The following is a 57671-nucleotide window of genomic DNA, read 5'->3' on the forward strand; positions in this document are numbered from 1 at the left end:
GAAGGTCGGTGCCTTGAACGCGGTGCCGTAGCTGGCGGTCAGGCGCAGATGCTCGGCAACATCCCAGCCCCACAGCAGGCTGCCAGTGGTCTTGCCGCCGAACTGGCTGTTGTCGTTGCGACGCAGGCTGGCCTGCAAGGACTGCGCACCGAAGCTCTGTTGCCACTGCGCGAATGCGGCGCGGTCGATGCGGCTGTCGGCATCGTAATTGTCGCTGCTGGCGATGGCGTCACGCTGCCAGTCGAAGCCGACCGTGAACAGGCCCGCGCCGGCAGCGATATCGGCCTGCAACGTGCCCTGCTTGCGGCGGGTGTCATAGGTGGACAGATACGCACCATCGTAATACGCATCGCTGAAGTCGGAACTGCTGCCGACGCTGGCAGTGAGCTTGACCGCATCGGTGGGCGCGTAACGCACACGGCCACCGACCGCCTGCTGCACGCCCTTGGACAGGTTGCCGCCGAAGGCCGAGCCGTCGTATTCGTTGCGGCTTTGCGCGCGCAAGGCATGCACGTCGGCGTCCCACTGGCGATTGAAGCGCCAGCCACCCTGCATGCTCAGCGAATCGTTGCGGTAGCCATCGCGATCCGGGTCGTAGTCGCTGGAGCTGGTGTCCAGATACGCGTTGATGCCGTCGGTTTCGTCATGCACCGCGTTGGCCGAATACCAGCCACCGCTTTCGCTCAGATCGCCTTCACTGCGCCCGGCCAGGCCCGCGCTATAGCGGCGCGCGTTGTCGCTGCCGGCCGCCGCGCTGAAGGTGGGTACGAAGCGGCCTTGCGGGCGCCGGGTAAAGATCTGGATCACCCCGCCCAGCGCCTCGGAACCGTACAGGCTGGAGAACGGACCACGCACGATCTCGATGCGCTCGATCTGCTCGATCGGCAGATCCTGCAACGCCGCTCCGCCCGAGGTGGCCGAGCCGATGCGCACGCCATCGATCAGCACCACCACCTGATCGGACTCGGTGCCACGCAGGAACAGCGAGGTCGGCTTGCCCGGGCCGCCGTTGTTGGCCAGCGACACCCCGGCTTCGCCACGCAGCAGGTCCTGCAGCGAATTCACCTGGCGACGCTCGATCTGCGCGCGGTCGATCACGGTGACCGGCGCCAGCGTCTGGTCCTGGGTCTGCGCAGTACGCGAGGCGGTGACCACGACCTGGTCGAGATCGAGGGCCGCCTCGGCATGGGCCAGGGTGGCCACGCACAGCGACAGCCCCGCGGCCAGCACCGCACGACGCGGCAAAACGGAAGAAACGGACATCGATTGCTGCTCCTGGAACCGCGCCTACCCGCGCGGGGGCAATGGGGACGGCAGGCAGCAACGGGCCAGCCGTCCAACGCGGCAGCGCCAGACGATCAAGGCCACGCCCACCGCGTGCCGGTTCAATCCCTCAGGCCGGTCTCCGGGCTCGCGAGTGGAAGCCTACGCCTCCGATGCCGCGCCTTCCCATGCGACTGCACAGTGGCGTGTTGCGGCATCTGACCTCGCCCACCGTTGCGGGGGCAGCTCCGGCATTGCAGTTCGCCAAGGCGATCCGCGCACCAGATTCCCGTTTAAACCACCGGCAAACCGGCAGTCACCTCAGGGGCGCGCATGGTAGCAGGATTGGCCAGAGGCGCTTCCGAGGTCTGCGGCAGGCGGCCAGGCGCAACGCGTCTCCACGCACCGGGGGGACCAATCCCTTCTCCCACCGGGAGAAGGTGCCCCGAAGGGGCGGACGAGGGTACGGAGCGAAGCCTCATGCCATGGCTGAAAGCAGCATGCCGGGGCTGCCGGCATGACCGCATGTCTGCCACCGAGTTTCACCTCGCACATGCGAGTGGGCTTCGCTCCCGTACCCTCACCCCAATCCCAGCTCCACGCCCCGGCCCGCGCTTGCGGCGCGGGCGCTCCCTGGCACGCGCGCCCATGGCGCGCCAGCTTTGCCTCCTCTCCCCGACGGGAGAGAGGCTTCGGGTAACTTCGTCATGACCGCGTTCAGCACTTTTCGAAGTCGCGGCAACTCGAAGTCGCGGCAACAACGTGCCGAGGCGGCAGCGTGGCCGGGGATTGGCGGAGAGCGACACAGGGATGTGCCGCGACGGCGAGTCAGACAGGATGTCTGCCGAGCCGAAGAGCCGATCCCCGGCCGCGCTGACGCCCTGACCGAAGCTAGTACCGACAGGCAGTGTGCTTCGCCGTACCCTTACACCTCACCCCTCACCCCTCACCGCTCACCCCAAGCCCCACTCCGCGCCACGGCCCGCCCTGCCAGCGCGGGGGGCACCAAGTCACGCGCCGGTGGCACGCAAGCTGCGCCTTGGCGCCACGTTGGAGGGAGGCCAGCTCGCTCTTCGCCTATTCCAACCCAGAAAGGGGCTCTAAAACTTCACGCCCCCTGCAGCGCCTGCTCCAGATCCGCCAGCAGATCGTCGATGTGCTCGATGCCGACCGACAGCCGCACCGTGTCTTCGCTGACCCCGGCATGTTCCAGTTCGGCCGGGCCCAGCTGACGGTGCGTGGTCGATGCCGGATGCGTTGCCAGCGACTTCGCATCGCCGATGTTCACCAACCGCGTGAACAACTGCAGCGCATCCAGAAAACGCGCGCCGGCCGCGCGCCCGCCGGGCAGGCCGAAGGTCAGCACGCCCGAGCCATGCCCGCCCAGATACTTCTGCGCCAACGCATGCTCCGGATGATCCGGCAACGCGGCGTAATTGACCCAGGCAACCCGCGGGTGCTGCTGCAGATACGTCGCAATCGCCAGCGTGTTGGCATTGATGCGCTCCATCCGCAACGGCAGCGTTTCGATGCCTTGCAGGATCAGGAATGCGTTGAACGGCGACAGCGCCGCGCCGGTATTGCGCAGCGGCACCACGCGCGCACGGCCGATGTATGCCGCCTCGCCCAGCGCTTCGGTATAGACCACGCCGTGATAGCTCACGTCCGGCTCGTTGAGGCGTGGAAACCGCTGCTTGTGCGCCGCCCACGGAAAGCGCCCGCTGTCCACGATCGCCCCGCCGATGCTGTTGCCATGGCCGCCCAGATACTTGGTCAGCGAGTGCACCACGATGTCGGCGCCGAAGTCGATCGGCCGCAGCAGCGACGGCGTGGCCACGGTGTTGTCCACGATCAGCGGCACGCCATGCGCATGCGCCACCGCGGCCACGGCCTCGATATCGGTGATGTTGCCGCGCGGATTGCCGATCGACTCGACGAATACCGCCTTGGTACGTTCATCGATCAAGCCGGCAAACGCCTGCGGATCGCGATAATCGGCAAAGCGCGTGCCGATGCCGAACTGCGGCAAGGTATGCGCGAACAGATTGTAGGTGCCGCCATACAACGCACTGGAGGAGACGATGTTGTCGCCGGCCTCGGCGATGGTCTGGATCGCATAGGTCACCGCGGCCTGCCCGGAGGCAAGTGCCAGCGCACCGATGCCACCTTCCAGCGCAGCCACGCGCTGCTCCAGCACGGCGTTGGTCGGGTTCATGATGCGGCTGTAGATATTGCCCTGCACCTTGAGGTCGAACAGGTCCGCGCCATGCTGGGTATCGTCGAAGGCGTAGGCGACGGTCTGGTAGATCGGCACCGCCACCGCCCGCGTGGTGGGATCGGGCTGATAGCCGCCGTGCACGGCGATGGTTTCGGGCTTCCACTGCGGATCGGTCATGGCGCGGCTCGCTCGGACAGGACATTCGACAATACCCGGCTACCGGCCCGCACCTCATGCCAGCACGCCATGACGACATCGCCAGCGGTTAGTTCCCTTGACGCCCGGATTGACTACGCGATTGCGTACCCAGTGCGCGACGATCAACGCACTGGCGTGTGATACGTCTCTTGCAGCATCCGCTTGTAATCGACAATGGACGGCAACCCCACTGCGCGCCGCCGCGCATCGAGTCCCGCTTCGTCCTCGGTAGGTTGCAGCGACATGTGCCCGTCTGCTTCGGTCTCAAACTGCGTTCCGTAACGCTGCGGTTTGCCTTGTGCACGCAACACGCGATCAGTCAGCAACGCAACATGGTCTGCCGCTACATCTCTGCGGGAAAGCGCCGCTTCCAGCAATGGCAACATCTGCGCCTGAAACGTCGGATCTGCATCGGCATGCTGTATCAGTATCCACGCGGCCTCTGCGCCGTCCTCTCCAACCAGTGCATTGCCTGGCCAGCCTTGGCGTGCGACGACTTGCTTCAACCATGCGGTGTTATCGCGATCGACCGGTGCGATGGGTGCCCAATCTTCCGGCTTTCCGCCGGCAGCAATCGCGGCGCGACGGACCTGCTGGTCCTTTTCAACACGCGCCAGCAGTTCCTGTCGCAGCGCTTGATCCAAAAAAGCATTTTGCTGCGCACCAAGACGCTCTGCCTTCGCCAACAACGCCGGCCACGCCTCGGTCTTGCGTAGTCGATTGAGTCCGGGACGATCTTTACCACGCAGGTCTTCGGCAGCGATACGACCGTGCGGAATCTCCGAATCGAGATAACGCAACGCTTCATCGGTGCGGCCAGCTGCCGCAAGACATTCCACCTGCAGCAGCTGCGCATTTTGTGGAAACGGGATGGAAGCGCGTTGCAGCGAGCCTAAAATTTCCGCGCAGCGCGAATAGTCCTTTGCTTCATAAGCATCGACGGCAGCCACGAAATCCGGTGGTTGGGCGGCGTGGCCTGCAACTGCCGAGCCTGTCCACATGACGATACCGATGATCAGATCAGCCATGCGCATCTGTGTTTCTTCCTTGGGTCTCTGGCCCGATAGTACCGGGAGACTGCTTGCCCCGGAACACCATCCGAACACGTTGCCCGACGTCAGCGGATCGTCCCGCATTCTGCGGGACGATCCTTACTCACTCAGGTCTTGCCAAACACCAGCCGCCCACCCTCGGCACGCACGCGCACGGTGTCGCCGCCGAGGTACTGACCAGACAGGATCTGCTGGGCCAGCGGGTTTTCCACCTGCGACTGGATCGCACGCTTGAGCGGGCGCGCGCCATACACCGGATCAAAACCGACATTGCCGAGCAATTCCAGCGCGGCATCGTCCAGGTCCAGCTTGAGGCCGCGCTCGGACAGGCGTTTTTCCAGCCCATGCAACTGGATGCGCGCGATCGACTTGATCTGCGCCTTGTCCAGCGGGTGGAACACCACGATGTCGTCGAGCCGGTTGATGAACTCCGGGCGGAAATGCGCCTGCACCACGCCCATCACCGCCGCCTTCATCTGCGTATAGGCCTCGGCGCTGCCGTCGCCGGACAGCTCCTGGATCTGGTGCGAGCCCAGGTTGGAGGTCATCACGATGACAGTGTTGCGGAAGTCCACCGTGCGGCCCTGGCCATCGGTCAGGCGGCCGTCGTCGAGCACCTGCAGCAGGATGTTGAAGACATCGGCATGCGCCTTTTCCACCTCGTCCAGCAGGATCAGCGAATACGGGCGCCGCCGCACCGCCTCGGTCAGATAGCCGCCTTCCTCATAGCCCACATAGCCCGGAGGCGCGCCGATCAACCGCGAGACCGAATGCTTCTCCATGAACTCGCTCATGTCGATGCGGATCATCGCCTCGGTGCTGTCGAACAGGAAATCCGCCAGCGCCTTGCACAACTCGGTCTTGCCCACGCCGGTCGGGCCCAGGAACAGGAACGAGCCGCTCGGGCGATTGGGATCGGACAGGCCGGCGCGCGAACGCCGCACCGCGTCGGAGACGACCTTGATCGCCTCGTTCTGGCCGACCACGCGCTGATGCAGCTCGTCTTCCATGCGCAGCAGCTTGTCGCGTTCGCCCTCGAGCATCTTGTTGACCGGGATACCGGTCCAGCGCGACACCACCTCGGCAATTTCCTCGGCGGTCACCCGGTCCTGCACCAGCTTGAAGTCGTGATGTTCGACCTCGTTGGCCAGCGCCATCTGCTTTTCCAGCTGCGGCAGCACGCCGTACTGGATCTCGCTCATCTTGGCGTAGTCCTGGCGCCGTTGCGCGGCTTCCAGCTCCAGCTTGGCGTGCTCGATCTGCTCCTTGACCTTGGTGGTGCCCTGCAGCGCGGCCTTTTCCGATTTCCACAACTCGTTGAGGTCGTAGAACTCGCGCTCGAGCTTGTCGATGTCGGTTTCCAGATCGGCCAGGCGCTGACGCGAGGCGTCGTCCTTTTCCTTCTTCAGCATCTCGCGCTGGATCTTGAGCTGGATCAGGCGGCGCTCCAGGCGATCAAGTTCCTCCGGCTTGGAGTCGATCTCCATGCGGATGCGCGATGCCGCCTCGTCCATCAGATCGATCGCCTTGTCCGGCAGCTGGCGGTCGGTGATGTAGCGGTTGGACAAGGTGGCGGCGGCAACGATCGCCGGGTCGGTGATTTCCACGCCGTGATGCACCGCGTAGCGCTCCTTCAGCCCACGCAGGATCGCGATGGTGTCTTCCACCGTCGGTTCGCCCACGAACACCTTCTGGAAGCGCCGCTCCAGCGCCGCGTCCTTTTCGATGTACTTGCGGTATTCGTCCAGCGTGGTGGCGCCGATGCAATGCAGCTCGCCGCGCGCCAGCGCCGGCTTGAGCATGTTGCCGGCATCCATCGCGCCATCGGCCTTGCCGGCGCCGACCATGGTGTGCAGCTCGTCGATGAACAGGATGATCTGGCCTTCGTTCTTGGACAGGTCGCTGAGCACCGCCTTCAGCCGCTCTTCGAACTCGCCGCGGAACTTGGCGCCAGCGATCAGCGCGCCCATGTCCAGCGACAGCACGCGCTTGCCGCGCAGGCCTTCGGGCACTTCGCCGTTGATGATGCGTTGCGCCAGGCCTTCGACAATGGCGGTCTTGCCCACGCCGGGTTCGCCGATCAGCACCGGGTTGTTCTTGGTGCGCCGCTGCAACACCTGAATGGTGCGCCGGATTTCTTCGTCGCGGCCGATCACCGGATCGAGCTTGCCGCTCTCCGCACGTGCGGTCAGGTCGATGGTGTATTTTTCCAGCGCCTGGCGTTGTTCCTCGGCGTTTTCCGATTGCACGGTCTCGCCGCCGCGCAACTTGTCGATGGCGGCTTCGATCTTCTTCTTGTCGCCGCCGGCCGCGCGCAGGGCCACGCCCAGCGGGCTGGCATCGTCGGCGGCGGCCAGCACGAACCACTCGCTGGCGATGAAGGCGTCGCCATGTTGCTGGGCCAGCTTGTCGGTCTGGTTGAGCAGGCGGTTGAGATCGTTGCCGATCGACAGGTTGCCTTCCTGCCCGGAGACCTTGGGCAGCGTGTCCAGCGCCTCGCCCAGCCGCTCGCGCAGCAGCGGCACGTTGACGCCGGCCTGCGACAGCAGCGGGCGTGTGCTGCCGCCACTCTGGTCGAGCAATGCGGCGAGCACGTGCACCGGCTCGATGATGTTGTGGTCGCGGCCCACGGCCAGCGACTGCGCGTCGGCCAGCGCCTGCTGGAACCGCGAGGTGAGCTTGTCCATCCGCATGGGGATAATCCTCTGAACTGGTGGCCGGCGACGCCGACGATACCGTGCAGATGCGGCTGCCGTGCGGGGTTTCAAGGTTTGGCGGCTGCGCAGGTGCCGATGCGGGGCAGCAGGACCGGCTCACACACGGTGGCGCCTGGGCTGGGCGGTGTTGGTTCGCCCACTGACCTGGATTACCCCAGGCCGACGGACACGTCGTTACACGATCCGCCGCAGCGGCAGCGACGCAGGCGCCACGGCAGGATTCTCCGCAGCCGCTGGCGCCGGAAGGTGCGATGCCCCCAGCAGACGCGACAGCACCTGCGCCTGGATTGCCGCCAGGGCCGGCGCGCCGGGGGCACGCGGATGCGGCACCGGCACCGGCAGGTCCAGGCCGACCTGGCCATGCTCGATCAGCACGATGCGATCGGCCAGCGCACTCGCCTCGGCCACATCGTGGGTGACCAGCACCAGGGTGAAGCCGTACTGCCGCCACAACTGCACGATCAGCTGCTGCATCTCGATGCGCGTCAACGCATCCAGTGCGCCCAGCGGTTCGTCCAGCAACAGCAGCCGCGGCCGGTGTACCAGTGCGCGCGCCAGGGCCACGCGCTGGCGTTGACCGCCGGACAGCGCCGCCGGCCACTCGCCACCGCGTGCACCCAGCCCCACCGCATCCAGCGCCGCCTGTGCCTGCGCACGCCCGGCACGCCCCAGGCCCAGCGCCACGTTGTCGATCACGCGCTTCCACGGCAGCAGCCGCGCGTCCTGGAACATCAGCCGCACCGCATCGCGCTGCGCAGCCAGCGCTGCATGACCGCTGTCGACGGTGCCGGTATCGGCCGCTTCCAGCCCGGCGATCACGCGCAGCAAGGTGCTCTTGCCGCAGCCGCTGCGCCCGACCACCGCCACGCAGGCGCCAGGCGCGATCTCAAGGTCGACGCCACGCAAGACCTCGCTGTCGCCGTAGCGCTTACCGATGCCGCGCAGGCTCAGCGGCAGGCCGGTGTCGGCCGCGCTCACCGGCGCAGCTCCGCACGCTGTTGCTGCGCCGGATGCCAGCCCAGCCACCAGGCTTCCAGCCCGCGTGCGGCCAGATCGGCCAGCTTGCCGAGCAGCGCGTACAGCACGATGGCCACCAACACGATGTCGGTCTGCAGAAACTCGCGTGCGTTGGTGGCCAGATAGCCGATGCCGGAACTGGCGGAAATGGTTTCGGCCACGATCAGGGTCAGCCACATCAGGCCCAACGCAAAGCGCAAGCCGACCAGAATCGACGGCAATGCGCCGGGCAACAACACATCGACAAACAGCTGCGGGCCGCGCAAGCCGTAATTGCGCGCCATCTCGATCAAGGCCGGGTCCACGCTGCGGATACCGTGATAGGTATTGAGATAGATCGGGAAGAATGTGCCCAGCGCCACCAGGAACAGCTTGGCGCCCTCGTCGATCCCGAACCACAGGATCACCAGCGGAATCAGCGCCAGATGCGGCACGTTGCGCAGCATCTGCAAGGTGCTGTCGAGCAGGCGTTCGGCCACACGCGACACGCCGGTGAGCAGGCCCAGCGCAAACCCGATGCTGCCGCCGATGGCCAGGCCCACCGCCGCACGCCAGCTGCTGATGGCCAGGTGTTGCCACAACTCGCCGGTTTGTACCAACGTCACTGCGGCACGCAATACCGCATCCGGTGCGGGCAGGATGCGCTGCGGCAACCAGCCGCCGGAGGCCGCGACCTGCCAGGCCACCAGCAAGGCCAGCGGCACTAGCCAGGGCACCAGCACGTTGCCTAAACGCTGCGAGCGACGACTCATCGCACGGCCTTGTTGGTTGGGCGATGCAGCGAAACAACGGCGTGCGTCTGCCCGCTCACGGGTGCTGAGCATGCGTTCTGGCCTGCGCATGCGCTCCTGCGTGCGGGTGTAGTACTGCTGGCGTGCATCACTTGCCCGCCGCCTGCTTGCCTGCCGCTTGCACCGCAGCAACTGCGGGCGCCCGCCATACCGCCGGCGCCACCAGCACGCGCTTGGGCAGCAGGCGCTGCGCGTAGAACAGATCGGCGGTGGCCTGCTGCGCCTTGATGACCTCGGCGCTGAGCGGTTGCACGCTGGCCGGCGGGCGATGCGTCAGCGTGCGCTCGACCACCGCAGGCGACAGCCCGCTGACCTGCGCCAGCACCTTGATGCTGCCGGCGCGGTCGCGCTCCAGCAAGCCATCGGCCTGGTTGAGCTGCAGCATCACCTGCTGCACAAACGGGCCCCACGCGGTGGCGTAACGCCGCGAGGACAGAAAGAACCCGCCGGTCAATCCCAACCCTTCGCCATTGGCGAGCAGGCGTGCGCTGCCATCCAGCGTCAATGCCGAATACCACGGGTCCCAGATCGCCCAGGCATCCACCTGCCCGGCCGCGAATGCCGCACGTGCGTTGGCCGGCGACAGATACAACGGCGTGATGTCGCGCATGCTCAGGCCGGACTTGGCCAACAACCGCAGCAGCAGGTTGTGCGCGCTGGAACCCTTCTGGAAGGCCACCCGCTTGCCCTTGAGGTCGGCCACGCGCCGCAGCGTGCTCTTGGCCGGCACCAGAATGGTCTCAGCCTTGGGCGTGGGCGGCACCCAGCCCACGTACAGCAGATCGGCACCGGCGGCCTGCGCAAACAGCGGCGGAATATCACCCGCACCGCCCAGGTCGATGCTGCCCACGTTCAAGGCTTCCAGCAGCTGCGGGCCGGCCGGAAACTCGACCCAGCTGATTCTGGTGCGCGGGAAGCGCTGCTCCAGCAACCGATGCTGCTTGGCCAGCACCAGGCTGGACACCGCTTTCTGATAGCCGATACGCAACTGCGCCGGCTCGGCCGCCGCTGCGGGTTGCAGCCACGCGATGCCGGACAACAGCAACGCAGCAATCAAAAAGCGGTAGCGCATCGGAGCGTTCCTCATTGCCAACCGGTGGACGGTTTTTCCCAGAGGTTGACGCCACCCTCGACCGCAAAGCGGTCGATCTCGGCCAACTCGTCCGCACTGAACCCGGGCGTCTGCAAGGCCGCGACGTTTTCGATCAACTGCTCCGGGCGGCTGGCGCCCAGCAATGCCGAGCTCACCCGCGGGTCGCGCAGCACCCAGGCCAGGGCCAGCTGCGCCAGGCTCTGCCCACGCCGCTGCGCGATCGCATCCAGCCCACGTGCGCGCTGCAGGTTGGCCTCGGACAGATGTTCCGGCCGCAGCGAGTCACCACCGGGACGATTCACGCGCGCATCGCCGGGGACGCCATTGAGGTACTTGCCGGTCAACAGGCCCTGCGCCAGTGGCGTGAATGCAATCACCCCGGCACCGACCTCGTCGGTCGCATCGAACAGCTCGTGCTCGGCCCAGCGATTGAACAGGTTGTAGGCCGGCTGGTGGATCAGCAGCGGCACCTTCCACTCGCGCAGCAACGCGGCGATCTCGCGCGTGCGCGCCGCCGAATACGACGACACGCCCACATACAGCGCCTTGCCCTGCTGCACTGCGCTGGCTAATGCGCCGGCGGTCTCTTCCAGCGGCGTGTCCGCATCGAAGCGGTGCGAGTAGAAGATGTCCACGTAGTCCACGCCCAGCCGCTGCAGGCTCTGATCCAGGCTGGACAGCAGGTATTTGCGCGAACTGCCGCCCTGCCCGTACGGACCCGGCCACATGTCCCAGCCGGCCTTGGTGGAGAGGATCAATTCATCGCGATACGGCTTGAAGTCTTCACGCAGCAGGCGGCCGAAGTTGATTTCCGCGCTGCCATACGGCGGGCCGTAGTTGTTGGCCAGATCGAAATGGGTGATGCCCAGATCGAAGGCGGTCCGCAGCAATGCGCGCTGCGTGTCGATCGGTGTGCTGTCGCCGAAGTTGTGCCACAGGCCCAGCGACAGCGCAGGCAGGACAAGGCCGCTGCGGCCGACACGGCGGTAGGCGATACGGTCGTAACGATCGGGATGTGCGAGATAGGTCATCAGGGTATCCGGTGAGTCAGCGTGCGCTGAAGCGATTGACGGGGCGTGCCAGCCCCAGATGATCGCGCAGGGTGCGCCCTGCATATTCACGCCGGAACAGTCCACGCCGCTGCAGCTCGGGCACCACGTGCGTGGCCACATCGGCCAGGCCGCCGGGCAGATGCGGCACCAGCACGTTGAAACCGTCCGCGGCCCCGCCTTCGAACCAGGCCTGCAGCTCGTCGGCAATCTGTGTCGGCGTGCCGATCAGGCTGTAGTGCCCGCGTCCGCCTGCGATGCGCCGACCGAGCTGGGCAATGCTCAGCTGCTCCTGTCCGGCCAGCTCGGTGAACAACTGCTGGCGGCTGCGCTGGCCGGTTTCGGTGAGCGGCAATTCCGGCAACGGGCCATCGGGCGGATAGCCGGACAGGTCGAAGTTGCCCAGCATGCGCGACAGCAGCGCGATGCCGACCTCCGGCTCCACCAACTCCTGGAACTGCGCAAACTTGTCCTGCGCCTCGGCCTGGCTCTGCCCGACCACGATGAACACACCCGGCATCACTTTCAACGCATCGCGCGCGCGCCCGAACTGTTCCAGCCGCCCCTTGATGTCGGCATAGAACGCCTGCGCCTTGGCCAGCGACGATTGCGCGGTGAACACCACCTCGGCGGTTTCCGCAGCCAGCGCGCGCCCGGGCTCGGACGAGCCGGCCTGCACCAGCACCGGATGCCCCTGCGGCGCACGCGCGATGTTGAGCGGGCCGCGGACCTGGAAGTGCGCGCCGCGATGATCCAGCACATGCAGCCGCGCCGGATCGTAGTGCACGCCTGCAGCGGTGTCGGCGATGAAGGCATCGTCGTCCCAGCTGTCCCACAGCCCCGCGACCACCTGCTGGAATTCGCGCGCCCGCGCATAGCGCTCCGCATGCACGTAATGCGCGTCGCGGTTGAAGTTCAATGCTTCGTCGGCGGCATCGGAGGTGACCAGATTCCAGCCGGCACGCCCACCGGACAGATGATCCAGCGAGGCGAACTTGCGCGCCACGTGATACGGCTCGTTGTAGCTGGTGGTCATGGTGGCGATCAGGCCGATGCGCTCGCTCACCACCGCCAACGCACTCAGCAGCGTGAGCGGTTCGAACAGGCTGGAACGCGCCATCCGCGACGCCACCGGCCCACCAGCTGCAGCCAGGCTGTCGGCGACAAACACCGCATCGAACTTGGCGGCTTCGGCGATGCGCACCATCTCGCGATAATGGTCGAACACCAGCGGGTCGGCACTGGCCTGCGGGTGCCGCCATGCGGCCACGTGATGGCCGGTGGCCATCAGGAACGCACCGAGCGAGAGCTGTCGTGCAGCGCTCATGGCAGCCCACCGTGCGGTGCGCCTGCATTGCTCGAATCAGCATCGAAGAACATCACGGACATCGTCAAAAATCCTTGTGCAGTTGCAGCCCGACATAGCGCTGGTCGTCGCGCGGCACCAGCCGGAACACGTTGCCGGTGGCATTGGCCAGCAGCGGGGCGTATGAGCGGTCGCCGAGATTGCGGCCGAGCACCGCCACCCGCCAGCCATGCACATCGTCGGCCAGTGCGATGCTGGCATTCCAGATCGCGTACGGGCCCTGGATGGTCTGCGGGGTCTGGCTGAGGTCGTACTGCACGCTGTCCTGCCAGCTCACGTCGCCATTGAATTCCAGCGCCAGGCTGCCGCGCAACGGCACCCGGTAACCGGCGCGCAGATTGCCCTTCCAGTCCGGCGAAAACGGCAACGGCCGGCCGTCGACATTGCAGTTGGCCGCCGCTGCGGTGGGGCAGGCAAACCGTTGGATGCGCGCCTGCGTGTAGGCCAGCGAGGCGGCCAGGCTGAGCCGCTCGGTGGGCCGGTAGTCCAGATCCAGTTCCAGGCCCTGCGTGCGCACCTGCCCGGCGTTGATCAGGCGCGTCACCACCTGCCCGGCCACGGTGTCGAAGAAGTTAGCCTGATAGTTGGCGTAGTCGGTATGGAACAGCGCCACGTTCGCACTGAGGCGATCGTCCAGGGCGCGCGCCTTCAGGCCCAGCTCCCAGGCATTGGAGGTCTCCGGTTTCAGCGCCGGCGTATCGCGCGGCTGCATGTTGAAGAACACGTTGTAGGCGGGGCCCTTGTAGCCGCGCGAATAGGTCAGGTAACCGGTGGTCCGCGCGTCGAAATCGTATTGCAGGCCGGTGCGGCCGGACACGCCGTTTTCTGCGGTGCTGCCGCTGCTTGCGGTGGACGGCTGGATGCCGGTGACTGCGGTTGCCGAGCTGGACAGGCGCTGATGCTGGTAGTCGAGCGTGTCGCGGGTGAAGCGCGCGCCCAGCAGCGCGCGCAGATCCGGGCGCCAATGCCAGGTGGCCTCGCCGAAGGCGGCATAGGTTTTCGCGCGGGTGGCGTAATCGGCCACGCCCACGTTGCTGGCGGTGGGCGTCGTCACCGTGCGGCGGTAGGTTTCGTCATTGCGCGCATGCAGGTAATACAGCCCGGCGACCGCCTCCACCGCACGATCGCGCGGGGTCTGGATGCGCAACTCCTGCGAATACTGCGTGTAGCCCAGGTCGCCACGGTCGTGCGAGGACGGAAACGCCGCGCTGCGTTGCGCGGTGCGATCGCCATCCTGAAACTGGGTGTTGTCCCATTGCCGCCACGCGCTGATCGAGGTCAGCAGCGCATCGCCGAGCTGCTGGTCCAGCTGCAGCGAGGCGCCCTTGTTGATGTCGTCCAGATACGTGCGGTAATCGCTGTTGATCTGGCGGTTGTCGTCCCTGGCGACGACCGGTGCCAGCGCCGCGGCGAAGTCGGCGCGCGTGCTGTCCACCACCACACCGCTGGGCGCGTCGCTGTGCGATTGCAGGTAGTCGGCCAGCAGCGTCGCGTTCAAGCCAGGGTTCGGGCTCAGGTCCAGCCGCAAGCGCGCGCCGGCGCGCCGGTAGCCGTTGACGGTCTGGCCGTCGGCCACGTTGCGCACGTTGCCGCCGTACTCGGCCCACAATGCCGACACGCTGGCCTTGAGCAGCTCCGGCACCAGCGTGCCGCCGACACTGGCACGCACGCGGTCTTCGTCGCCGCCACCGAAGTGCGAGTAATCCACATAGCCGCCGAACAGCTCCGGCGCCGGCCTGCTGACGATATTGAGCACGCCGGCGGAGGCGTTCTTGCCGAACAAGGTGCCCTGTGGCCCGCGCAGGACCTCGATGCGCTCGACATCGAGCAGGTCCAGCGTGGCCTGGCCCGGACGCCCCAGCACCACGCCGTCGATCACCGTCGCCACGCTGGGCTCGACCCCTGGCGAGGTGGAGATGGTGCCCACGCCACGCAGGAACAACGAGGTGTCCTTGTTGGAGGCACCGTTGCGAAAGCTCAGGCTGGGCACCAGCGCCGGCAGGTCGGCCACGCTGTTGCGGTTTTCGCGCTCCAGCGTCTCGCCCTGCACCACCGACACCGCCACCGGCACCTGCTGCAAGGTGGTTTCGCGACGCGTGGCGGTCACGGTGACCGCGCCCAGGGTCTGCGCGGCGTGCTCCGGCGTCGCAGCAGCCTCGCTCACTTCATCGGCCAGCACCGGCGCACATGCCCACACCAGACTCCACGCCAGCACCTGCGGCCTGGCCAACCATCTCGAAGCAGCGAGGATCCTTGCAGGGGTCCGGTGTCGCGCAGGCATGTACGTCCTTTCGTGGCGTCGGCTGTCGTGCAGCAGCGTGGGGAGATTTCTTGCGAATTGGCCAGCGCCATGCATGCACGGCGACCCGGCCGCAGTGCAGACCGACACGGCGCTGCAACGCAGTAGCGCATGCTGTTTGCAGCGGCCGCGAGCGTCAAATAACCAATGTTTAGGTGGTTATTCACTCACGCGCCGCCGCGTGTCGACCGTCCGTGCCCAGCGCTCGCCAAGACCATCGCTGCACGACACCAGGCCAATGGCGATAATGGGCCCATGGATGCACCCAAGCCCTGGCACCTCTATCTGCTGCTGTGTCGCAACGGCAGCTATTACGCCGGCATCACCAACGATCTGGAGCGGCGCTTCCAGGCGCATCAGCGCGGCACCGGCGCGCGCTATACCCGTGCAAACCCGCCGCTGGAGCTGCTTGCCAGCCATCCGTATGCGGACCGCGCCGCCGCCTCGCGCGCAGAGTGGCAGCTCAAGCAGCAACCGCGGGCGCGCAAGCTGGCCTGGTTGCTGGCGCAACCGCACGACGATATCGGGTCACAGCCCGCTGACGCTTCGCTCACGCCCGCCTAGCCGCGCGGTTTCTACGCTGTAGCGCCATCGATCGCGGAGCAGCGCATGCACTATCAGCTCTATTACTGGACCGGCCTGCAGGGCCGTGGCGAATTCGTCCGGCTCGCACTGGAAGACGCCGGCGCCGACTACACCGATGTGGCGCGCGTCGAAGGCGATGAGGTGATGAATGCCTTTCTGGAAGGCCACCAGGCCGGCGCGCAGCCATTCGCACCACCCTTCCTCAAGGCCGGCGACACGGTGGTTGCGCAGGTGGCGGCCATCCTGCATGTCATCGGACCGCAACTGCAGCTGGTGCCGGACTCGGACGCACAGCGCATCCAGGCATTGCAGTTGCAGCTGACCATCGCCGACCTGGTGGCCGAGGTGCACGACAGCCATCATCCGATCGCCACCGGCCTGTATTACGAAGACCAGAAAGCCGAGGCAGCCAAGCGCGCCAAGGATCTGCGCGACAACCGCCTGCCCAAGTTCCTGGGCCACTTCGAGCAGGTGCTGCAACAGGCCGGCGGCACGCATGTGCTTGGCACGCATTCCTATGTGGATCTGTCGTTGTTCCAGCTGATCAGCGGGCTGGAATACATGTTCCCCAAGCGCATGAAGACACTGTCAGCCGATCTTCCCGGCCTGAAGGCCTTGCAGGAGCGCGTGGCCGCCCGCCCGCGCATCGCGGCCTATCTCGCCTCCGAACGACGCGTGGCGTTCAATACCAGCGGCATCTTCCGCCACTATCCGGAGCTGGATGCGGCGTAAGCGATGGCGGCGCGTGATGCACCGCGTGCCGCCGAAGTTGCGTTGTTTCCCTGCTGGGCTGGCGCACGACGCTGCATCCATGCATGCAAGGCCGCATTCGGGCGGCCTTCTCCTCACGTCATCACACGCTGCGTCAACGTCCCTGCAGCAACGCCGCCCGGATCCGCTGCAACTGCGCCTTCACTGCAGCCGCTTGCGCAGGCCCCAACCGCAGCAGCGCCTTTTGACCGACCGACAGCGACTCCAACGCGGGATCGACAAAACGATAACGGCCACGCTCGTCGCGCTGCACCTTGATCGGCTGTACCGGATCGGGCGTGCGCAGCAGATGATCGATCACGTCGATCACGCGGTCGTTGAAGTAGCGGTCTGGCGCGCCAAGATCGGCATAAGCCTGCTGGAACAGCGGATAGAAACGCACATAACTGCGCACCAGCGCCTGCGCATCCACCTGGGTGAACGCCGCCACATAAGGCGCATACCGGGCCGCATTGGCCTGATCGATCACCACACTGCCGCTGGCATCGGACACTGCCAACTCGCCCGCCACCGGCTGCAGCACCGAGGCGCGACGGCTGATGCTGGGCTGGGTGAGATTGTCGATCATCACCACCACGCGTTCGATCAGGTGCTTGCGCAGCACGATCGACAAGGCGCCATCGTCCTGCACCAACTCCACCAAGGCCTGCCACGCAGCGGCATCGCTCTGTGCCAGCGCAGGAATCGCGGCGTCGGCGGCATCGGCCGAGGGCTGCTGCACCGGATGGCGCGGCCCGGCCGGTGCCGGCGGCGCGGGGGTCACCGCCGCTGCCACGGCGCTGGCGGTCTGGCTGATCGGCGCAGGCAACGTGCCCGGCGCCGTGGGTGACCCGCTGAATAGCCACCAGGCGGCGCCAGCCACCACCGGCACCGCCAGCAGCCACGGCCAACGCGAAGACTTGGATTGCATCGTGAAACTCCTTACATCGACGACATCCATGGTGTGACAACCAGATATCGCGGTGGTTCCATCGATGTGCGGCGATGACGCGATCAAGCAGACCATGTGCATCGCACAAGGGCGATTGGCACGCGAGGATGCCTGTCTCTGGCAGGAAACGCTGGCTGCAGCGCTAGAACTGGCAACGACATACCTGTGACCACCCTTCTCATTGCGAACCGATCACGCGCTTAGCGAAGTCCGATGCAGTCACAACTCAGTGATCAAGGGGCGCGATGCCCTCACCGCTTGCGGGACACGCCGTGAATCCGTCCGTGGAGGCTCCTTGGCGGCATCCATGCCGCCAAGAGTCCCGCAACCGGCAAGGACACCGCGCCAGGAGGTTGGTTGGTGGTCGAATGAAAAGCTGCCTGTTGCGATTGCAAGTCTTGCGTCGGGATGCTGAAAAGTTTGCAGGTTGCTTTGTTGAGCCGCTGCCGTTACTCGGTCTGCGCTGGAAAGCTGATCGAACGCACGGTGATCCGAACAACGCACACCATGCTTTGCTTGCAACCAAACCACCGACCATCTCGACTGGTCCTTGCCGGCCCACCGTCGCGGGACCTTACGCGGCATGGATGCCGCGTAAGAGCCTACATGGACGTACTTGCGGCGTGTCCTGCGATGGTGGGCGGGCAAGGGCCCTGCAGCCACCCGGCAGATCAGCCGCTCTGCAGCTGATACATCGGCGTCGTCCAGTCCTTTGGAGCACAACACCAAAAGCAATCTCGTGAAAAGCCGCTTGTCGCGCGTGTGTCGGACGTCGAGTATCGAACAACGCGCATCACGCACTGCTCTCACCGTGCACACCGACCATCTCCACTGGTCCTTGCCCGCTCACCGTCGCGGGACCTTACGCGGCATGGATGCCGCGTAAGAGCCTACAGGGACGTACTTGCGGCGTGTCCTGCGAGGGTGGGCGGGCAAGGGCCCTGCAGCCAGGCCACAGATCGCATGCTCCAGCTCTGGTTTGGCTTTGGCTCTCGCTCACCCACATCGCCAACGCTCGAACCAGAACGCCCAGCATCGCCGCATCAAGCAACAACGCCGCCCGCCCGATGGCCGCGAGTGGCTGTCTCCGCCGCTCTCAGCTTGCGAAATCCAGCCGCGCGTTCACCCAGGCCGCCACGATGGCGGCGGCCGCCTGCTCGGCCTGCTTCGCAGGCAGGCGCTTCTCGCGCACCAGCCATGCGGCCGTGTCGGCGCGCACCTTCGGCAGCAACGCGCGCACGGCCTTGCGCTGTGCCGCCGGCCAGTCGCTGTCTTCCCCGGTCCAGGCCGCAATCGCCTTGTCCGGATCCTCGCCGTAGCGCTTGCGCAATGCCGGGGTCAGGTACAGCAATGGCGATACCGACGCGCGTAACGCGATGATTTTCCACTCGGCGTAACTGGCGTAGCGAATGGTGCCGGCATCCTTGCTCAGCGCCTCGATCAACCCGTCGAAGCCGGCATCCAGCTGCTTCCAGCTGGCCAATGCAAACAGACCGCCCGGCGGCTCGCAGATCGGCGCGAACCCGTCGCGTGTCGAGCCATACAGCGACCCGAACGCCTCATACGCCGGCTCGCCCACTGCGGCGAAGATGAAGCAATGCACGTAAGGACGGTGATCGCTGTTGTCGCGTTCGATCCACATCCGCAGCAATGTCAGTACGCGTTCCTGCGCCTGCATGGCGGGCATGCCATCCACATCGTCGAGCAAGGATGCGGCGAAGTCGTCGACCTTGCGCAGCGCCTTGCGCGCACTTTCAAACCGCGCACTCGCCAGCTTCGCATCCACGCCCGCGGCGGGGACAAACTGATGCAGATACGCCAGCCACGCCGAAGCCAGCGGCGTGTCGTAGCCCTGCAGCTGGCGCGCGGCGTCGGCAGGCGCAGTGGGAATCAAGGCGATGATGCGATCCAGCGCCTGTTGTTGCGCAACGAGCGCCTTGGCCAGCACATCGGCCCTGGCCGTCAATGTGCGTTGCAGGCAGTCGTCCAGTTTGGCGTCCTGCGCGCAGGCATTGCGCTGCCGCAGCCAGGCGCGTTGCTGATCACGCACGCCTGCAACCGCGCTACGCGGCGTGGTGTCCAGCAGCGCCCGATAGGACTCGTCCAGCTGATCGTCCAGATTGCCCAGCGCCGGCACCGCGCACAGCCGTTTTTCGACCGCCGTGGCTGCCTGCTTGCAATCGAACGACGCCGCCCAGGCACCGCCGGCGCCAAGCAATAGTGCGCCACCGATGATCACCCGCAACATGCTGGAGCAGGATGTCATTGCACTGCCTCCTTGCGTGCGGGCAGCAGCGAGAGCAGCAGCAGGGTCACCGCCAGCGCGACATAGGCACCCACGAACTGCCAGCTGATCACACGCGCCAGGCCGTGCAGCGACCACGGCAGATAGATGCCGCCGCGCGGGTCCACCGAATGGATCAGGCCGAACAGCGTCAGCCCCGCGGCCACCAGCAGGAACACCGCACCACGGCGCAGGCGGCCATCGATCATCGCCGCCACGGCGGCGATCCACAGCATCGCGGTGATGATGAAGCCATTGCCCAACGCGAAGATCACCGCCAGCTCCGGCAGGCCATGCCCATCGAGTTTGGTGGTCAGTTCGATCAGTTGATCCGGCGCAATCCAGCCCGGTGCCTTGATGGTCAGCAGGTACGCCACCGACGGCAGAAAGCCCAGCACCATCGCACCGGCGTGCTGCCTGGGCGTGGCCTGGAACGCCTGCGTGGTGATGTCGATCGACACGTACACGATGATCGGCGCCAGCACCGCCAGTGGCAGCCATTGCACCAAGCCGGAGATCACACCGAGCATGCCGCCGATGCCGACGAACAGGCCGGTCAGCAGCGTGTAACCGGAGCGCGCGCCCATGTGCTTGTAGGCCGGCTGGCCGATGTAGGGCGTGGTCTGCGCCACCCCGCCGCAGACGCCTGCGACCAGCGTCGCCAGGGCTTCCACCAGCAGGATGTCACGGGTGCGGTAGTCATCGCCCGCAGCGCGTGCGCTCTCGCTGACATTGATGCCGCCCACCACCATCAACAGGCCGAACGGCAGCAGCAGCGGCAGGTACGCCAGCGTGGCGGGCAGGCCGTCGATTAAGCCCAGGTTCGGCAGCGGCAACACGATCTGCGGCGGCGTCCATTCCGGCACCGCGAAGCCCGGTGCACCCAGGCCGGCCAGTCCCAGCCCGTAGTACAGCGCAGTGCCGATCACGAATGCCACCAGCACGCCGGGCAACTTGGTCGGCAACCGGCCCTTGGCCAGCAGCACGTACAGCAGCAAACCCAGGGTGACGAAGCCGGCCACCGGCGAACGCAGGGTTTCCAGCAGCGGCAGCAAGCCCATCAACACCAGCGCGATGCCGGCGATGGAACCCAGCAAGGCCGCGCGCGGCAGCGCGCGCGTGACCGCCTCGCCGACGAACGACAGCACCAGCTTGAGCAGGCCCATCACCACCAGCGCGGCCATGCCGAGTTTCCAGGTGGCGATGGCAGCCGCCTGCGGGTCCAGCCCCTGTGCCTTGAAGCCGACGAACGCCGGGCCCAGCACCAACAGCGCCATGCCGATGCTGGTCGGCGCATCCAGGCCCAGCGGCATCGCGGTGACGTCGTCGCGCCCGGTGCGTGCAGCCAGCCGCCGTGCCATCAAGGTGTAGAGCAGGTTGCCCACCAGCACGCCGAACGCGGTGCCGGGAAACATGCGCCCGAACACCACCTCGGCCGGGAACTGGAACATCCCGACCAACGCCATCGCGATGAAACCGAGGATGGAGAGATTGTCGACGACCAGGCCGAAGAAGCCATTGAGGTCGCCGGCGACGAACCAGCGCGGCGATGCCGCAGTACGCGAGGAAGGGGCCGACATGGGAGCCAGGAAGCGTGGGGATCGGCCGATGGTAGCCGCTGCTCCGCACGTGCGACAGCGGCGCGGTGGATCAGAGCGTGTCGCCGCGATTGCGCAGGTCTGTTCCATGCCAGGCGGCTGCGTGGCAGCAACGGCCCTACTTCATCGCCGCAGCAACCTCGATCCAGCCGACGATGTCGCCACGGCCGGCACTGCGATAGCGCACCTGCACGCGCGTGGCATCGGCGCTGACATCCAGCGCGTCGGCCCGATCGCCCTGCACCAGATAGCGCTTGGTGCCGGTCGCCGTAGGGGTGGCGTAGAGCGGCAGACGCGCCACCTGCACGCGCAGCTGGACCGGCATCGGCGCGTCCAGGGTGGTGCCGATCTCGCTTGAAACCTTCGCCCCGCGCGCGTCGTAACTGGGCCACACCGAGAGCGGCATGCCATCGCCGGTGCCTGGATCCAGCAAGGTCTGGATGTCGGGCAAGGCGATCGGCTGCTGCGTCCTGGCCACATACAACCGCCCATCGGCCGCGTAGCGATACACATCGGTGTACCACATCGGCCCGCTGCGGCAGGAGCTGGTCAGGCTGCGCTGCTGCTTGTCGGGCGTCAGATTGAAGAAGCCTTCGCACTGCACTGCCGGGCGCGTGGGCGCCGTCAGCTCACGAAAGCGCCGTTGCGCCGGATCGAATACAAAGACCAGCACCGCTTCGTTGACCTGGCCAAGCATCGCCGACACCGCAAGATCCGGATGTCCGTCGAAGTTGTAGTCGTCGCTATCCACACCGGCGCCGCCTTCGCCCTCGTCCAGGTTCGCGTCGAACCATTGCTCCTTGCCGCCCGGGCCCAACACCACATGCAGGCGTGCGCCGACCAGTGTGGCGGTCGCCTGCGTGTTTGCGTCCAGCGACACCTGCACGCTGGTGTCGCGCGCAAAGCACGCAAACGACAGCCCGCCCAGTGCGGCGAACAGCAGCGTGCGTGCAGCGCTCACGCGCAGCCGGTGCAGATGTTCAAACCGCATGGTCGCCAGACTCAGAACGACACCTCCACCGCCTGCCGCGACCACAGCACCGACTGGTGGCCGGTGGCCTGCTTCCAGGCCAGGCGAATCGCCTCGATGTCGTTGCGCCGCTGCGGGGTGTCCTCGTGCAGGATCAGCAGCACCTTGGTGCCTAGCCGGTTCGGCTCCTTGGCACCGCGGAACAGCCACTGGCCATAGGCGTCGAACACGGTCAGGCCGTCGGGAAAGCGCGGGGTCACTTCCTTGTCCAGAAATGCGCGCCATTGGGTTTCGTCGATGGTACGGGTCTGCGGGCGATCGGCCGGGCCGGTTTCCTCGCCCACCCCGAAGTACAGCTCGCTGCGCACCCAGCCGCGCGCCGCCGCCGGCCGCGCCGCATCGCCTTGGAGGCTGGCAGTGGTCGGGCCCGGCGCGCCGCCGGGGGTGGTGGCGCAGGCGGACAGCGCCAGCATGGCGGCAAGCAGGCAGGACGGCAGCAACTTCATCGACTTCTCCACAACGGGTACGTTCACGACGGATCGGGGGCGGGCTCATGCAGGGGCGGCATCAGCTGATGCCGGCGTGCGCGCACTGTGCCATCTCGCACGCGCCTGAACAACGCGATAATATCTCTCCATCCGGATGAATGTGGACGATCCGAACCCCTTTGCGCCCCTGCCCGGCCGGATGCCGTCCGCGCGGCGCGTTCGCAGTTGCTGTCGCAGGAGAGAGAGATGACCCGCCCCACCCTTTCGGCTATCGGCCTGGCCGTGGCCGCCGTGTTGAGCGCCAACGCCCAGGCCCAGCAGGCCGCCCCCGGCGCCACCACGCTGGACACCGTGATCGTCACCGGCACCCGCGCCAGCGACCGCACCGTGCTGGAATCGACCGTGCCGGTGGACGTGCTCACCGCCGAGGACATCCGCAAGGCCGGCGTGGTCAACGGCGAGCTGGGCAGCGCGCTGCAGGCGCTGCTGCCCTCGTTCAATTTCCCGCGCCAGTCCAACTCCGGTGGTGCCGACCATATCCGTGCCGCGCAGTTGCGTGGGCTCTCGCCCGACCAGGTGCTGGTGCTGGTCAACGGCAAGCGCCGCCACACCTCGGCGCTGGTCAATACCGACAGCAAGATCGGCAAGGGCACCACGCCGGTGGATTTCAATTCCATCCCGATCAATGCGATCAAGCGCATCGAAGTGCTGCGCGATGGTGCCGGCGCGCAGTACGGCTCGGACGCGATCGCCGGCGTCATCAACGTGATCCTGGACGACAACCCGGAGCGTGGCGAGCTGGAAGCCAGCTTCGGCGCCTACAACACCGACGTGGAGCCGATCAATCGCCGCGTCACCGATGGCCAGACCAGCTACGCCAGCGCCAAGGTCGGCAGCCTGCTCGGCGATGACGGCGGCTTCTTCAAGGTCGGCCTGGAGCTGAAGAATCGCGAGGCGACCAACCGCGCCGGCTTCGACCAGATTCCGTCGTTCGAGGAGCAGACCCCGGCCAACCTGGCGCTGGCCGGCAAGCGCAATTACGTGCTCGGGGATGGCGCCACCAAGGGCCTGAATGCCTGGCTCAACACCAAGGTGCCCTTCAGTGCCACCGGCGAGTTCTACGCCTTCGGCACCTACAACCAGCGCGACACCGAAGGCGCCAATTACTTCCGTTACCCGGATGGCAGCGCCAACTGGCGTGAGATCTATCCCAACGGCTACCGCCCGATTTCCGAAGGCGAGAACCGCGACCTGCAGGTCGTCGCCGGCGCGCGTGGGCAGCTCGGCAGCTGGGACTACGACGCCAGCGTCAACTACGGCCGCAACGACTTCACCTACCGGCTGCGCAACTCGCTCAACGCCTCGCTCGGCCCGGGCAGCACCACCCGCTTCAAGACCGGCGATTTCGCCTTTGCGCAGACCGTGGGCAACCTGGATCTGACCCGCGTGTTCGATGCGGCCGGCGCCACCCACACCTTCGGCACCGGTGCCGAATTCCGCCGCGAGCAATACCGCACCCATGCCGGCGACCCGGCCAGCTATGCGGCCGGCCCGTTCACCGATCGCCCCACCGGCTCGCAGGCCGGCGGTGGGCTGACCCCGCAGGACGAGGCCGACCTGTCGCGTAACGTGGCCAGCGCCTATGCCAACGTGTCCAGCCAGTTCGGCGACAAGTTCTCCACCGACCTGGCCGGCCGTTACGAGCATTACCAGGATTTCGGCAGCCAGTGGACCGGCAAGCTGGCCGCGCGCTATGCCTTCGCCCCGGCGTTCGCGCTGCGCGGCGCGGTCTCCAACAACGTGCGTGCACCCTCGCTCAGCCAGATCGGCTACGAAGCCACCTCCACCGGCTACGACGCCGCCGGCCGCCTGACCCAGGGCCGCCTGCTGTCGGTCAACAACCCGATCGCACGCGCGCTCGGTGCCACCGACCTGAAGCCGGAAAAGTCGCTCAATTACAGCCTGGGCTTCACCAGCCAGCTGGGCGATCACTTCGACCTGTCGCTGGACTTCTTCCAGATCGATATCGACGACCGCATCGCGCTGTCCGAAGACATCACCGGCACCACGCTGACCGACTTCGTGCAGCAGAACTTCGCCGTCGCCGGCGTGCAGAGCGCCAGCTATTTCCTCAACGCCGCCGACACCCGCACCCGCGGCGCCGAGCTGGTCGGCAACTGGCGCCAGTACGCCTTCGGCGGCGACCTGCTGCTGACCGGCACCTACAGCTACGCCAAGACCGAGTTGAAGAACGTCATCGGCACCCCGGCGCAGCTGCTCGCGCTGGACCCGGATTACGTGCTGTTCGGTGTCGAGGAGAGCAACACGCTCACCGATGCCGCACCACGCACGCGCGCCGCGCTGGCCGCCAACTGGAACAACGAACACTGGAACCTGCAGACCCGCGTCAATCGCTACGGCAGCGCCACGCGCGTGTTCGACTTCGGCGGCGGTTTCGTGCCACGCCAGACCTACGGCGCGGAATGGCAGCTGGACCTGGAAGCCGAGTACCACCTGGGCACGCAGTGGACGCTGGCAATCGGCGGCCAGAACATTCTCGACAACTATTCGGACCGCTCCATCGACGACATCGCCTACTTCGGCAACCTGCCCTACGACGTGCTCTCGCCGATCGGCAGTAATGGCGCGTATTGGTATGGGCGGGTGCGCTACTCGTTCTGACGCCGGGATGGGTGGATCGGGGATTCGGGATTGGCAAAGGGCGACGCATTGCGAATCCCCACTCCCGAATCCCCACTCCCCGCTGTTGCATAACCTGAATATCACATCGCCTTGCGCACACTAGCGCGATGGCAGACGTGCACTCCCCCCTTCCGTCGCCGCCATTGCTGGACGATGCCTGCGCATTGTTTCTGGACGTGGACGGTACCCTCATCGACTTTGCCGACAGCCCCGAGGCTGTGCGGCTCCTGCCCGAGGTCCGCGCGGCCATCGGCCAGCTAAGCGACCGCCTGCAGGGCGCCGTGGCACTGGTCAGCGGCCGACCGCTGTCGCAGCTGGACGCCTTGTTCGCGCCGTTGCTGCTTCCGGCCGCCGGCCTGCACGGGCACGAACTGCGCAGCGATATCGCCGCACGCGCGGCGATGCCGCAGGACACCTCCGAGTGGCTGCATGGCCTGCATCAGCGTGCCGCCGCACTCACGCACCGGCACCCCGGCGTGCTGGTCGAAGACAAGGGCGTCAGCGTCGCGCTGCATTGGCGCGCACAGCCGCTGGCCGGCCCCGACGTGCTCGCCTTTGCGCAGCAGGAAATCGCCCAGCTTTCCGGGTACCGCCTGCAACCGGGCGACCACGTGGTCGAATTCGTCCCCGAAGGCAGCAACAAGGGCCTGGCGGTCGAACAACTGATGCAGCAGGGCGCATTCGCCGGCCGCACGCCGGTGTTCGTCGGCGACGACCTCACCGACGAATTCGGTTTCGAAGCGGCCAACCGCCTCGGCGGCTGGAGCGTGCTGGTCGGCGATCGCGCCCAAACCAGCGCGCGCTTCCGCGTCGACGGTACCGCCGACGTGCATGCGTGGCTGCAACGCAATGCGCGCCAGGCCTGAGCGCAGCGCGCCTTCCCTCTTTTCTTCAAAAGGATCGTTCGCACTCCATGACCGAGCCAAACCTGGATCTGGGCGTCATCGGCAACTGCAGCTTTGGGGCATTGGTCGATCGGCAGGCACGCGTGGTGTGGAGTTGCCTGCCGGCCTTCGACGGCGACCCGGCGTTCTGTTCGCTGCTCTCGCCCAAGCGCGAAGGCGGTGACTTTGCCGTGGAGCTGGAGGACTTCGCCAGCAGCGAGCAACACTATCTGCCCAATACCGCTGTGCTGCGCACCGTGTTGCGCGACCACCACGGCGGCGAAGTGGAAGTCATCGACTTCGCACCGCGCTGGCGCAATAACGGGCGTTTCTACCGGCCCGTCAGCATCATCCGGCAGATCCGCCCGCTGGCCGGCAACCCGCGCATCATCGTGCGCGCCCGCCCGCTGGCCGACTGGGGCGGACGCAGCCCGGAAACCACCTGGGGCAGCAATCACATCCGCTGGGTGCTGCCCGAATTCACCCTGCGCCTGACCACCGACGTGCCGGTACGCTTCGTACGCGACGGCCTGCCGTTCGTGCTCAGCCACCCGGTCAACCTGGTGCTGGGCGTGGACGAATCGCTGACCCGCTCGCTCACCGGCTATGTGCAGGAGGCGCAGGAACGCACCGAAGAATACTGGCGCGAATGGGTGCGCTACCTGTCGATTCCGCTCGACTGGCAGGAAGCGGTGATCCGCAGCGCAATCACGCTCAAGCTGTGCCAGTACGAAGACAGCGGCGCCATCATCGCGGCGATGACCACCTCGATCCCGGAAGCACCGAATACCCCGCGCAACTGGGATTACCGCTATTGCTGGCTGCGCGATGCCGCATTCGTGGTGCGTGCGCTGAATCGCCTGGGCGCCACCCGCACGATGGAGCAGTTCATCGGCTACATCTTCAACATCGCCACCGCCGACGGCACCATGCAGCCGCTGTATGGCATCGGTTTCGAATCCCAGCTAGAAGAGCACGAAGTCGAAACGATGGACGGCTACCGCGGCATGGGCCCGGTACGCCGCGGCAACCTGGCCTGGATCCAGCAGCAGCACGATGTCTACGGCAGCGTGGTGCTGGCGTCCACCCAGCTGTTCTTCGACCTGCGCCTGAAGGACCAGGGCGATGCGGACACCTTCCGCCGCCTGGAGCCGCTGGGCGAGCGCGCCTTCGCGCTGCACAACGTGCCCGATGCCGGCCTGTGGGAATTCCGCGGCCGCGCCGAAGTGCATACCTACACCGCTGCGATGTGCTGGGCTGCCTGCGATCGCCTCTCCAAGATCGCCGACCGGCTGGTGCTGCCCGAGCGCAGCGTGTACTGGCGCGAGCGCGCCGACACGATTCGTGAACGCGTGCTGGGCGAGGCCTGGAGCGAAGAGCGCGGCCATTTCACCGATACGCTGGGCGGTCATCGCCTGGACGCATCGCTGTTGCTGCTGGCCGATATCGGCATCGTCGCCAACGACGACAGCCGCTTCGTGCGCACGGTCGAAGCGGTTGGCCGCGTGCTCAAGCATGGCGATGCGCTATATCGCTACATCGCACCGGATGACTTCGGTGAGCCGGAAACCAGCTTCACCATCTGCACGTTCTGGTACATCGACGCGCTGGCCGCGATCGGCCGCAATGAGGAGGCGCGTGAATTGTTCGAGCGCATCCTCTCGCGCCGCAATCACCTCGGCTTGCTGTCGGAGGATCTATCGTTTGAAGACGGCGAAGCCTGGGGGAATTTCCCCCAGACCTATTCGCATGTGGGCTTGATCATCGCAGCGATGCGCTTGTCGCGGAGCTGGCAGGAGGCGTCATGAGTCGTTTGGTGGTGGTATCCAACCGCGTTGCAGTGCCCGGCGAAAACCGCGCCGGCGGGCTGGCGGTTGGTCTGTTGGCTGCACTCAAGGAGCGCGGCGGTGTGTGGTTCGGCTGGAGCGGCAAGACCGTCCGCGGCGACAGCGGCGGCATGCACGAACAGACCGAGGGCGACATCAAGTTCGTCACCATGGACCTCAACAAGCGCGACATCGATTCGTACTACAACGGGTTCGCCAATCGCACGCTGTGGCCGCTGCTGCACTTCCGCCTGGACCTGGTCGATTACGACCGCGCCACCCGCGAAGGCTATATGCGCGTCAACCGGCTATTCGCCGAAAAGCTGGCGCCGTTGTTGAAGGACAGCGACACGCTGTGGATCCACGATTACCACATGATTCCGCTGGGCGCGATGCTGCGCGAGCTGGGTGTGGGCTGCAAGATGGGCTTCTTCCTGCACGTGCCGATGCCCTCGGCCGACCTGATGCAGGCAATGCCCGATCACGCGCGCTTGTTTAGCACGTTCTATGCGTATGACCTGGTCGGCTTCCAGACCCAGCGCGATGCCGAGCGCTTCAAGGCCTATGTGCGTCTGTTCGGCGGTGGCCGCATTCTTGAAGGCGACATCGTCGAAGGCCCCGGCGGGCGTCGCTTCAGTGCCGCGGCGTTCCCGATCGGGATCGATACCGACCTGATCGCCAACCAGGCCAAGGCCTCGGTCGGCAAGCAGGCCGTGCGCGACCTGCGCGAAAGCCTGCGCGGCCGGCAACTGGCGATCGGCGTGGACCGGCTGGATTATTCCAAGGGCCTGCCGGAACGCTTCCAGGGTTTCGAACGCTATCTGGAGCGTTATCCGGACCAATCCGGCAGCCTGACCTATCTACAGATCGCGCCGGTATCGCGTGGCGACGTCAACGAGTACCGCCAGTTGCGCGGGCAGCTGGAACAGATCGCCGGCCACATCAACGGTGGACATGCCGAGCCGGATTGGACGCCGCTGCGCTACGTCAATCAGAACTTCAGCCATGCAACGTTGACCGGTTTTTATCGCGCGGCCTCGGTTGGCCTGGTCACGCCACTGCGCGATGGCATGAACCTGGTCGCCAAGGAATTCGTCGCGGCGCAGGATCCGCAGAATCCGGGCGTCTTGGTGCTGTCGTTGCTGGCCGGTGCAGCGGACGAAATGAAAGAGGCACTGCTGGTCAATCCGCACGATCTGGACGGCGTGGCCGACGCGATCGCCACTGCGGCAAGCATGCCGCTGGCAACCCGCATCGAACGCTGGAGCGCGATGATGGATCATCTGCGCAAGAACAACATCAATCACTGGCGCCAGCGCTACCTGCAGGCGCTTGCAGATATCTGACTCCGGTGTCCGCAACGCAGGCTGCCAGCACCACGCTATCAGCACAGACGCGCTGCGCACCGGCAGCGCCCCCCTTTTCCCCTCGGGAGAAGGGGGCCGAAGGGCGGATGAGGGTACGCGTGTACGTACAAGTGGAAATGTCCGAAGCGTAAAGTCCAGCTTCTACAAATCCCAACTCCCGAATGCCGAATCCCCGCCTCACCGCTTGAGTCAATAACTCAATAGAACTACTGCAGGATCCTGCATTTGTCGCGGCGCACGAATGCACCAAACACCGACTGACGCCTGCACCAATCTCCAGCCATATCGAATTTGAGCAATTTCAGCGCCTCAGCCGCATGGCCTGGAACGTTGGTTCTCATTCCGTCACGGACACAAGCGTCATTGCGGTCTAAAATATCTGCATGAGTAGCGCTGAGGACCCTGGGAGGGGCTGCGCGTTCATATCCGGACGTTCTGCTTTAGGACGTTTTTGTTGGATCCAAGGCCGCCCTTTGCCAGCCTGTGATCTTGCTCCCTCCACGACTCGCCACCGCCTGCCGGTGCCTGGGTCCTTCCTGACATCTCAAAATGACTGATCAATCCTCAAAACGTGGACTAGGCACCTGGTTGCTGGTGGTCTATGCCGTGGTGATCGCCGTGCTCGGTGCGGTGCTTGCCTACGAGGGCGGCCGCCTGGTCGCCGTCGGTGGCTCCTGGTATTACCTGCTGGCGGGCATCGGCCTGTTCCTGGCCGGCGTGTTGCTGGCACTGGGCAAGCGTGCCGGCCTGTGGCTGTTTGGCGCCACGCTGGCGGCCACCATCGCCTGGGCGCTGTGGGAAGTGGGCCTGGATGGCTGGGGCCTGGTCCCGCGTCTGGCCTGGATGTCGGTGCTGGGGCTGGTGCTGCTGCCGTTCTGGGGCGTGGCCCGCCGCCGTATGCAGCCGCTGTCGGGGCTTGGCTATGTGCTGGTGACCGGCGTGCTGCCGATTCTGGGCGCAACGCTGATCCTGTGGCCACTGCTGGTGCCGCGCAATGTCGAACTGGCCGATGCCTCCAAGCTGCCGGCCGAGAATGCGACGCCGTTCAGCCGCGCCAACGTGCCCAGCCCGGACGGTAACGTCGCGGCCAATCACGATGCCAGCAACTGGACCTCGTACGCCGGCTCCAACCTGTCCAACCACTACACCCCCGGTGCGCAGATCACCCCGGAGAACGCCAAGAACCTGAAGGTGGCCTGGGAGTTCCATACCGGCGATCTGAAGCCGGCCGGCTCCAAGCTGGGCTACGCTTTCCAGAACACCCCGCTCAAGGTCGGCGAGCTGCTCTACATCTGCACCCCGACCCAGAAGGTGATCGCGGTGGAAGCAGCCAACGGCAAGGAGCGCTGGCGCTTCGACCCGCAGACCAATCCGAAGGCGATGGCCGGCGTTGCCGCCACCACCTGCCGCGGCGTGTCGTACTACCAGGCGCCGCAAGGCACCGCCGAGTGCCCGACGCGGATCTTCTGGCCGATGGTCGATGGCCGCCTCGGCGCGCTGGACGCGCAGACCGGCAAGCTGTGCACCAGCTTCGGCAACAACGGCTTTGTCGATCTCAACGCCGGCACCGGCAACACCAAGCCGGGCTTCGTCGGCCCGACCTCGCCGCCGGTGGTGATGCGCGGCGTGGTGATCCAGCCCACCGGCCAGGTGCGTGACGGCCAGGAAGGCGATGCGCCGTCGGGCGTGGTGCGTGGCTTCGATGCGCTCACCGGCCAGCTGCGCTGGGCCTGGGACCTGGGCAACCCGGCGATCACCGCCGAGCCACCGGCCGGGCAGACCTATACCCGTTCCACCCCGAACGTGTGGTCGCTGATGGCCGCCGACGACGAACTGGGCCTGGTCTATCTGCCGACCGGCAATGCCTCGGGCGATTTCTTCGGCAAGGGCCGCACCCCGCAGGATGAGGAATACACCGCCTCGCTGGTTGCCGTGGATGCGGCCACCGGCAAGGAGCGTTGGCACTTCCGCACCGTCAACCACGACCTGTGGGATTACGACATCGGCCCGCAGCCGAACCTGGTCGACTGGCCGGTCGCCGGCGGTGGCACCCGTCCTGCGGTGATCCAGGCCACCAAGTCCGGTCAGGTGTTCGTGCTGGACCGCGCCACCGGTGCGCCGCTCATGCCGGTCAAGCAGATCGCCGTGCCGCAGGGCACCGATCATGGCGACTGGACCGCGGCCACCCAGCCGATCTCGCCGGGCATGCCCAATACCGTGGGCGCACCGAGCCGCGAGTACGAAACCATCGTCGAATCCGACGCCTGGGGCATGACCCCGTTCGACCAGCTGGCCTGCCGCATCCAGTTCAAGCAGCTGCGCTACGAAGGCATGTTCACCCCGCCGACCCTGCAGGGCTCGCTGGCCTTTACCGGCAATCACGGCGGCATCAACTGGGGCGGCGTCTCGGTCGATCTGCAGCGCGGCATCATGGTGATGAACAGCAATCGCCTGCCCTACACCCTGCAGGTCTACACCCGCGAAAAGATGAATGAGCTGGGCGTGGTGTCGGTGTTCGACGGCAAGAGCAAGACGCCCGGCTACATGGCGCAGAAGGGCCTGGCCTACGGCGCCCGCAAGGAGCCGTGGATGTCGCCGCTCAACACGCCGTGCGTGGCACCGCCGTGGGGCTACATCTCCGGCGTGGACCTGCGCACCCAGCAGGTGCTCTGGCGGCGTCCGCTGGGCACCGGTTACGACCAGGGTCCGATGGGCATCCCGTCCAAGACCAAGTTCGAGATCGGCACGCCCAACAACAGCGGCTCGCTGGCCACCGCCGGCGGCGTGACCTTCATCGGCGCGACCCTGGACGACTTCATGCGCGGCTTCGACACCCGCACCGGCAAGCAGGTCTGGGAGACCCGCGTGCCGGCCGGCCCGCAGGCCGCCCCGCTGAGCTACACCATCGACGGCAAGCAGTACATCGTGGCCGCCGTGGGTGGACACGACCGCATGGAAACCAAGTCGGGCGACAGCGTGATCGCCTGGGCGCTGCCGGATGACGCGGGCGCCAAGCCGGCGAAGTAAGCCGGTGTAACGTCAGCTAGTTGGGCATCGATAGACCGGTCATCGTGAGATGGCCGGTTTTTTTTTGGGAATCGGGATTCGGGATTCGGGAATGGGAGAAGCGCTTTTCTGTCGTCTTTCAGGGCTGGGCTGGATTGATGGCGCGCCCGATTCCCCAATCCCCACTCCCGATTCCCCGCGCTTCGATGCGTGTTCGTCGCGTTGCACCGATGGCGCCGCTGGCCAGTCTTGGTGGCGCGCATGCGATCGGACTGCGTGGCATCGAGGTCTACGAAGTGTTTACGGAGCCCGCTGATATTTCACGTGAAATTTACAATTGCAAGACCGGCATCCGGCTGCAAATCACGGTTCCGCAGCACATCGGGCGGCACTGAAACCGCTTCCAAATCAACTACATCGGTGTTTTCGGGGGGCTGATCGGCAGATTCCGACGAACGGTGATTTCACGCCGTCATGATTCGGGCTCGGCCGCCGATACCCCATAGCAGCCCATGCAGCGCAGGACGCCGCTCCCCACACCGAATCACTCAGTTGGACTCAGCCTATGTCGCCCTCACCCGATGCCACCGCCGTCTCCCGCCCGCCTTCCGGCCGGAACCTTGCGCGTGCCAGCACGGCCGCATGGCTGCCTGCCGCTGCACAGATCGGGCTGCTGGGCTTGCTGACGCTCTACGCCGCCACGCTGCTGCCCGGCGGTGTCTGGACCGGCTTGGGCCGCTTGCTGCCGGCGCTGCTGGTACTGGGGGCGGCAAGTGCCGGGCTGTGGTGGTGGGCACGCCGTCGCGGTGTGGCGCAACTGCAACAGGCGATCGGCACGGTGACCGCCATCGGTGACGGGCGCTTTCAGCGCCTGGATCTGCGCACCGCCTCCGGCGAACTCGCGCCGTTGCTGCACGCCCTGCAGGCGACCCAGGACAAGCTGGCCATCCGCCTCGATGTGATGGAACAGGGGCTGCGCCACGGCCAGTTCGTGATCAAGGCGCTGGACGATCTGGACACCATGATCCGCATCGCCGACGACGACGGCCAGGTGCTGTTCGCCAACCGCAAACTGCTGGCGATGCTCAAGCTGATCGAGCCGGATGTGCAGAGCTTCCGCCCCAGCTTCCATGCCGAAGGCTTCGTCGGCGGCAGCATCGGCGACATCTATCCCGACAGCCAGGCCGCGATCGACCGCATGCGTGCGCTGACCGCCTCCAAGGCGGTGCGCGCGCCGTTCTTCGGCCGCCAGATCGACTTCGTCTACAGCCCGATCATCGCCGCCGACGGCACCAAGCTCGGCACCATCGCGCAGTGGATGGACGTCACCGCGCAGGTCAACGCCGAGCAGGCGCTGATCCAGATTATCGATGCCGCCGCGGCCGGCGATTTCAGCCGGCGCATGCAGATCGACGGCATGGACGGCGTGCTGCTGTCGCTGGCGCAGGGCATCAACCGCATCTACGACTCGGTGGAAACCCACCTGGCCGCCTTGGCGCGGGTGATCGGTGCACTGGCCGAAGGCGACCTCACCCAACGCGTGGAGGGCGATGCGCACGGCATCTTCGCGCGTCTGCGCGACGACACCAACCAGACCGTGACCCGGCTGACCGAGATCATCGGCGACATCCAGATCGCATCGGACACGATCCGCCGCGCGGCGGTGGAAATCGCCGCCGGAAACGCCGACCTGTCCGAGCGCACCGAGCAGCAGGCCGCCAATCTGGAAGAAACCGCCAGCTCCATGGAAGAACTCACCTCCACCGTGAAGCAGAACGCCGACAGCGCGCTGCAGGCCAACCGGCTGGTAGTGGGCACCGGCGAAGTCGCGCACAACGGCGGCCAGGTGATGGACGATGTGGTGTCCACCATGGGCCAGATCAGCACCGCCTCGCGCAAGATCGGCGAGATCATCGGCGTCATCGACGGCATCGCCTTCCAGACCAATATCCTGGCGCTCAACGCCGCGGTGGAAGCCGCACGCGCCGGCGAACAGGGCCGCGGCTTTGCGGTGGTCGCCTCGGAAGTGCGCGCGCTGGCGCGGCGCTCGGCCGATGCGGCAAAGGAGATCAAGACGCTGATCGCCGACTCCACCGACAAGGTCGAACTGGGCTCGGGCCTGGTGCACCGCGCCGGCGCGACCATGCGCGAGATCGTCGGCTCGGTCAAACACGTCACCGACATCATGAGCGAGATCACCGCCGCCAGCGCCGAGCAATCCAGCGGCATCGAACAAGTCAACCGCACCGTCGCGCAACTGGACGAAGTCACCCAACGCAACGCCGCGCTGGTGGAAGAAGCCACCGCCGCCGCGCGCAGCCTGGAAGAACAGGCCGTGGAACTGGCCGATGCGGTGTCGATCTTCCGCCTGCAGCCTGCGCACAGCGGCAACCCGAAAGCAGCGCCCGCAAGCTTCAAAAACGCAGCCGCGTAAGCCGCCGTCACGGAATCACCGTAGGAGCGCACCAGGGCGCGACGAAGCCTTCCCGGTAACGCCGCATCGCGCCCAGGTGCGCTCCTACACAAAGCAGGCATGCCTGTCCGCCACCAAAGATCCAGCACACGCGGACGAACAACACTCCGTATCGACAAGCCATCATAGAAATCAACGCGCAGTCGTAGGAGCGCACCCGGGCGCGACGAAGCTTTCCCGGTAACGCCGCATCGCGCCCAGGTGCGCTCCTACGCTAGTCGAGAAACCGCTCGCGCTGCTCTGGGCTCGGCAGCATGCAATGCTCGCTGCGACCGAACCAGCGGTAGCGATGGCGTGCGATCAGGCGATAGCCGATGTCGCGCGCGCGACGCGGCACCACGCGCAACACCGTGGCCAGCCGCCAGAAGCCGCCCAACCCGGCCAGCACCCGCACGATCGCGTCGCTGTCGGTCCACGCACCGCGGTCATCCACCAGCAGAAACGACAACGGGTCGTCCGGATCCAGCCCATGCTGCTGCAACAGCGCACGTCCGGCCTGGCCCTGCATTGCGGCAAAGCGATAATGCCCGCGTCGATCATGACGCAGCAGGAACCTGACCCAGCCATTGCACAGCAGGCACACGCCATCGAACACGATGGTCGCGGGCACAGCACCTGGCTGACGGCCGGGCGGCTCCACGCGCGACGGCTTCGAGTGAGCAGGCTCCAACCGAGACGACTCCAGCTGAGACACGTCAACGAGCGGTGGATCAACGCGGTTCAAGCCAGCCCTCGTAGCGAATGAACGGGCCGACCAGCGGCAAGTGCACGTCGACCAGGAATCCGTAACGCCCGGCGTCGGCATGCTCGCGGCAACGCACCTGCTCGAACCAGCGCGCAGGCAACCGGATCCAGCCCAATGCCCACACCCGCGTGGCCTGCCAGTACAGCGACTGCGCGTCGGCGCGCAGCGCGAATTCAAACCGCACCGCGCCCAGATGTTCGCGCAGGCGCGTGCCCTCGCGCCACAGGCGCGAATGCATCGGCAGGCCGCCAAACCGCCGATGCCAGCGCTCGCCCGCCGCGTCTGCAAGAAACTCCACTTCGACCTCCACCTCGCCACTGCGCGGCAAGCGGCTCAACAGCGCCAGTAACGGGACCAGCGCATGCGTGCCGCGTTGAATCCTTGCCCGGCCGGCGAAGGTCTGCCGCTGCTGCACCGAATGCAGCGCGCGCACCGGCGCAGGCAGCTGCGCGAACGCGTCCTGCCCCAACACCTGCGCAAACAACGGCATGCTCAGGGCGCGATCCATGCCAGCGTGGCCATGCGTCCGCTGCGGCGGTCGCGACGATGCGAGAAGAAACGTTGCGGCTCGGAAATGGTGCACAGCCTGCCGCCATGGATCGCGCTGGCCGGCACACCTGCATGCTGCAGGCGCTGACGCGCCAACGCATACAAGTCCACCCGCCAATGCCCCGGGCGGGTCGCGACAAACGCGCGTTGCGCCTGCGCATCGTGCGCGACGAAGGCGTTGAACACGTCTTCACCGATTTCATAGGCCTGCGGCCCCGCTGCCGGCCCCAACCATGCCAACACCTGCTGCGGCGGCGTGCGCATCGCCGCCACGCTGCGCTCCAGCATGCCGTCGGCCAGGCCGCGCCAGCCTGCATGCGCGGCGGCCACTTCGCTGCCATCGGCAGCGGCGAGCACGACCGGCAGGCAATCGGCGGTGAGGATCGCCAGCACCACGCCGGGCACGGCGGTCACCGCTGCATCGGCGACCGGTTCCTGCGCGCCTGGCGCGACAGTGCCCGCTGCAGGCGGCTGTTCGCCGGGCGCGAGCACGGGCGCGTCGACACGCAGCACCTCCACCCCATGCACCTGACGCAGCCACTGCGGGGTACCGGGCAGTGCCAGCGCCTCGACCAGCAGCGCCCGGTTGCGTTCCACCTGCTCCGGCGCGTCGCCATCGGCACTGTTGCGGTTGCCGAGGTTGAGCGTGTCGAACGGCGCCAGCGAGCCGCCCAGGCCGTGACGCAGCGTGGTCAGCGCATGGATGCGTGGTGGCGCCGGCCAGTCGGCCGGCAGCACGAAGGGCGCGGCGGCGTCCACGTCAGCGGCGTGCCAGCTCGGCGGCGCGTGCGCTGTCTTCGCGCAGGGCCGTCATCAGCCGCTGCAGGTCGGCCGGTACCGGCGCGCTGGCGCGCACCGGCTCGCCGCTGACCGGGTGCAGGAATTCCAGGGTTTCGGCATGCAGCGCCTGGCGCTTGAAGGTGCGCAGCTCGTGCACCAGTTCGTCGGTGGCGCCCTTGGGCAGCTTGAGCGCGCCGCCGTACAGCGGGTCGCCGACGATCGGCGACTTCAGATGCGCCATGTGCACGCGGATCTGGTGAGTGCGCCCGGTTTCCAGCCGGCATTCCAGCGCGGTGTGTGCGCGGAAGCGCTCGCGCAGGCGGTAATGGGTGACCGCATCGCGGCCGTCGTCACGCACCGCCATCTTCAGCCGATCGCGCGGATGGCGGTCGATCGGCGCGTTGGCGGTGCCGCCGGAGACCAGCGCGCCCACCACCACCGCCAGATACTGGCGATGCACATCGCGTGCGGACAGCTGTTCCACCAGCGCGGTCTGCGCCTGCACGGTACGCGCCACCACCATCACCCCACTGGTGTCCTTGTCCAGCCGGTGCACCACGCCTGCGCGCGGCACCGCCGCCAGCGCCGGGTCGCGGAACAGCAAGGCGTTGACCAGGGTACCGTCCGGATTGCCCGCGCCCGGGTGCACCACCAGCCCGGCCGGCTTGTCGATCACCAGTACCTGGTCGTCTTCGTACAGCACGCTCAGCGGGATGTCCTGCGGCGCGGCGTGAGTCTGGGTTTCCAGCACCACCTGCACCTGCACGCTCTCGCCGCCGCGCAAGGTGTCGCGCGGGCGCGCCATTTCCCCGTTCAGCAGCGCATCGCCGGACTTGATCCACTCCGACAAGCGCGAGCGCGAGAATTCGGGGAACAGCTCGGCCAGCACCGCGTCGAAACGGCGTCCAGCGGCGTTGTCGGGCACGATGGCCTGGCGGATGGACGGGTCGAGGGGGTCGGCAGATGGGTCGGACATGGACACGGGCACTCAGGCAAAAGCGGGAATTTGGCGGTCCGGGCGGCGGGAGTCAGTCGCCGGACAGGCCACTAGGCTATCATCGCGCTCTCGTTTTCCTGATGCGTCCTGCCCAGACCCATGATCCGACGGTCCACGTTTTCCGCGCCTGCGCGCCTGATTGCCCTCATGCTGGTCATGGCGTTCGTCGTCACCGGCTGCCACCGCGGCGCCAAGGACAAGAATCCCGATGAGGGCATGCCGGTCGAGCAGCTCTACGGCAAGGGCCACGGCCTGATGGAGAAAGGCAACTGGGCCGGCGCCGAAGCCAGCTACAAGCGCCTGATCGCCCAGTACCCGTACGGCCCGTACACCGAGCAGGCGATGATCGAAACCGCCTATGCCCAGTACAAGGCCGGCAAGCACGACGACACCGTCTCCAGCGTCGACCGCTTCATCCGGACCTACCCGACCCATCGCAACATCTCGTATCTGTACTACCTGCGCGGGCTGGCCAACAGCAACCGCGACACGGTGTTCCTGCGCCGCGTGTGGTCGCTGGATCCGAGCCGTCGCGACCTGTCCTCGCCGCAGCAGGCCTACAACGACTTCAACACCGTCACCGACCGCTACCCGAACAGCCGCTACGCGCCGGATGCGCGCAAGCGCATGATCGAGCTGCGCGACGTGTTCGCCCAGCATGAACTGGACAACGCGCTGTACTACCTGCGGCGCAATGCCTGGGTCTCGGCGGCCGGTCGTGCCAACTACCTGCTGGAAACCTATCCGCAGAGCGCCTACCAATACGACGCGGTCGCGGTGCTGGCCGAGGCCTACACCCACCTGGGCAACAAGACCCTGGCCGCCGACGCACGCCGCGTGCTGGAGCTCAACAGCCCGCAGCACCCGTGGCTGACCGGCGACTGGCCGAAGTATCCCTGGGCCATCCGCAAGCTCAACCCGTTCGCCGGCGAGAAGTCCGCCGCCACCGGTCAGCGCAACGCACAGATGAGCCGCGACTGAGACATCAGTCGCCGGTGTGATGAGAAGGGGCCGCAAGGCCCCTTTTTTATTGCGGTAACGCGCCTGCGGCGGTGACGGCGCGCCGGCTGCCGCAGGCACTCGCGATGCCTGGCGACAATGACGCCTGATCGACCGGGAGATCGGCCGTCCCGCATTCCGCGCCAGCGTCCCACCCTCTCGCGCAACGCGGGGCGCGCCTGCCTGCGACAGCTGCGGGCACGTCGCCAGACCCGGCACCAGGTCACCGAACCGCGCCGGTGCGCTGCCTATACTCGGCCCTGAAGAAGACCCGACTACCCGCTGGCGCCCGCCCAGGAGGCCGCATGTCCCGCTGCATCGTCCCGTTCCTGCTCGCCCTGTTGCTGGCGGCGATGACCACCACCGCCACCGCGGCGCCGATCGTCTACGGCGTCAACGCCCACGACAATCGCCCCGGCTATTCCATGGCCCAGGCCGAGGCCCGCTTCCAGCTGCTGGCCGCACGCAATCTGCGCAGCTACCGCTTCGATGTGGACCCGCGCGATTACGCAACGCTGGATGCGCTGGTCCCGCTGGCGCGCAAATACGGCATCACGCTGCGCCCGATGGTCTACCCGATGTCGCGCGAGATCGGCTACCAGCTGGCACGCCGCTATGCGGCCGACATCAAGGTCTGGGAAATCGGCAACGAACAGGATCTGGTGCGCGCCGAGGCCGATGCCCGCATCGCGGCAATGACCACGATGTACCTGGGCATGCGCCAGGCCTCCAACGAACTGGGCGCCGGCCTGCGTTTCACCATCAACATCACCGCCTGCAACAGCGACGACCGCAGCGCCAACGCACGCTGCCCCGGCGATCGCAATGGCTCGCTGTGGTTCCTGGCCAAGGCCAAGGCGGCCGGCTTCGATTTCGACCACATCAGCTTCCACTACTACGCCTTCCACCAGGATGCCGGCTACTGGAGCGCGTTGTACCTGGGCCAGCTGCGCACGGCGGCGCAGACCTACAAGACCCCGGTGTTCTTCAACGAGCTCAACTGTGCGGAGATCTACACCGGCAACACCACCGGCGGTGCGGAAGGCGACCGCGGCTGCTACGACAGCCTGGCGCAGTTGCTGCGCAACGTGCGCGACAACTATGCCGACGTGGTGTCCGAGGTGAACGTCTACGAATTGCTGGACCAGACCAGCATCCAGGGCGCCGAAGGCCATTTCGGCCTGATGTACGACCTGACCCGGCCCAAGCCGACCTTGGACCTGCTCACCCGCTTCGCCCAAGCACCGGCCACCGCAGCGGTGGCTGGTGCGCCGGACGACCGACCGCAATAGCCGTCGGGCTACTGGCCGGAATAGCCATTGGTGATCGGGTAACGCCGCTCGCGGCCGAACGCGCGCCGCGACACCTTGGGCCCGGGCGCGGCCTGGTGGCGCTTCCATTCGTTGAGCCGCACCAGCCGCAGCACGTGTTCCACCGTGTCGGCGGCATAGCCGGCCGCGACGATGTCATCGCGCGATTGCTCCTGGTCGACGTAGCGGTACAGGATGCCGTCCAGCACATCGTACGGCGGCAGCGAATCCTGGTCGGTCTGGTTGTCGCGTAACTCGGCCGAGGGCGGGCGCGAAATCACGGCCGGCGGAATCACCGGCGCCCCGCCCACGGTATTGCGCCACTTGGCCAGGCCAAACACTTCGGTCTTGTACAGGTCCTTGAGCGGGGCGTAGCCGCCGCACATGTCGCCGTAGATGGTGGCGTACCCCACCGCGTATTCGCTCTTGTTGCCGGTGGTCAGCAGCAGCCCGCCAAACTTGTTGGACAGCGCCATCAGGATCACCCCACGGCTGCGCGACTGCAGGTTTTCTTCGGTGATGTCCGGCTGGGTGCCTTCGAACATCGGCCCCAGCGCGGCGAGCAGGCCTTCGAACGCCGGCTCGATCGCGATGGTTTCCAGCTTGACGCCCAGCGCGCGGCATTGCTCGTCGGCCAGATCGTTGGACAGGTTGGCGGTGTAGCGCGACGGCAACCGCACTGCGGTGACGTTGTCGCCGCCCAACGCATCGACCGCCATCGCCAACACCAGCGCCGAATCGATGCCGCCGGACAGGCCCAGCCAGACCTTGGTAAAGCCGTTCTTGCGGCAATAGTCCTGCAAGCCACGCACCACCGCGCGCCAGGCCAACGCATCCATGCTCTCGTCGCCATCGTCCACCCACACCACCGGGGTGAAACTGCGCTCGCCGGCGGCGTAGTCCACCACCAGCCACTGATCGACGAAGGCGGCAGCGGCCGGATGCACGGTACCGTCGCCATCGGCCACCACCGATGCGCCGTCGAACACCAGCGCATCCTGGCCGCCGACCACGTTGAGGTAGGCAATCGCCGCCCCGCTCTCGCGGGTGCGCTCGGCCAGCAGGGCATCGCGCTGCGCATGCTTGCCGCGCTCGTAGGGCGAGGCATTGGGCACCAGCACCAGCTCGGCGCCGGCCTGCACGGTCCTGGCCAGCGGCTCGGCAAACCACAGGTCCTCGCAGATCACCACGCCCACCTGCACGCCCTTGACCGTGACCACGCAGTTGCCGCCATCCGGGTCCACGTCGAAGTAGCGGCGCTCGTCAAACACTGCGTAATTGGGCAATTCGCGCTTGCGATACGTCGCCTCGATACGCCCGTCGCGCAACACGCTGGCGGCGTTGTAGACCACACTGCCGGCACTCTGCGGCCAGCCGACCACCGCCACGATGCCGCGCGTACTGGCAGCGATGCGCGCCAGCGCTTCCTGGCAATGGGCGAGAAAACCGGGCCGCAGCAGCAGATCTTCCGGCGGGTAGCCGCTGATCGCCAGCTCGGGAAACAGCACGATGTCCGCATCGAACTCGTCGCGCGCTGCCGCGATGAAGTCGATGATGCGATCGGTATTGCGCGCCACGGCGCCGACCGGGAAGTCGAACTGCGCCATGGCGATGCGGAGCGTCTGGGACATTGGAAGGCCTATGCGAATGCAGCGGGGAAGGCGTGGCTGCTCCGCATCCCGCAACAGACCGGGATGCAGACCGGCGTCGCCGCCAAGCCTGCATTATTCCAGAAGCGCAGCGGCGTGCAGGGATCTGCCGCGCCTCGGTGTTACGCGTCCACTGCATGCACGGCGCCTGTGCGGACGATGTCCGGCTGCGTCGTCATCGCATCAGCCCCACTGCATCTCGCCGGTGGCGACCTTGGCGCCGATCTGCAATGCCACCGTCATGCCGGCATCGGGGTAGCGCGCGGTCATGGCCTTGATCAGGTCGGCACTGTTGCTGTGCCTGGCCAGCTCTTGCTCGAACGCCAGCAGATAATCGCGCGTGTAGGCGATGGCCGAGGCATCGGTGGGCGCGCCCGGCAGCAGATGGCCGGCCACGACCACCGATGGCGAACGCGCCGCCATGCTGTCCAGCGCCTTGCGCCAGGCGGCACGACCTTCGGCGCCACGCGTATCGGCGGTCCACACATGCGTGCCGGAGAACACCAGCACGCCACCGAAGATCGCCTTCAGCGCAGGCACCCAGACATAGCGTCGATTGGCCAGGCCGTCGGCTTCGACGATCTCCAGCGCGTGGCCTTCCAGTGTGAGCGCAGGGCCATCGAAGGGCTCCGGCATCACGATGTCGGCCAGGCGCTGCGGGCCGTTTTCCTTCAGCTGCGGGCCCCAGGTGGCTAGCTTCTTTTCGACATTGCCCTTGATCGCCGCAATGGTGGCCGAGGCGGCGATGACGCGCGCCTCGGGGAAGGCAGCCTTGATCGGCGCCAGGCTGAAGTAGTAGTCCGGGTCGCTCTGGCTGATGTAGATGGTGGTCAGCGTCTTGCCGCTGGCGCGGATCGCCTCGGCCAGCGCCTTGCCGTCGGGCAGGGTGAAGCCGCCATCGATCAGCACCGCATCGCGCGCGCCGGAAATCAGCACCGGCGCGCGGAAGAAACCGTGCTCGCCGGCGGGGAAATGTTGATACGTCAGTGTGGTCGGTGCAGCCATGGCGGTATTCGCTCCAGGGAAGGCGGTTGCGACACTCGCAACGGCCAGGGTTTTGATGACATCTCGTCGGGTTGGCATTGTTTCGGCCTTTGGGGATGGCGACGGTTGGGGTGAGGGTGCGGCGGAAGACAACCAAGTCACTGGAGACGTGTGTGGGGAAAGGTCAGCTGCAAGAAAGCCAACCCCATGGCGAGAAACCAGTCACCCAGATGCCTAAAAATGCCCAGCATCCAACTGCCGCAGGACGACATCGGGGTTGCCATAACCCGCCCCGACATCCAGCAACCACCGCTTGCCGGACGACTGCGCAACCAGCGTCGGCACGCCGCGCACATCGAATTCCTGCAACAGCTCCAGCGCCTGGTCGATGCGCGCCTGTGTCAGCGCAAGCAGCTGCGCATCCGGCGCGGCGATCTGCTTCGCGGCCTGCTCCAGCCCAAGCGATTGCAGCAGGCCCACCAGCGTGTCCAGCGCGGTCACATCGTCGCCCTCGACATAGCGCGCCCGCTGGATGGCCCCCAGCACCTGCACTTCGCGCGACGGAGCGACACGCGCCACCGCCGTCAGTGCCAACGTCGCCGGAGCGCTATCGAAGCGCTGCTGACGATTGCCGAGCACGCGCTGCCGATACTGGGCGCTGAAATCCTGGCCGGTCAGCTGTGCGATGCGTTGGTCGTTGGACCAGGCGTAGCCGGCGAAGGTGGCGTCCATCGCCCTGGCGCCGGCGCCCAGAAACAGCCCGGCTGGCAGCAGTTGCAGCGTGACATCGGCCCGTGCCTGCAACGCCGACACCACCGCGCTGGCGCCATAGCACCAGCCGCACAGCGGGTCGTAAATGTAATGAACGGTGGTGGACATGGCAGCGGCATCCGGTGGCGAGGAAGGCATCCTAGGCCCGCGCCGTTGACTCTTAAATCCATCCGCCATAAACATACCGTATGCCAAAGACACACAATCGAAGCGAGACCGGGCCAGGCGGCTTGGGCAATCTGCGCCGCCTAGCCTACTTCGTCGCAGTGGTGGACACCGGCTCCTTCACGGCGGCCGCCGAGCGCCTGGGCATCACTAAGGCGGTGGTGAGCCAGCAGGTCGCCCGCCTGGAGCGCGAATGCCGTACCTCGCTATTGGTGCGCACGACCCGCAGGGTGCGCACCACCGAACTCGGGCAGGCGTTCTACCAGCGCTGCGCGGCCATCCTGCGCGATACCGACGACGCCTTCGACGCACTCACCGACACCGCCGCCGAACCTTCCGGGCTGCTCCGGCTCACCGCCCCGCTGGACTACGGCGTGCGCGTGGTGGTGCCGGCGATCGCAGCCTTCACCCGGCGCCATCCGGCCTGCAAGGTCGACGCGATCCTCAGCGACCAGACCCTGGACCTGATGACGGCCAACATCGAACTTGCGATCCGGGTCGGCTGGCTGGCCGAAAGCAGCCTGCAGGCACGCAAGATCGGCGCATTTCGACAGTTGCTGGTCGCCCCTTCCGCGATGGCCGCGCAGCTGACCCGAATCGCATCGCCGCAGGACATCGCCACCCTGCCCTTCGTGGCGAACACTGCCCTGCGCGATCACCAGCGCTGGCAATTCGCGCACGCCACGCATGCGCCGCAGAGTGTGGACGTGCAGCCGGGCGTCTTTCTCGACGCCACCCTCGCCGTGCGCGAGGCGGTGTGCCAGGGCGCAGGCATCTCGGTGCTTCCCGACTATGTGGTCGCTGACGATCTGGCCGCCGGTCGCTTGCTGCACGTGCTGCCGCAGTGGCAGTTGCCGTCTGGCGGCATCCACGCCGTGTTCCCGGCAACGCGCTTTCGACCGGCAAAGGTGCGCGCGTTCGTGGAGCTGTTACTTGAGCACAATGCACAGCAGCACGAGCCCTGAATCGAACGCTGCAAGCCGCTCGAATCCGCCGCCAAGTCGCGGCAGGCAACAGCGGCTGGTGAAGACGCTGGCACCAGCCAGCCATTGGCCAGCGGAAATGGCCACGTCGGCCATTGCAACAAATGACTCGCCACAGACCGCTGGCTACAGTGGCTAGCCACAAAAAAGGCCGCCCAAAGGCGGCCTTTCTGACGCTCACACGCTTGCGCGCGCGGCGTGCTTACTTCACCAGCGCAGCAATCGCCGCACCCAGATCGCCCGGCGAACGGACGGTCTTGACGCCGGCAGCTTCCATCGCCGCGAACTTGCCTTCGGCAGTGCCCTTGCCGCCCGATGCGATCGCACCGGCGTGGCCCATGCGCTTGCCGGCCGGAGCCGACGCACCGGCGATGAAGCCAACCACCGGCTTCTTCACGAACTGCTTGATGTACTCGGCACCGGCTTCCTCGGCGTCGCCACCGATTTCGCCAACCATGATGATGCCTTCGGTCTGCGGGTCTTCGTTGAACAGCTTGAGGCAGTCGACGAAGTTCAGGCCGTTGATCGGGTCGCCACCGATACCGATGCAGGTGCTCTGGCCCAGGCCCACTTCGGTGGTCTGCTTGACCGCTTCATAGGTCAGGGTGCCCGAACGCGACACGATGCCGATCTTGCCCGGCTTGTGGATGTGGCCCGGCATGATGCCGATCTTGCACTCGCCCGGGGTGATCACGCCGGGGCAGTTCGGCCCGATCAGCACGGTGTCCGGATGCGAGCGGGTCAGCACGTTCTTGACGCGCAGCATGTCCAGCACCGGGATGCCTTCGGTGATGCAGACGATGACCTTGATGCCGGCCGCGGCCGCTTCCAGGATCGCATCGGCCGCGTACGGCGGCGGCACGTAGATTACCGACGCATCGGCGCCGGTGCTCTGCACGGCATCGGCCACGGTGTTGAACACCGGCAGGTCGATATGCGTGGTGCCGCCCTTGCCCGGCGTCACGCCGCCGACGACCTGGGTGCCGTACTCGATCATCTGAGTGGCGTGGAAGGTGCCCTGCTGGCCGGTGAAGCCCTGCACGATCACCTTGGTGTTCTTGTTAATCAAAACGGACATGGATAGTTCCTTCGGTGTCGTGGATCAGGCGGCGTTCTTGACAGCTTCGACGACCTTCTTGGCACCGTCGTTGATGTTGTCGGCCGGGATGATGGCCATGCCGCTGTCGCGCAGCAGCTGCTTGCCTTCTTCCACATTGGTGCCTTCCAGGCGCACCACGACCGGGACCTTGACGCCCACTTCCTTGACCGCAGCGATGATGCCCTCGGCAATCATGTCGCAACGGACGATGCCGCCGAAGATGTTGACGAAGATGCCTTCGACCTTGTCCGAGGACAGGATCAGCTTGAACGCCTCGATGACGCGCTGCTTGTTGGCGCCGCCGCCCACGTCCAGGAAGTTCGCCGGCTCGCCGCCGTTGAGCTTGATCACGTCCATGGTGGCCATGGCCAGGCCCGCGCCGTTGACCATGCAACCGATGTTGCCGTCCATGGTGACGTAGTTGATGTCCAGCTCCGAGGCGGTCACTTCGGTCTCGTCTTCCTGCGTCTTGTCGCGCATGGCGATCAGCTGCTTCTGACGGAACGCGGCGTTGTCGTCGCTGTCGAACTTGCCGTCCAGCGCGTACAGGTTGCCGTCGTCCAGGATCGCCAGCGGGTTGATTTCAACCAGCGCCAGATCCTTTTCGTTGAACAGGCGATACAGGTTCACCATGATGCTGGCGAACTGGCCGGCCTGCTTGGCGGTCAGGCCGAGCTTGAAGCCGAAATCGCGGCCGTGGTAGCCCTGCACGCCTTCGACGAAATCGACGTTGAGCGAGTGGATCAGCTCCGGCGTCTCGGCGGCGACCTGCTCGATCTCCACGCCACCCTCGCTGGACGCGATATAGGTGATGGTCTTGGTGCCGCGGTCGACCAGGATCGACAGGTACAGCTCCTTGACGATCTCGCCGGCGGTGGTCACCAGCACCAGGTTGATCGGCAGCTCGACGCCGGCGGTCTGGTAGGTGGACATCTTGGTGCCGAGCATCTTGGCCGCTGCGGCCTTCACGTCGTCGGTGGTCTTGCAGAACTTGACGCCGCCAGCCTTACCGCGACCGCCCGCGTGGATCTGCGCCTTCACCATCCAGGGGCCCTTGCCCAGGGAATTGGCGACTTCAACCGCTTCGTCCGGGGTCGCCGCGACCTTGCCGGCCGGAACGGGGATGCCGTACTCGGCAAGCAGCTGTTTTGACTGGTATTCGTGGAAATTCATGCGTCACCGTGGGAAAAGGAAACGACCGCTGCGTGCAACGCAGACCGCCTGGGCGGCACGTCAAGAGACGCGAACGGGCCGCCTATTGTGGCCGACCACGCCGTGCGGCGCAAAAGTCGGCGCGGGTGGCCCGCCGTTTGCGGCGCTTGCGTGCAGCCCGGCACTGTGCGCAAGCGCTGCGCGGGCCGCGCACCTGCCTATACTCGCGGCTTGCTCCAGCGGGGAATCGGCTTGCCATCCAGCCCATCGCTTATCGACCGGATCCAGTCCGCGCCGCAGCGCGAGCTGTACTTCTTTTCGCTGTACCGGGTGCTGGTGGCCGGGCTGATCGCCGCGCTGGTGTTCAGCCCCCTGTCCGACGCGATCCCGGAGCCGCGTTACCCGCGCCTGGCGGCCGGCGTGGCGATCGGCTATCTGTCGGTGGCGATCCCGCTGCTGTTCTGGGGCCGCAGCGAGCGCCGGCTGACCACCACCGTGTTCTGTTCGGTGCTGGCCGACATCGCCGCGGCGACCCTGGCCACGCATGCGCTGCCCGGCGCCAGCGCCGGCATCGCGATGATGCTGCTGTTCAATGTCGCCGCTGCTTCGATCCTGCTGCGCCTGCGCTACGGCATGAGCATCGCGGTACTCGCCAGCGGCGCCATCGTGCTGGAATACCTGTGGACCCTGCTCGAAGGTGGCGGCGCCGCCCGCCCGGTCGCGGAACTGGCGATGTTCGCCACCAGCTACGTCGCGGTGGCCTTCATCTGCGAACAGATCGGCTCGCGTGCGCGCCGCAATCAGGTACTGGCCGAAGAACGCGGCGCGCAGGTCGCCAACCTCTACGAGATCAACGAACTGATCATCCGCCGCATGCGCACCGGCGTGCTGGTGGTCGATACGCACAACCGCATCACCCTGGCCAACGAGGCGGCGCTGGCGCTGCTCGGCGACGGCGACCAGCGCAACGCCCCGGTCGACCTGTCGCTGGCGGCGCTCACGCCCGAACTGTCGCGCCGCCTGCAGCGCTGGCGCAGCGGCTGGCGCGAGGAAGAGGCACCGCTGCAACTGGGCGCCGATCGCCCGGAAGTGCAGCCGCGCTTCGTGCGGCTGCTCGCCGACAGCGACCTGGTGCTGGTGTTTCTGGACGATGCCAGCGTGGTGTCGCGGCGCGCCGAATCGCTCACCCTGTCGGCGATGGGGCGCTTTTCGGCCAGCCTGGCGCACGAGATCCGCAACCCGCTGGCCGCGATCAGCTACGCCTCGCAGCTGCTGGAAGAATCCCCGGACATCGGCGATGCCGACCGCCGCCTGCTGCAGATCATCCACCAGCAATGCCAGCGCACCAACGGCATTGTCGAGAGCGTGCTCGCGCTGGCCCGCCGCGAGCGCGCAAGTCCGGACAACCTGGATCTGGCCGCCTTCGTGCGCCGCTTCGTGGTCGAGTACCGGCAGACCCTGTCGATGGAGACCGACATCCTGGAGGCCAGCATCCAGGGCAATGCCGTACATGCCTTGATCGACCCAAAGCACCTGCACCAGATCCTGACCGCGCTGGTGCACAACGCGCTCAAGTACGGCCGGGTCATGGACGAACCAGCGCGGGTGAAACTGCGCGTGGAGCGCATGGAGCGCATGGCAGTGATCGACGTGGTCGACCGCGGCCCCGGCATCCCGGAGACGGTGGCCGCGCAATTGTTCCGCCCGTTCTACACCACCTCCGAGCACGGCACCGGGCTGGGCCTGTATATCGCCCAGGAACTGTGCCGCGCCAACCAGGCGCAACTGGACTACGTGTCGGTGCCGGGCGGTGGCGCCTGTTTCCGGATCCTGTTGCAGGGGCCCAATAGCCTGCTCGGGAAATGAGCGGGAGCGTCGCGTCATGCCAGCAGCAAGCCAGTGGCGCTGCGGCCTGCGCTGGCACTGCGATCGTGTCCGTGCGGCCAGCCGCTGCGCATCGTGCTGCGCCCGCGCACCATCGTGTGATCGCGTGAATCGTTACGCCCGGACCCGGCCGGCAATTGTCGACGGTCATCGCCGTGGGCTATCGTGCGCCACATGAACGAACCGAAAAGTGCCTTGGTTGTCGATGACGAGCGTGACATTCGCGAACTGCTTGTTCTCACCCTGGGCCGGATGGGCCTGCGCATCAGCACCGCCGCCAACCTGGCCGAAGCACGCGAGCTGCTGGCCAACAATCCCTACGACCTGTGCCTGACCGACATGCGGTTGCCTGACGGCAACGGCATTGAACTGGTTACCGAAATCGCCAAGCACTATCCGCAGACCCCGGTGGCGATGATCACCGCGTTCGGCAGCATGGACCTGGCGGTGGAAGCCTTGAAGGCCGGCGCCTTCGACTTCGTCAGCAAGCCGGTGGACATCAGCGTGCTGCGCGGCCTGGTCAAGCACGCGCTGGAATTGAACAACCGCGACCGCCCCGCCCCGCCCGCGCCGCCGCCGGAACAGGCCAGCCGCCTGCTGGGCGATTCCAGTGCGATGGAAGGCCTGCGCGCCACCATCGGCAAGGTCGCGCGCAGCCAAGCGCCGGTCTACATCGTCGGCGAATCGGGCGTGGGCAAGGAGCTGGTCGCCCGCACCATCCATGAACAAGGCGCACGCGCGGCCGGCCCGTTCGTGCCGGTCAACTGCGGCGCCATTCCCGCCGAACTGATGGAAAGCGAGTTCTTCGGCCACAAGAAGGGCAGCTTCACTGGCGCGCATGCCGACAAGCCCGGCCTGTTCCAGGCCGCGCATGGCGGCACGCTGTTTCTGGACGAAGTGGCCGAATTGCCGCTGCAGATGCAGGTCAAGCTGTTGCGCGCGATCCAGGAAAAATCGGTGCGCCCGGTGGGCGCGTCCAGCGAGTCGCTGGTGGACGTGCGCATTCTCTCGGCCACCCACAAGAACCTGGGCGATCTGGTCTCCGACGGCCGTTTTCGCCACGACCTGTACTACCGCATCAACGTCATCGAACTGCGCGTGCCGCCGCTGCGCGAACGCGGCGGCGACCTGCCGCAACTGGCCGCGGCCATCATCGCGCGCCTGGCACATAGCCACGGCCGGCCGATTCCGCTGCTGACCCAGTCCGCGCTCGACGCGCTGGACCAGTACGGCTTCCCGGGCAATGTGCGCGAGCTGGAAAACATCCTCGAACGCGCCCTGGCCCTGGCCGAAGACGACCAGATCAGCGCCACCGACCTGCGCCTGCCCGCCCACGGCGGCCATCGCCTGGCCGCCACACCGGGCAGCGCCGCCGTCGAACCCCGCGAAGCGGTGGTGGACATCGACCCCGCCTCGGCCGCCCTGCCTTCCTACATCGAGCAACTGGAGCGCGCCGCGATCCAGAAAGCGCTGGAAGAAAACCGCTGGAACAAGACCAAGACCGCCGCGCAGCTGGGCATCACGTTTCGGGCGTTGCGTTACAAGTTGAAGAAGTTGGGGATGGAGTAGCTGCTGTTTTATTGCTACGCCTGCTTCCGAACAATTCCGCAGCTAGGGCTACAAGACGAGCAGGTGCCCCACAACACCCTTGCGTAAATCTCGGGCGAGAGACGCTTTGAGTAGTCTCTGCCCGTGACACGAACGAGGCGCTGCCGACTACTCAGCGGGAAACGCTATCGATCCGTTGATGCAGGCTAACAGGCTCCTGCTCAACCGAGTAAGGCCATCAATCAACCACTGGCGCGCGGGCCATATCGTGCGATCCAGTTGATGTCGGCAGAATTCAAGGATTGGAGCTCAGGCCCACCAAGCCCTGAGCTCCTATGAACTACGCCCTGCATTCGTAGTGGATGAAAATAATATTAGCGAATCAACCATCTTGAGGGCGCTTACAGAAAGCTCCACTCATGGATCAAGGACAAACTTGGCTCACCTGCGCAGAGCAGGACAAGCCTCCACCATTTGCCGAATATTGCCCGCCGCAGGATAGCGACACAGTTCCCGGGCCATTTGACGCAACTGACTGACCAGGAGTCAGACTTCCACTGTAGCCTGGGGACTGTATGCCGCAGGTGGTACCTGTAACGCTGCCCGACGCCTGAGTGCACTGGATGATGGCTGCAGATTTGACCGGAGCCAAGCCGCGGAACGAGCTGCCATTACGTGCAGAGCCAAAGATCGTTTGCTCCGGTGAGCATGTGGTGTCATCAATCCTTGCTGCACAGTTCAAGCCACCACCGCTCGCTGCGTAGGAACCGATGCAATTAAGGACGACATTACCTGGTGCATTGGTACCTATAGACTCACCTACTGACAGGACGCCATTCCACCCTGGAGCTTGCACCGAGCAAAATGTGCCTGCTTGCCCCCCGCCTGTTGCCTGTGTACAGGTCACAACGGATAGCGTTGACGCTATGGCACTCCCTTGTGTTGAACCACCATTGCGAGCACTGGCCGTAATGGTTTGAACCGCAGCATTCACCGAACCAAAAAAGGCCAATCCGCACACCAGGGCAACGAAACTACAGACTTTCAGCCTAATCATTACGCAACTCCTTCAGGACAACGCCAGTCGAAGAAACCTCAGATCAGCAAAAACGATTTGTAAAAACAGTTGCTATAGAAAGGATTATTTGAGCGCAACTTAGCTACTGTCAACGCAAAGAAGGTCAGCAGGGAATTATTTGTGATCGCTCACTCACAAAAGGCCGTATGACGTAGGCCTGTCAATGCGACATTGTCGAATTCAAGACATCTGCAGAATCCAATGTGCGACGGCCCACACTGCCGGTCGTGCTGCCGATGGCACCACGATCCAATAACGCGGCATTGACCTAAAATCGTCTCCGGCCATCGGTTAAGCACGCGCAGCAGTGGTACCCGCTGCAATCTGCGCTCAGTCCTTTGTCACCCGATTGATCTCGGCCAGGCTGGTCACACCGTGCGCCGCCTTGACCAACGCCGACTGGCGCAGGTCACGGATGCCGATACTCTGTGCCGCCTCGGCGATCTGCATCGCGTTACCGCCTTCCAGCACGATCGCGCCGATCTCGTCGGTCATCGGCATCACCTGGTAGATACCGGTACGGCCCTTGTAGCCTTCGGTGCACTCGTCGCAACCGACCGCCTCATACAGCTCGATCCCGGCAGCGATCTGCGCCGGCGTGAAGCCTTCCGCCAGCAACGCATGCTCGGGCAAGGTCGATTTGCGCTTGCAGTTGTTGCACAGGCGCCGCGCCAGACGCTGCGCGATCACCAGGGTCACCGACGAGGTGATGTTGTACGGCGCGATGCCCATGTTCATCAAACGCGCGATGGTCTGCGGCGCATCGTTGGTGTGCAGCGTGGACAGCACCATGTGACCGGTCTGCGCGGCCTTGATCGCAATCTCGGCCGTCTCCAGGTCGCGGATTTCGCCGACCATGATGATGTCAGGGTCCTGGCGCAGGAACGAACGCAGCGCCGCGGCAAAGGTCATGCCGCGCTTGTTGTTCTGCTGCACCTGATTGACGCCAGGCAAGCGAATTTCAACGGGGTCCTCGGCGGTGGAGATGTTGCGCGTCTCGTCGTTGAGGATGCCGAGTGCCGTATACAGCGACACCGTCTTGCCCGAGCCGGTCGGCCCGGTCACCAGCACCATCCCGTAGGGTTTGTGGATCGCCTCCAGGAACAGCTTCTGCTGGTCCGCCTCGTAGCCCAGCTTCTCGATGCCCAGCTTGGCCGCGCTGCCGTCCAGGATACGCAGCACCACCTTCTCGCCGAACAACGTCGGCAAGGTGCTCACGCGGAAGTCGATCTGCTTGGTCTTGGACAGGTTGAGCTTGATGCGCCCGTCCTGCGGCACCCGCTTCTCGGCGATATCCAGCTGCGACATCACCTTCAGGCGCGCCGCGATGCGCTGGTTCAGCTTTACCGGTGCCTTGGCCACATTCTTCAGCAGCCCATCGATCCGCAAGCGCACCCGGTAGTCGTCCTCATAGGGCTCGAAGTGGATATCGGAGGCTCCCCGCCGGATCGCATCCACCAGCACCTTGTTGACGAACTTCACCACCGGCGTGTCGTCGCCCTTGGCATCGACCCCGGAATCCCCGCCGGCGCCCATGTCCTCGTCCCCGGCCGACACGTCCAGGTCGCCCATCCCCTCATCGTCGTCACCGAGCGACGAGCCAAGCGCCGCATTGCTGGCTTGCCATTGCTCCAAGGTGCGACGGATCTGATCCTCGTCGACCAGGATCGGCTCGACCACCAGGTTGGTATGGAACTTGATGTCGTCCAGCGCCCGGGTCTGGGTCGGGTTGCTCACCCCCACGAACAACCGGTTGCCGCGCTTGAACAGCGGCAGCACCTGATACTTCTGGAGCAACTCTTCACTGACCAGCTTGACCGCGTTCTGGCTAGCATCGAACACGGAAACGTCCATCAGGGGCATGCCAAACTCGACTGCATTTGCAGCGGCAAGCTGGGATGCAGTGACCAGCTTTTTCTCTGCAAACCATTGTGGCAGCGGGACTCTTGCCGCCCCGGCTTGGTCCATGGCAGTACGTGCAGCAGCTTCATCCAGCGCACCGTCCTGAACCAATCGACGAGCGATACCCGTAATACCAACCAAGTTTGCAGTTAGCGCCGCGGTCATAGATCCCACTTCCCCTAGAATTCCACCGCACTATATCAACTCGCAAGGTACGATCCCAACACGTAACCACCGATTTTTTGCGCATCGAAGGGGATCGCGCAACTCTTTAGCCCTGCGCCGAGCAGACGCATTCGAGACCCTAACTGCCTAGCCATCTACTCTGGCTCAAGTGTAGCCAGCCAAGGGGGATGCCTCTAGAATCAACCAAAGGGCCACTTGGGGATAACGTCTTGAAAAAAATAAGTATAGTCTTGCCCGCGAAGAATGAAGCAGAGGGGCTTAGGAAGACGCTCCCCAAGCTTAAGGCGCATTTTCCGAACGCCGAAATAATCGTCATCGACGATGGCTCCACTGATACCACGGCGCTAATCGCCCAAGAATCAGGAGTTATTGTTTCAAGCAGTCCATATTCAATGGGAAATGGTGCTGCAATCAAGCGTGGCGCAAGAATGGCGACAGGGGAAATCTTAGTATTCATGGATGCCGATGGTCAGCACGACCCTGCTGATATCGCCCGACTACTGAATAAGCTCAACGAAGGTTATGACATGGTAGTCGGGGCACGGGACGGCTCTGGACAAGCAAATAAACATCGCGGCGCAGCCAACTTGTTCTACAACTGGTTGGCCAGCAAAATGACCGGCTTTGATGTCAAAGATCTAACATCAGGCTTCCGCGTCGCACGATCAAAACGTTTTCGGGAATTTATTCACCTACTCCCTAATGGTTTTAGCTACCCGACAACAAGCACGATGGCATTCTTTAGGAGTGCTTACCCGGTCGCATACGTTCCCATTCCCGTGGCAAAAAGAGTAGGAACCGCAAGTCACATCAGACCAATCAAAGATGGAATTCGCTTTTTATTGATAATATTCAAGATTGCAACGCTTTACTCCCCCTTAAAATTGTTTGCGCCAATATCTATTGGTTTTTTTATTGCGGGCCTGGCTTACTATTCTTGGACATATATAACCACCGCCAGATTTACAAACATGAGCCTACTCCTTTTTAGCGCCTCAGTGATAATATTCCTCATCGGCCTCATTTCAGAACAAATCACATCATTGACATATCGCAAAGATGGTTAACTCCGAAGGCCATCCTCAACGCATTTTGATCGCAGGATATTATGCAGGCGGCTCAGGATACCCCAACGGAGAAGTGACACAGGAAATATTAGGAAACATCCGTAACACAATCGTCATAGATTGTGGCTACGCAATGCCGCTCGACACAAAGCTTTGGAAGTCATCTGAAAGGTCTTCTCTTGGAAAGCTGCGGACCTCATGGAGACTCTTAACCCAGAATTTTCGCAGCGCATTTAAAGTCATGAGGATCAAAAAGCGCGGAGATATAGTTTACGTAAGGTATCCCGCAATATTTTTCCTCATACTAATGTCGGCAATACCCACCAAGTTGCGCCCCACGTTAGTCGCAGATGCATTCATTTCGCTGTGGGAATCCTGGTCCATCAACCGAGCTAAAGGCTCTAAAATATTTGCGAAGATACTTTTCACAATTGAGCGAATTGCACTGGCTACCTGCACAAGAATCACCGTCGATACAACAGCCAACTCAACTTTTATCGCAAAAACATTTTCCATTCATGGAGGGAAGATTAGGGCCATGCCTCTTGGACTAAAATTCATTCAAGACAAGCGGCACGCCTATAACCCCAGCAATCGAGTAGTCACCTCGGTACTTTTCGTTGGAACTTTCATTCCCCTTCATGGCATTGGCGTTATTATTGAGGCAATGAAATTACTACGAAATTATGGAGATTTGAAATTCAAGTTCATCGGCGACGGCAGTGAAGCCTACAAGCTAGAAGCCGCCATGAAAAATAATCAAATTTTTCCTAGCGTGGAGTGGATTAGAACTTGGCAGTCCTCAAGCCAGCTGGCTGAAGCAATAGCACACTCAGATATCTGCTTAGGCATTTTTAGCGGTGACGAGAAGTCACGCAGAGTTCTACCTTACAAATTATACATGTACATGATGCTTGCGAAATGCATCATCAGTCAAAGCGACCATTCTTCCCCCGCTGGCGATCAAGCGCAGTTGCCAATATGGGAAGTACCAGCAAATGATCCAAGCGCGCTTGCAAAAGCAATCCTACTCTTGAAAGACAATCCACTGGAACGCAAAAATTATTCGTTATCAGCGATGCTGTTTTATAACACCTACCTAAGTCAGGAATCGATCAAGGATGGCTGGACATGCATGATTCACGAACTATCATCTTAAATCCCCCCTGAAATAAGCGATCCCCGCAGTGCAACCGAGTACCGCATCCGAAAGTAAAGTACTAAGACGATGCATGGACACTAAGACAACAGCTGAATCGTGAGGAACTATGTCATTCAGCAACGAAATCAATACCAGTTCTCTAACCCCCAAACCTGCAGGCGGCCCAGGTATAACGGAGCCAATTACCCAAGCAAGGGAAAAAGCAGCAGACATATAGGGAACTAAAATTAGTGGCACCCCGAAAAATCCGCCCAATACCGTGAAGCCAACTCCCACAAGAATGAAGTTGATCAGGTATAGACCTAAAATATTGACAAGGATCGGGACTGTTAAGCCATCCAGCAGAGACAAGACTTGCCTCAGCATAGAGCTCCCTGCCAACTTCCAACTTGTTAACAAGGCAAGCACTCCCAAGCAGACGCCCAGTGCAAGAAAAAAACTCTTATCACTGAGATCTAGCGAGCTAGGTAGTTGAAACCCGAACGTCAAAAGACCAAGCACGCTCAAGGAAGCAGCCGCAACAATGGTCAGGCCGGTTTCCAACACCATGGAGCTGGCTATCAAAAGCAACGGCGCCGACTGGGCCTTGAGCATCGCGGCCCTGGCTACCAGCTGTGCGACATTTCCGGGCAAATATCTAGCCAGTTGGCCTACACTAATAATCTTAGTCTGCAACATCCATGTGCTAGATGGAAACTTGTGTCGCACGAGCAAATGATAGGCAATCCCGCTAACGGGGTAGATTGTAGAAAAGAAGACGGCACTCAATAAAAATCTAAAGACGAAGCTAACGCTTAAAAAATCAAAATAAAAAAATGCATTCCGCTGAGTCCAGACCAAACATACAAGCAAGCTAAAAGCGATCAATCCGATGATTAGAAACAACAACTTCTTTAGAAATTTCACGATTTTCTTGCTACGACTAAATAGCCCGACCCCAGCTCGCGGCCTAAAAACAAGGCCTGAATCCCATATGAAATTCTGAGAAGCACCCTACCAAGACGTGAAGAAAGCAGGCCAAACAACTTCGTTGCTCGGCCACGATCAATGCCACTTCGCGCATTATTTGAAAATTGCTCAACTTCCCCAGCCGCGTTACGGATTACTCTCTTCTTATAGAAACCAGCTGATAGAAATTCCAGTACATTGGATAGCGGAAATCCATAGCATTCGAAATTAACTATGGTCAGCCCGCAGCAACGTAGCTTTTCTGAGAGATCTTTTTTTTCGTATCTTCTGAAGTGGCCTGCCCATTCATCCGAGGGACCCCATTTTTTCATGTGCGACGGCACTGTGATAATTAGAAGCCCGTCATCTTCCAAAAGCTCTATCCACGCCTGAAGAGCATGAACGTCATCTTCAATATGCTCCAGAACCTCCGAAGCAAAAATAAGCGGGAAACTCCCTTTTAACTCGGGCAATTGGCTAGATACTTTAATTTTCTTGCCATGAAGACTTTCGCATAACACAATTGCTTCCGGAGATATTTCAACGCCCTCACAGTCAAAACCCATCCCCTTTAATTCACACAAGAAAGCCCCGGAGCCACTACCTATCTCAAGAGTCCGTCCAGGTTTTACGCCTGATAAATTAGCAAGTATGCGATCGCGCCTCAGCAGATAACGAGGTGTAGGGACCCAGCCAGCATCGGGCCACGCCGGCCCAACCTCTGGATATGTATGCCTGAGATGACTAGCCTCTGAGGAGCAGGC

General features: G+C 64.7%; 43 protein-coding genes and 1 riboswitch (2 of these 44 cut by a window edge). Of the genes, 16 read left to right on the plus strand and 27 right to left on the minus strand.

Going from position 1 to position 57671, the window contains the following annotated elements; genetic code table 11:
• The 10 genes from btuB to AC06DU_RS15475 form a co-directional block, all read right to left on the minus strand.
• On the minus strand, positions 1–1263 hold the 5' portion of the coding sequence (gene btuB, locus AC06DU_RS15430; protein ID WP_478202768.1) for a TonB-dependent vitamin B12 receptor. The gene continues 615 nt to the left of window position 1, outside the view; only the first 1263 of its 1878 coding nucleotides appear in the window; it begins with the start codon at positions 1261–1263; its stop codon lies off the left edge, out of view.
• A gap of 116 nt (positions 1264–1379) precedes the next feature.
• Positions 1380–1602, minus strand: a riboswitch (cobalamin riboswitch).
• A 769-nt stretch (positions 1603–2371) separates the two neighbouring features.
• Positions 2372–3658: an O-acetylhomoserine aminocarboxypropyltransferase/cysteine synthase family protein gene (locus AC06DU_RS15435; protein ID WP_478202769.1), complete on the minus strand. Its 1287-nt coding sequence runs from the start codon at positions 3656–3658 to the stop codon at positions 2372–2374.
• Positions 3659–3801: 143 nt separating this feature from the next.
• Positions 3802–4713, minus strand: coding sequence for a DUF6624 domain-containing protein (locus AC06DU_RS15440; RefSeq protein WP_478202770.1), 912 nt, complete (start codon positions 4711–4713; stop codon positions 3802–3804).
• A gap of 125 nt (positions 4714–4838) precedes the next feature.
• Positions 4839–7424: an ATP-dependent chaperone ClpB gene (clpB, locus tag AC06DU_RS15445; protein ID WP_478202771.1), complete on the minus strand. Its 2586-nt coding sequence runs from the start codon at positions 7422–7424 to the stop codon at positions 4839–4841.
• 198 nt (positions 7425–7622) lie between these two features.
• Complete coding sequence (locus tag AC06DU_RS15450; protein ID WP_478202772.1) at positions 7623–8426, minus strand: ATP-binding cassette domain-containing protein; 804 nt, start codon at positions 8424–8426, stop codon at positions 7623–7625.
• On the minus strand, positions 8423–9217 hold the full coding sequence (gene ssuC / locus AC06DU_RS15455) for an aliphatic sulfonate ABC transporter permease SsuC (RefSeq protein ID WP_478202773.1): 795 nt from the start codon (positions 9215–9217) through the stop codon (positions 8423–8425). Before ssuC ends, AC06DU_RS15450 begins: the two co-directional genes overlap by 4 nt.
• A gap of 127 nt (positions 9218–9344) precedes the next feature.
• Positions 9345–10328: an aliphatic sulfonate ABC transporter substrate-binding protein gene (locus tag AC06DU_RS15460; RefSeq protein ID WP_155758340.1), complete on the minus strand. Its 984-nt coding sequence runs from the start codon at positions 10326–10328 to the stop codon at positions 9345–9347.
• An 11-nt stretch (positions 10329–10339) separates the two neighbouring features.
• The gene (gene mgrA, locus AC06DU_RS15465) at positions 10340–11380 is read right to left on the minus strand and encodes an L-glyceraldehyde 3-phosphate reductase (protein WP_478202774.1); all 1041 of its coding nucleotides are present in this window, start codon (positions 11378–11380) and stop codon (positions 10340–10342) included.
• A gap of 16 nt (positions 11381–11396) precedes the next feature.
• Positions 11397–12725 carry an LLM class flavin-dependent oxidoreductase gene (locus AC06DU_RS15470; RefSeq protein ID WP_126966277.1) on the minus strand — a complete coding sequence of 443 codons (1329 nt, stop codon included), beginning with the start codon at positions 12723–12725 and terminating at the stop codon, positions 11397–11399.
• A gap of 64 nt (positions 12726–12789) precedes the next feature.
• Positions 12790–15045: a TonB-dependent receptor gene (locus AC06DU_RS15475; protein ID WP_226427334.1), complete on the minus strand. Its 2256-nt coding sequence runs from the start codon at positions 15043–15045 to the stop codon at positions 12790–12792.
• Positions 15046–15318: 273 nt separating this feature from the next.
• Between AC06DU_RS15475 and AC06DU_RS15480 the strand changes: the two genes are divergently transcribed.
• Entirely contained in the window at positions 15319–15627 is a 309-nt protein-coding gene (locus tag AC06DU_RS15480; protein ID WP_047129181.1) for a GIY-YIG nuclease family protein, read from the plus strand.
• Positions 15628–15672: 45 nt separating this feature from the next.
• Positions 15673–16380, plus strand: a complete 708-nt coding sequence (locus tag AC06DU_RS15485; RefSeq protein WP_215824975.1) for a glutathione S-transferase — start codon at positions 15673–15675, stop codon at positions 16378–16380.
• A gap of 133 nt (positions 16381–16513) precedes the next feature.
• On the opposite strand, the gene AC06DU_RS15490 is transcribed toward AC06DU_RS15485, so the two are convergent.
• From AC06DU_RS15490 to AC06DU_RS15510, 5 genes are all read right to left on the minus strand, one after another.
• Positions 16514–17329: a DUF3014 domain-containing protein gene (locus AC06DU_RS15490; RefSeq protein WP_478202775.1), complete on the minus strand. Its 816-nt coding sequence runs from the start codon at positions 17327–17329 to the stop codon at positions 16514–16516.
• 1117 nt (positions 17330–18446) lie between these two features.
• The gene (locus tag AC06DU_RS15495) at positions 18447–19616 is read right to left on the minus strand and encodes a lysozyme inhibitor LprI family protein (protein ID WP_478202776.1); all 1170 of its coding nucleotides are present in this window, start codon (positions 19614–19616) and stop codon (positions 18447–18449) included.
• Positions 19613–21214 carry a hypothetical protein gene (locus tag AC06DU_RS15500; protein ID WP_478202777.1) on the minus strand — a complete coding sequence of 534 codons (1602 nt, stop codon included), beginning with the start codon at positions 21212–21214 and terminating at the stop codon, positions 19613–19615. The genes AC06DU_RS15495 and AC06DU_RS15500 overlap by 4 nt, the downstream gene beginning before the upstream one ends.
• 136 nt (positions 21215–21350) lie before the next feature.
• On the minus strand, positions 21351–22223 hold the full coding sequence (locus AC06DU_RS15505; protein WP_065032713.1) for an XAC2610-related protein: 873 nt from the start codon (positions 22221–22223) through the stop codon (positions 21351–21353).
• Positions 22224–22234: 11 nt separating this feature from the next.
• Positions 22235–22708 carry a DUF3574 domain-containing protein gene (locus AC06DU_RS15510; RefSeq protein ID WP_065032714.1) on the minus strand — a complete coding sequence of 158 codons (474 nt, stop codon included), beginning with the start codon at positions 22706–22708 and terminating at the stop codon, positions 22235–22237.
• 228 nt (positions 22709–22936) lie between these two features.
• Between AC06DU_RS15510 and AC06DU_RS15515 the strand changes: the two genes are divergently transcribed.
• The 7 genes from AC06DU_RS15515 to AC06DU_RS15545 all read left to right on the plus strand — a co-directional run bounded on the left by AC06DU_RS15515 (position 22937) and on the right by AC06DU_RS15545 (position 34910).
• A complete protein-coding gene (locus tag AC06DU_RS15515) occupies positions 22937–25372 on the plus strand; it encodes a TonB-dependent receptor plug domain-containing protein (protein ID WP_039525848.1) in 2436 nt (811 codons plus the stop codon).
• A gap of 128 nt (positions 25373–25500) precedes the next feature.
• Positions 25501–26259 carry a trehalose-phosphatase gene (gene otsB, locus AC06DU_RS15520; RefSeq protein ID WP_024939414.1) on the plus strand — a complete coding sequence of 253 codons (759 nt, stop codon included), beginning with the start codon at positions 25501–25503 and terminating at the stop codon, positions 26257–26259.
• 47 nt (positions 26260–26306) lie between these two features.
• On the plus strand, positions 26307–28085 hold the full coding sequence (locus AC06DU_RS15525; protein WP_065032716.1) for a glycoside hydrolase family 15 protein: 1779 nt from the start codon (positions 26307–26309) through the stop codon (positions 28083–28085).
• The gene (gene otsA / locus AC06DU_RS15530) at positions 28082–29449 is read left to right on the plus strand and encodes an alpha,alpha-trehalose-phosphate synthase (UDP-forming) (RefSeq protein WP_047127075.1); all 1368 of its coding nucleotides are present in this window, start codon (positions 28082–28084) and stop codon (positions 29447–29449) included. Before AC06DU_RS15525 ends, otsA begins: the two co-directional genes overlap by 4 nt.
• A 609-nt stretch (positions 29450–30058) precedes the next feature.
• Positions 30059–32497 (plus strand): glucose/quinate/shikimate family membrane-bound PQQ-dependent dehydrogenase, encoded by a 2439-nt coding sequence (locus AC06DU_RS15535; protein ID WP_180970464.1) that lies wholly within the window; start codon positions 30059–30061, stop codon positions 32495–32497.
• Positions 32498–32517: 20 nt separating this feature from the next.
• Positions 32518–32871: a hypothetical protein gene (locus tag AC06DU_RS15540; protein WP_478202778.1), complete on the plus strand. Its 354-nt coding sequence runs from the start codon at positions 32518–32520 to the stop codon at positions 32869–32871.
• Positions 32872–33041: 170 nt separating this feature from the next.
• A complete protein-coding gene (locus AC06DU_RS15545) occupies positions 33042–34910 on the plus strand; it encodes a methyl-accepting chemotaxis protein (RefSeq protein ID WP_478202779.1) in 1869 nt (622 codons plus the stop codon).
• Between the two features lie 253 nt (positions 34911–35163).
• On the opposite strand, the gene AC06DU_RS15550 is transcribed toward AC06DU_RS15545, so the two are convergent.
• The 4 genes from AC06DU_RS15550 to rluD all read right to left on the minus strand — a co-directional run bounded on the left by AC06DU_RS15550 (position 35164) and on the right by rluD (position 37999).
• Positions 35164–35589 carry a thiol-disulfide oxidoreductase DCC family protein gene (locus AC06DU_RS15550; RefSeq protein ID WP_478202780.1) on the minus strand — a complete coding sequence of 142 codons (426 nt, stop codon included), beginning with the start codon at positions 35587–35589 and terminating at the stop codon, positions 35164–35166.
• Between the two features lie 70 nt (positions 35590–35659).
• The gene (locus AC06DU_RS15555) at positions 35660–36184 is read right to left on the minus strand and encodes a DUF4166 domain-containing protein (RefSeq protein WP_179465334.1); all 525 of its coding nucleotides are present in this window, start codon (positions 36182–36184) and stop codon (positions 35660–35662) included.
• 2 nt (positions 36185–36186) lie between these two features.
• The gene (gene pgeF, locus AC06DU_RS15560; protein WP_478202781.1) at positions 36187–37002 is read right to left on the minus strand and encodes a peptidoglycan editing factor PgeF; all 816 of its coding nucleotides are present in this window, start codon (positions 37000–37002) and stop codon (positions 36187–36189) included.
• 1 nt (position 37003) lies between these two features.
• Positions 37004–37999: a 23S rRNA pseudouridine(1911/1915/1917) synthase RluD gene (gene rluD, locus AC06DU_RS15565; RefSeq protein WP_054592204.1), complete on the minus strand. Its 996-nt coding sequence runs from the start codon at positions 37997–37999 to the stop codon at positions 37004–37006.
• Between the two features lie 120 nt (positions 38000–38119).
• Between rluD and AC06DU_RS15570 the strand changes: the two genes are divergently transcribed.
• Positions 38120–39001, plus strand: coding sequence for an outer membrane protein assembly factor BamD (locus AC06DU_RS15570; RefSeq protein WP_024939405.1), 882 nt, complete (start codon positions 38120–38122; stop codon positions 38999–39001).
• A gap of 323 nt (positions 39002–39324) precedes the next feature.
• Positions 39325–40311: a hypothetical protein gene (locus AC06DU_RS15575; protein ID WP_478202782.1), complete on the plus strand. Its 987-nt coding sequence runs from the start codon at positions 39325–39327 to the stop codon at positions 40309–40311.
• A gap of 8 nt (positions 40312–40319) precedes the next feature.
• On the opposite strand, the gene AC06DU_RS15580 is transcribed toward AC06DU_RS15575, so the two are convergent.
• From AC06DU_RS15580 to AC06DU_RS15590, 3 genes are all read right to left on the minus strand, one after another.
• Positions 40320–41960 carry an NAD+ synthase gene (locus tag AC06DU_RS15580; protein WP_065032723.1) on the minus strand — a complete coding sequence of 547 codons (1641 nt, stop codon included), beginning with the start codon at positions 41958–41960 and terminating at the stop codon, positions 40320–40322.
• Between the two features lie 201 nt (positions 41961–42161).
• Positions 42162–42983: an MBL fold metallo-hydrolase gene (locus AC06DU_RS15585; RefSeq protein WP_478202783.1), complete on the minus strand. Its 822-nt coding sequence runs from the start codon at positions 42981–42983 to the stop codon at positions 42162–42164.
• Between the two features lie 213 nt (positions 42984–43196).
• Positions 43197–43841, minus strand: a complete 645-nt coding sequence (locus tag AC06DU_RS15590; RefSeq protein WP_065032725.1) for a DsbA family protein — start codon at positions 43839–43841, stop codon at positions 43197–43199.
• A gap of 80 nt (positions 43842–43921) precedes the next feature.
• Between AC06DU_RS15590 and AC06DU_RS15595 the strand changes: the two genes are divergently transcribed.
• A complete protein-coding gene (locus AC06DU_RS15595; protein ID WP_478202784.1) occupies positions 43922–44863 on the plus strand; it encodes a LysR family transcriptional regulator in 942 nt (313 codons plus the stop codon).
• Positions 44864–45083: 220 nt separating this feature from the next.
• Here the strand turns inward: AC06DU_RS15595 and sucD are convergent, their stop codons facing one another.
• Positions 45084–45959 (minus strand): succinate--CoA ligase subunit alpha, encoded by an 876-nt coding sequence (gene sucD, locus AC06DU_RS15600; RefSeq protein ID WP_011038208.1) that lies wholly within the window; start codon positions 45957–45959, stop codon positions 45084–45086.
• Between the two features lie 24 nt (positions 45960–45983).
• Complete coding sequence (gene sucC / locus AC06DU_RS15605; protein WP_039519379.1) at positions 45984–47153, minus strand: ADP-forming succinate--CoA ligase subunit beta; 1170 nt, start codon at positions 47151–47153, stop codon at positions 45984–45986.
• Between the two features lie 231 nt (positions 47154–47384).
• On the opposite strand from sucC, the gene AC06DU_RS15610 reads away from it, so the two are divergent.
• Both AC06DU_RS15610 and AC06DU_RS15615 read left to right on the plus strand, forming a co-directional pair.
• Positions 47385–48998, plus strand: a complete 1614-nt coding sequence (locus AC06DU_RS15610) for a sensor histidine kinase (protein ID WP_016901263.1) — start codon at positions 47385–47387, stop codon at positions 48996–48998.
• A gap of 192 nt (positions 48999–49190) precedes the next feature.
• The gene (locus AC06DU_RS15615) at positions 49191–50585 is read left to right on the plus strand and encodes a sigma-54-dependent transcriptional regulator (RefSeq protein ID WP_166770466.1); all 1395 of its coding nucleotides are present in this window, start codon (positions 49191–49193) and stop codon (positions 50583–50585) included.
• Positions 50586–51972: 1387 nt separating this feature from the next.
• On the opposite strand, the gene pilB is transcribed toward AC06DU_RS15615, so the two are convergent.
• Positions 51973–53709: a type IV-A pilus assembly ATPase PilB gene (gene pilB / locus AC06DU_RS15620; protein ID WP_166773723.1), complete on the minus strand. Its 1737-nt coding sequence runs from the start codon at positions 53707–53709 to the stop codon at positions 51973–51975.
• Between the two features lie 230 nt (positions 53710–53939).
• Here pilB and AC06DU_RS15625 point away from each other — a divergent pair, with 230 nt between their 5' ends.
• Together AC06DU_RS15625 and AC06DU_RS15630 are read left to right on the plus strand one after the other, a co-directional pair.
• Entirely contained in the window at positions 53940–54797 is an 858-nt protein-coding gene (locus AC06DU_RS15625) for a glycosyltransferase family 2 protein (protein ID WP_478202785.1), read from the plus strand.
• Complete coding sequence (locus AC06DU_RS15630) at positions 54790–55956, plus strand: glycosyltransferase (RefSeq protein ID WP_478202786.1); 1167 nt, start codon at positions 54790–54792, stop codon at positions 55954–55956. Before AC06DU_RS15625 ends, AC06DU_RS15630 begins: the two co-directional genes overlap by 8 nt.
• Here the strand turns inward: AC06DU_RS15630 and AC06DU_RS15635 are convergent.
• A complete protein-coding gene (locus AC06DU_RS15635) occupies positions 55948–56865 on the minus strand; it encodes a hypothetical protein (protein ID WP_478202787.1) in 918 nt (305 codons plus the stop codon). The genes AC06DU_RS15630 and AC06DU_RS15635 overlap by 9 nt on opposite strands.
• Positions 56862–57671: the 3' portion of a class I SAM-dependent methyltransferase gene (locus AC06DU_RS15640; RefSeq protein ID WP_478202788.1), read on the minus strand. Its footprint extends 27 nt past the window's final position; 810 of the gene's 837 nt are visible here — the last part of the coding sequence; the start codon falls outside the window, past its right edge — the gene reads right to left on this strand; it ends in the stop codon at positions 56862–56864. Before AC06DU_RS15640 ends, AC06DU_RS15635 begins: the two co-directional genes overlap by 4 nt.

The organism is Xanthomonas sp. NCPPB 3200, from assembly GCF_056393585.1.

Coding starts and splice junctions, on each gene's coding strand:
- AC06DU_RS15435 (WP_478202769.1), bottom strand. CDS start 3,658: ATGACCGATCCGCAGTGGAAGCCCGAAACCATCGCCGTGCACGGCGGC.
- AC06DU_RS15440 (WP_478202770.1), bottom strand. CDS start 4,713: ATGCGCATGGCTGATCTGATCATCGGTATCGTCATGTGGACAGGCTCG.
- clpB (WP_478202771.1), bottom strand. CDS start 7,424: ATGCGGATGGACAAGCTCACCTCGCGGTTCCAGCAGGCGCTGGCCGAC.
- ssuC (WP_478202773.1), bottom strand. CDS start 9,217: ATGAGTCGTCGCTCGCAGCGTTTAGGCAACGTGCTGGTGCCCTGGCTA.
- AC06DU_RS15460 (WP_155758340.1), bottom strand. CDS start 10,328: ATGCGCTACCGCTTTTTGATTGCTGCGTTGCTGTTGTCCGGCATCGCG.
- mgrA (WP_478202774.1), bottom strand. CDS start 11,380: ATGACCTATCTCGCACATCCCGATCGTTACGACCGTATCGCCTACCGC.
- AC06DU_RS15470 (WP_126966277.1), bottom strand. CDS start 12,725: ATGAGCGCTGCACGACAGCTCTCGCTCGGTGCGTTCCTGATGGCCACC.
- AC06DU_RS15475 (WP_226427334.1), bottom strand. CDS start 15,045: ATGCCTGCGCGACACCGGACCCCTGCAAGGATCCTCGCTGCTTCGAGA.
- AC06DU_RS15480 (WP_047129181.1), top strand. CDS start 15,319: ATGGATGCACCCAAGCCCTGGCACCTCTATCTGCTGCTGTGTCGCAAC.
- AC06DU_RS15485 (WP_215824975.1), top strand. CDS start 15,673: ATGCACTATCAGCTCTATTACTGGACCGGCCTGCAGGGCCGTGGCGAA.
- AC06DU_RS15490 (WP_478202775.1), bottom strand. CDS start 17,329: ATGCAATCCAAGTCTTCGCGTTGGCCGTGGCTGCTGGCGGTGCCGGTG.
- AC06DU_RS15495 (WP_478202776.1), bottom strand. CDS start 19,616: ATGACATCCTGCTCCAGCATGTTGCGGGTGATCATCGGTGGCGCACTA.
- AC06DU_RS15500 (WP_478202777.1), bottom strand. CDS start 21,214: ATGTCGGCCCCTTCCTCGCGTACTGCGGCATCGCCGCGCTGGTTCGTC.
- AC06DU_RS15505 (WP_065032713.1), bottom strand. CDS start 22,223: ATGCGGTTTGAACATCTGCACCGGCTGCGCGTGAGCGCTGCACGCACG.
- AC06DU_RS15510 (WP_065032714.1), bottom strand. CDS start 22,708: ATGAAGTTGCTGCCGTCCTGCCTGCTTGCCGCCATGCTGGCGCTGTCC.
- AC06DU_RS15515 (WP_039525848.1), top strand. CDS start 22,937: ATGACCCGCCCCACCCTTTCGGCTATCGGCCTGGCCGTGGCCGCCGTG.
- otsB (WP_024939414.1), top strand. CDS start 25,501: ATGGCAGACGTGCACTCCCCCCTTCCGTCGCCGCCATTGCTGGACGAT.
- AC06DU_RS15525 (WP_065032716.1), top strand. CDS start 26,307: ATGACCGAGCCAAACCTGGATCTGGGCGTCATCGGCAACTGCAGCTTT.
- otsA (WP_047127075.1), top strand. CDS start 28,082: ATGAGTCGTTTGGTGGTGGTATCCAACCGCGTTGCAGTGCCCGGCGAA.
- AC06DU_RS15545 (WP_478202779.1), top strand. CDS start 33,042: ATGTCGCCCTCACCCGATGCCACCGCCGTCTCCCGCCCGCCTTCCGGC.
- AC06DU_RS15555 (WP_179465334.1), bottom strand. CDS start 36,184: ATGCCGTTGTTTGCGCAGGTGTTGGGGCAGGACGCGTTCGCGCAGCTG.
- rluD (WP_054592204.1), bottom strand. CDS start 37,999: ATGTCCGACCCATCTGCCGACCCCCTCGACCCGTCCATCCGCCAGGCC.
- AC06DU_RS15570 (WP_024939405.1), top strand. CDS start 38,120: ATGATCCGACGGTCCACGTTTTCCGCGCCTGCGCGCCTGATTGCCCTC.
- AC06DU_RS15575 (WP_478202782.1), top strand. CDS start 39,325: ATGTCCCGCTGCATCGTCCCGTTCCTGCTCGCCCTGTTGCTGGCGGCG.
- AC06DU_RS15580 (WP_065032723.1), bottom strand. CDS start 41,960: ATGTCCCAGACGCTCCGCATCGCCATGGCGCAGTTCGACTTCCCGGTC.
- AC06DU_RS15585 (WP_478202783.1), bottom strand. CDS start 42,983: ATGGCTGCACCGACCACACTGACGTATCAACATTTCCCCGCCGGCGAG.
- AC06DU_RS15590 (WP_065032725.1), bottom strand. CDS start 43,841: ATGTCCACCACCGTTCATTACATTTACGACCCGCTGTGCGGCTGGTGC.
- AC06DU_RS15595 (WP_478202784.1), top strand. CDS start 43,922: ATGCCAAAGACACACAATCGAAGCGAGACCGGGCCAGGCGGCTTGGGC.
- sucD (WP_011038208.1), bottom strand. CDS start 45,959: ATGTCCGTTTTGATTAACAAGAACACCAAGGTGATCGTGCAGGGCTTC.
- sucC (WP_039519379.1), bottom strand. CDS start 47,153: ATGAATTTCCACGAATACCAGTCAAAACAGCTGCTTGCCGAGTACGGC.
- AC06DU_RS15615 (WP_166770466.1), top strand. CDS start 49,191: ATGAACGAACCGAAAAGTGCCTTGGTTGTCGATGACGAGCGTGACATT.
- pilB (WP_166773723.1), bottom strand. CDS start 53,709: ATGACCGCGGCGCTAACTGCAAACTTGGTTGGTATTACGGGTATCGCT.
- AC06DU_RS15630 (WP_478202786.1), top strand. CDS start 54,790: ATGGTTAACTCCGAAGGCCATCCTCAACGCATTTTGATCGCAGGATAT.